The following is a 57,671-nucleotide window of genomic DNA, read 5'->3' as shown; positions in this document are numbered from 1 at the left end:
CGACATTACCGCAGGTACAGATCCAGACACCTATTTATAATATGCAGGGCCAGCGTGTCGGTGCCGACTACAGAGGCATTGTGATCAGCAGAGGGAAAAAGATAATCAAGTGGAAATAGGCAGAATTTCACGACATCAAGAAAAGACAGAGCAACAGATTTAACATATCTTGTGGAGTATATGTTTTATCTGTTACTCTGTCTTTTTATTTTAACGTGTCTCGGAACATGATGAATCAAGTCCCTACTCGTGTTCTTTCTTGTATTGTGACGGCATATAGCCGTAGAGTTCCTTGAAGCACTTCGAGAAATAGCGCTGGGAGGAGAAGCCGACACGATAGGCGATCTCGCTGATGGTCAGCTGACTCTTCATGAGCAACTGCTCGGCGTGGCGCAGACGGATGAGACGGATGAACTCCGACGGCGTCTTGCCTGTCACGGCGACCATACGACGGTAGAGTTTCACACGACTCATCCCGAGGTCATGGCTCATGGTCTCTACGGAGAGTTCCGTATCGTCGAGATGTTGCTCCACGTATGCCGTAGCCTCATTGGCAAACTGCTCATCGACGGTGGTAATCTTCGGCTGACTGATCTTCACGTCGAGCTTCCCCTCGTCATTGATCTGTTCGTGTCGTAGCAGTCGGTCAATATGCAGTTGCAGCAGTTCCATGTTGAACGGTTTCTTGATATAGTCGTCGGCGCCACACTCACGGCTCTCGATCTCGTTCTCCTCCGATAGACGGGCGGTGAGCATGACGACGGGGATGTTGCGCGTGCGCTCGTCAGCCTTCAGTCGCTGACAGAGCTCGTTACCATCCATCTCGGGCATCATAACATCGGTGAGCACGAGGTCGGGATGCTCCTCACGAATCATCTCCAGCGCTTCCTTACCGTTATGGGCGAAGGAGAGGGCATATTTCTCACTCAGTTCGGCAGCCATGAACTCCAGGAAGTCCTCATTGTCGTCGACGAGGAGGATGGCGCTGTGGGGTGCCTCGGAGACATCTTCCTTTTGGTGTTTTAATGCATGTGCTGTCTTCTTGGTCACAGTCTGGTGGGCACTGTTGCCACCTGCGGTGACAAAGGCTTCTCCTTCCACATGACTGTGGGTCATTGGCAGGGAGATGGTGAAGACGGCGCCGCCGCCCGCACGGTCACTGACGGTGATGGTCCCGCCGTGCATCTTGACATAGGTAGCCACGAGGTTCAGTCCGACGCCGCTGCCGCCGTCATGGTCGTTGTCCTTACTTTGGAAGAACTGCTCGAAGATATGCTGTTTGTCGACATCGCTGACGCCGCGCCCCGTATCACTGACGACGAGGGTGAGCTGCCGTTCCGGTGTGTCAGCCTTCACGCTCACCTCGATGCGGCCGGGGACGGGCGTGAACTTATAGGCATTGGAGAGGAGATTGGTGACGATCTTTTCGACCTTGTCACTGTCGTAGTCCATCATGATATGTGTCGCCGAAGCGTGGAAGGCGAGGGTGATGGCCTTGTCGGATAGCTCGGAGAAGTTGCGGCAGACGGTGCCGACGGTCTCTACGATATCCCCTTCGTGAGGCCGGAACACCTCCTTGTTGTTCATCAGCCGGCGGACATCGAGCATTTCATTGATGAGATTAAGCAGTCGCACGCCATTGCGGTGCATGAGGCGCAGTTTCTCGATGACCTCGGGCTTCGTCTCCTCTTTCAGCAGGGAGGAGATGGGTGCGAGGATGAGTGTCAGCGGGGTCCGTAGCTCATGGCCGAGGTTGGTGAAGAAGACCAGTTTAGCTTCCTCGAGTTCCTTTTCCTTCGTCAGGTTGATGCGCTCGAGCTGTTCGCGGCGTCGCCGGTTCATCTCTCTCCAGCCATACCAGCAGACGGCCGTAATGAGGAGCAGATAGACGAGCCAGGCCCATAGGGAGAGATAGAAGGGCGGACGGATCGTGATGTGTAAGGTCTCTGTCTGCTGCTGCGGGTTCCCGTTATGATCGAGGGCCCGTACCTCCAAGGTGTAATGGCCGTAGTCGAGATCGGTGAAGGAGATGGCGGGCATGCTCTCAGCGGTCATTGACCATTTGTCGCCGAGTTCCTTGATGCGGTAGAGAAAACGGGGGTGTACGGGTTGGCCGATGCACGAGGCGGCGAGTTGGATGGTGAACGTGTTCTCGTCGTGGTTCAGCGTCACCTCCCGGCTGTCGTTGATGGCTTCCGTGAGGACGACATGCTTGTTGACTTTCTCGCCGACACAGATGACATGATCGAAGAAGGCGAGGTCACTGAAGATGACGCGGACGGGCTCCGGCGACATGCGGACCCGTTGCGGCTCGATGACATTGATGCCGTCGATGCCACCAGCGAGGATCTTTCCGTCATGGGTGCGGAGGATGGACCGCTTATTGAACATGCGTGTCTGCAGGCCGTCGGTCTCGTCATAGCTGTTGACGAAGAAGGACCAGTCGCCGTCTTCCTCTTTCAGGCGGATGCTCTTCAGTCCTTCGGAGGTGGTGATCCACATCGTGCCATGATTGTCCTCCCCGACTGCACAGACATCGATATGGCTGTGGACCCCTTGAAGGTTGACGGTATAAATTTTTCCGCTCCGTCGGTCACAGACGTTCAAGCCTGCCGCTGTGGCGAGCCATAGCAGCGCGCGGCTGTCACAGTATACCTGGTTGACGCTTGGCGAGGCGAGATGGACCTCGGCGCCCGAGAGACTCTTCTCCAAGGTCCGCTGACTATAGTTATGGATCTTATGGTCGCGGAGGGTGAGGACGGAGAAGGCCTGAGAGTGGCCGATGACGAGACCGCCGAAGCGGTCGAGGGCCAGCGAGGCGATATAGTCACTGCTGAGCTTGCTGTTATGGGTGTCGAGTGTGGTGAAGGAGCCGTCGGTATGAAGGATCTGCAGACCAGCGCCGAGGGTGCCGATGGCAATAGCGCCGTCGGGGAGCTCTTTCAGCGCCCATACATTATCTGACCGCAGGCCGCTGCTGCCCTGCCGCCATACTTTCCACCGTCCGTCCTTCAGCCGTGCCATGCCGCCCTGGAAGGTGCCGGCCCAGAAACTGCCGTCACGGGCGATGAGGGTGGAAACGACGATGTCGGAGCCGAGGCCGCTCTCTTCCTTGCCGATGGTATGTTGTTCTTTCGTAGCGGGGTTGTAGACCACGATACCCTTGTCGTTCGTGCCGAGCCAGAGGCGTCCGCCGTGATCCTCGCTGATGGAACAGATATCGCCTACGGGGAGGGTGTCGAAGAGATACTGTCCGCTGTAATAATAAGCCAGGCCCATACGGTACGTGCCGGTCCATACGATGCCCTCGTCGTCGACATAGAGACAGGAGATCGTGTTGTCGGGAAGAGAGAAGGGATCAAGGGGGTTGTTGAGCAGCTGTGCTACCTGTTGGTGCTGCCGGTTCAGACGGATCAGGCCGTCATGGTCTGTAGCCATGAGGATATTTCCCGACCGGTCCTCATTGAAGGCGAGGACCATGTTATAAGGCAGTACTTGCCACTGATGGGTGGTGGTATGATATAAATAAGGTGTATCTCCGGCCGTGACCCAGAGGTTGTGGGAGGAATCGATGAAAGTACTGTAGCCTTGGGATGTGACATCTCCCCGTGTCCTTGTGATGAAATCGGAGGACCATAGCAGACGGCGGCGCTGACGGTCGACGGCGATGATGAAGCCGTCGTCGTAGTTGATAACCGCCTCCGTGCCCATACTCGTGATGGCACTGATCTGTCGGCCTTGTGCCGGGCAGTGGCGGAGAATGAGGGTGGGGCGACTAGAAGCAAAGTCATAATACCACAGGGAGCCGTCGGTGAGTGCCAGCCAGAGGTTATGTCTGTCGTCGGCATGCGCCTTGAGGACCTGTCCGCGCATGCCGTGTCTCTGCAGCCACAGGCTCGTGCTGCGTGCTGTCGTTTCGTGGGAGGGATCGAAGATGCAGATGCCGGCGAGGGTCTCAAGCCACAACTTCCCGTCGCCGTCCTCCTGGATAGAGGTGATGGTGTTGTCGGGGAGCGACGTGGTGTCGCTCGCCTGAGCGAAATAGCTGCGGATGCGGAAGCCGTCGTAGCGGTTCAGTCCCAGCGGTGTGCCGATCCACAGGAAGCCCTCACGGCTCTTGTAGATGCAGTTGACCTTATTGTCCGAGAGCCCGTCACTGTAAGTCAGGCGGCGGAATTTCGGATTGAGGATCTGACTGCTGACGGTTATCGTCGACAGGATGAACAGGATGAATAGTAGAATAGTCTTATCTCTTTCTCTCATTATATTTGTTCTTAGGTATTGGTTCTCGGTGTGCAAAAGTACGAAAAAAATAATTGTCCACCAAATGATCGTCAAAAATCCACCCCCTTTTATTTGTTTCATTGTAATTTTGTTCCCGGAAACAAACGAAAACAAGAAAATGAGAAAACCTAAAATTCTTTCTGTAATCCTGTGTGCGGCATTGATGGCTGCGGGGCCCCTGGAGGCCCAAGAGCGCACGTTGACGGTTGATGCCGCCAAGGTTGGCGCTCCCATTCAACCGACGATGTATGGCATTTTTTTCGAGGATATCAACTTCGGGGCCGACGGCGGCCTCTATGCCGAGATGGTGGAGAACCGCAGTTTTGAGTTCCCGCAGCATCTCATGGGCTGGCAGACCTTTGGGAAGGTCAGCGTCAACGACTATGAGCCGGCCTTCAGCCGTAATCCCCATTATGTCACCGTCTATCCCAGTGGTCACCGGGAGAAGACGAGCGGCCTGGAGAACCGCGGCTTCTTCGGCATGGGCTTCAAGAAAAATATGAAGTATGACTTCTCCGTCTATGCCCGTCTGAACAACCTCAACGGCAAGGAGGCGAAGATCCGTGTGGAACTCGTGGATGAGCATGACTCCGTCCTCACCCAACAGGTCGTGACGGTCACAAATAACAAATGGCAGCGCTATACTGCCACACTGACAGCGCCAAAGACGGTGGAAAAAGGTCTCCTCCGCATCTTCCAAGCCGGCACGGAAGCCCTCGACATGGACCATATCAGCCTCTTCCCCGCTGACAACTGGCATGGGCTGCGCGCTGACCTCGTGAAGGATCTCGAGGATCTCCATCCCGGCATCTTCCGTTTCCCCGGTGGCTGTATCGTGGAGGGTACCGACCTTGCCACGCGCTACCAGTGGAAGAATACCATCGGTGCTCCGGAGAACAGACCCCTCAATGAGAATCGCTGGAACTATACTTTCCCACACCGAGAGTATCCCAACTACTATCAGAGCTATGGCCTCGGATTCTATGAGTATTTCCTCCTGGCCGAGAAGATCGGCGCTGAACCGCTGCCCGTCCTCTCCTGCGGTCTGGCCTGCCAGTTCCAGAATGACGACAAAGATGCCAATGCCCATGTTGCCCTGAAAGATCTCCAGCCGTATGTCGACGATGCCCTCGACCTCATCGAGTTCTGCAATGGCTCCGTGAATACGAAATGGGGACGTATCCGTGCTAATCTCGGTCATCCGAAACCCTTTAATCTCCATCAGATTGGTATCGGCAATGAGCAGTGGGGACCGCTCTATCCCGAGCGTCTACAGGAGTTTGTCAAGCAGATCCGTGCGAAATATCCAGATATCAAGATCTGTGGCACCTCCGGTCCTTCCGCCGATGGTGACAAGTTCGACTATGGTTGGCAGCAGATGCGCAAGCTCGGTGTCGACCTCGTCGATGAGCATTATTATATGAAACCGCAGTGGTTCCTTGACAATGCCGGTCGCTATGACAACTACAGCCGCAAGGGGCCGAAAGTATTTGCTGGAGAGTATGCCGCCCATGGTGACGGCGAGCGCAACAACTGGGAGGCGGCCCTCTCCGAGGCTTGTTTTATGACAGGGCTGGAGCGTAACGCCGATGTTGTCTATCAAGCCACCTATGCGCCCCTCTTCGCCCATGTCGACGGCTGGCAGTGGAAGCCCGACCTTATCTGGTTTGATAACCTTCGCAGCGTACGTTCCGCCAACTGGTATGTGCAGATGCTCTATGGTACGAACAAGGGAACGAATGTGCTGCGCCTCACGGAAAATGGCAAGGCCGTGGAGGGACAGAATGGGCTCTATGCCTCCGCTTGCTGGGATAAACCGTTGAAAGCCGTCATTGTGAAGATCGGCAACAGCAGTGACCAGCCGCAAGAGATTGCCCTGCAGCTGAAAGGCCGTAAGATTGCTAAAGGTACCATGACTGTCCTCACTGCTGATCCGAAGGCCGAAAATTCCCTCGACCATCCTGATACGGTAGTTCCGAAGCGTCAGACGGTAGAGCCGCAGAATGGCGTCCTCAAGGTAACAATCCCCAAGAAGGCGTTCGTGGTCGTCCGCATGTGATCAAGAATCTAATACATCATTTGCGCACAGCGGCAGGTCGTGGATCTTCTCCAGCACTTCCCGGCCTGCCGGCGTGATGGAGAAGCGCTGACAACGGGAGTCATTCTTACACGTATGGCGGCGGATATATTTCTTCTTTTCCATATTCGCGATGACCTTCGACGTGTTCGAGCGTGTCAAGTCCAGCTCATCGGCGATATCGCCGGCCAGCAGGGACTCTTTCTCCGTAAGCAGACAAAGGAGCATGGCCTCATTGATGTTGAGGCCATACTCCTTTTCTAAATCAGTTTCAAACTTCATGATCTGCCGGTATACCGAGCGGATCTTACAGATACAGCGTGTCTCCATGTTTTACTTCAGCAAGACCTTGTTGACAGCCTCGGTGAGCATCTGCTTATCCATAGCGCCGACCTGCATCTGCGGCTTACCATCCTTCGGGATGAAGAGGAGGCTCGGGATACTGCGGATGCCGAAGACGGCAGCCAACTCCTCCTGTTGGTCTACGTCGACCTTATAGAAGTCAACCTTTCCGGCCAATTCGTCGGCGAGCTCGGCCACGACGGGAGCAGTCGCCTTGCACGGGCCGCACCAAGTGGCGTAGAAGTCAATGACGGCAGGACGATCGCCCTTGTAGACCCATTCTTTCGGGTTGGCGGTGTAGTCCATAATCTTCTCCTTGAACATCTCTGTTGTCATTTCTGTTACCATAGCTTTTTCTCCTTTTGGTTTGTTGTTTTTTACTTGTTCTTTCGTTTGCTCCTTCGGGGAGGCGCTGTGCGCTCCCTGTCCCGTCTGTGAGCAGGCCGCAAGGCTCATGGCGATGACGGCCAGGGTGAGGAAACATTTTCTCATTGCAATGTCAGTTTGGAGGGTCATGATCAATCAAGTCCCTACAGCGTGTTACGTTTAGTTTCCATTGGAAAACGTTGCAAAGGTAATGCCAATTCTCGAGACTGACAAATTTTCCGATGGAAAATATTTCTCTTTAACATTTCTTGGCATCGCTCCTTACGGAGGAACAAACGGCCTCAAGGGTCGCGCCCTGCAAATTCAGGTTGCGCGGATCATGATAAATTATGTCCCCACTGACTGAATATTGACAGGGAATTTCTTACGGGAAAAAATTCGGTTCTGGAAAAGCCAGGTGGCTAAATGACAAGCAGACATGACAATATGACGGGCGGACGCTTCTCTCTTACTAAGATAATTTCGTAAACATCGAGCAGAGAAAATTATCTACGAGAGATATTTTCGTAAATGACGTGTTTCTGACCCGTAAATACCATTGTTTCTTGCATAAATATTAGAAAAAACAGACTAAAACGAATAAATACGCGGGTATTTATGCAGAATATTTTCTTCTTTTATTCTTGTAATTTTATATCTTGCTGTTATTCAGCTTGTTACTGAATTGACCTATATTTGGCTTATTTGCGGACGATAGTTGGACTGGTGAATTATTTGCGAATCTCAAACAGTTTCGGGGTATCAAAAAAGAGGTAATCGCCTATTCTGCTGATACTTTTTTGCGCATGAATACTCCTCATGAGCGGTTCTTTGAGATGCATTGTGCAAATGTAATTTGAAAATTTGCCTTTAGTCTTATAGCTATTCTATTCTTTTTTTGTAACTTTGCGACAAAATATCAAGAAGAAAAATGAAAGTGAAATATACGGATTTGACGGCGGATGAGAGATACCTGCTGTCGGCGATGACAATGGTCAATGACTATGCGCAGGACCATATTTACACCAAGATCTGTAAAGAGGTTCTCACGGCCTCGCAGGTGTCGCAATGCGTGAACAGTCTTAAAAATAAAGGCTGTTACGACAACCAATATTTCCAGGTCGGTATTGAGAATGTCAATCTACATGATGTGGCCCTGGCTAGTTACGACCTCTATGTCGTCCATCCCGAATGGGCGCAGGGCGTGAAGAGATGCCTTCGCCGCTACGGAATCTCCGCCTCCCAGATCACGAAGCTCTATGAGATATTCTTCCAGGGTGACGCGATGGAGATGGACGCCGCCATCGAAAAGACGTATGCCGCTTCTTTCTTCTTCAAGACCCTCGTGGATGTCCTTGAACATCCGAAGTTTCAATATTTCATTTCGAAGATGAGCAGCGGTTTCCACGCCCGCCTCTTTGATGCCGTCCTTGACGAGGTCGTGTCCGGCAGGGCGGCGGTTTCCTGGGAGAAGTTGAAACAGATGTCAGAGGTCCAGGATAAAGTGGAGCATCCGATGGGTATTGGTGGCACGGCGCGTAAGCTGGAGCTTTATAAGTATACGCTGCAGGAGCGTTTCGCCTATTATTATTTCTTTGCCTGCGGTGAGCTGTCCATCGATCTCAAGGAGGCCCATCTCAATCCTTACACCCTCGTGCTCGCCGCTGTCCAACAGCTCCTCGGTGGCAATTATGCCGCGGCCTATAAGTTCTTCACGAAGGCCATGACGGTGCAGAACAAATGCGCGGCGTCGTCATATCGGTTCTCAAAGGGACTCTTCAATGATGACCTTGCCAACTACTGTTTCGCGCTCTGTAACATCCTCGTGGGGACTCCGGCGGCACTGCATAAGAACGAGACGCTGCAGACCCGCCTCGAGCGTGAGCACCACCGTCAGATGGCGACGATTCTGAGGATCTTGAACAGTCTGTTTGTCACTCATAAGGATATCATCTACCCCGCTAAGGCTTACAATGACGAGGAAATGGGAGACATCCGTTACCCGGAGCCCGTAGACTGGCTACTCGCCCTGGTCCTCAACAAGATCGGGAAACTCACGGGGAAGCACAAGCCTGAATGGTGGGGATCGGTGGTGCCCGATCATGCCTTTCTCTGTCATGAGCTTATGGGCGATGAGACCTATCATGCCGCCGGTCTCCCTATCACGACTGCGCTCCCCGGCGACTCTCTCTTCCTCAGTCTTGATATCAAAGAGCCGTGGCGTACGAACCTCGAGCAGCTCATCGCCAGTCTTGACGCCAATACCGCCGATGATTCCCTTGAACAGCGTCAGAAACTACTGTATCTCATCAGTTGGGACTCCCTGCGCCCCATCGTCCGCAAACGGATGAAGAACGGTCGCTGGTCCTCGGGAAGGGAATTGCAGGTCAGCGACTTTGTGAACCTTGAGGGCGTGCCCGATGTCGACGGGTATGACACGAAACTACGCAATGCCATCGATCCCTTTAATTATCGTATCTCACTGGAGAAGGCGCTGCCGCTGCTTATCGGCTGCAAGCGTGTGTTCTTTGTGGATGAGAACTATAACGAGTTGCCCGTGAATATCCATGAGGAACGTGCCTATCTGAATATCGACAAGGAGAAACGGGGAGGCTTCAAGATCACGGCCAACTGGAAAGGAGCGGGGACGACCGTTGTCCAGAATACCGATACTGACTATGCCATCATCACCCCGACGGTCCAGGAGCGTAAGATCTTTGACGCCCTCAGTAAGATACATTCCTATCCCGCCAAAGCTGAGCCCCTCATCACCCAACTCATCGAACAGGCCGGTGCGCAGATCGGCCTGCGCACGAACATGAAGGTGGAGATGGAGAATCTCGACAAGGTCGTCGGCAGGGCCCTGCTGTCGCTGCAGGTGATTCCTACGGAGGATGACGCGTTCCTCATGACCGTCGTCTGCCATCCTCTGCCGTCGATGACGGTCACTCCGGGCCAGGGCAATCTATCCTCCGTGGAGGATTTCGACGGGAAGAAGGTCGTCCTCGAGCGGGATATCAAGGCGGAGAAGAAGAACCTCCGGACTTTCGCTGACGAGCTCGTGGAACTGGAGGTGTGGGAAGCGGATGATGATCCCGAGGATAAGGACACACTGTCGAACATCCGCTTCTCCGTCAGGAACTTCCTCGACTTCCTTGAATGGTCGAAGGACAATGGCGCCGTCTGTGAGATAGAATGGAAGAAAGGCGCGAAGATCACCGTCCACCCGCCTGTAAAGGGTGGCAGCGTGTCCATCAATATCAAGAGCAAGAACGGCTGGTTCGAGATGGAGGGTGACGTGCAGATCGACGAGCAGCAGGTGATCAGCCTGCAGAAGCTCCTCCTCCTCATGCGGGAGAGCAAGGGAAAGTATATCAAACTCAATGACCATGAATATCTCCAACTCACGGGTAAGTTGAAGAAACTCCTTCGTAAGGTGGATAATGTGGCCGTGGAGAACCGCAGCCATCTGCAGATGGCGCCCGCCGCCGTGGCTCTTCTCGGTGATGTCCTCGACTCCGACGAGCTGCAGGTGAATACCTGTCAGGCCCTCGTGGACCTCGAGAAGCGTATCAAGACCAGTGAGCGCCGCCGTCCCCGTGTGCCGAAGATGCTCAATGCCGAGCTCCGCGGCTATCAGCAGGAGGGCTTTGAATGGATGTCGAAGTTCACCGACTGGGGCGCAGGCGTCTGTCTCGCCGATGATATGGGTTTGGGAAAGACGGTGCAGACCATCACGCTGCTCCTTGAGCAGCAGGCTGAGGGGCCTTCGCTCATCGTTGCCCCGGCTTCTGTGGTGCCGAACTGGCGCAATGAGTTGGCGAAGTTCGCGCCGACGCTCCTCGTCTCTATCCTCAACGACAGCCTCGACCGCAAGGCGACAATAGAGCGGGCGAAGGCCGGCGATGTCGTGCTGAGTACTTATGCCATGCTGAATATCGAACAGGAGTCGCTGACGGCGAAGGAGTGGAATGTGGTCTGTCTCGATGAGGCCCATACCATCAAGAACGCGAACACGAAGATGTCGAAGGCCGCCATGCGCCTCCAGGCCAAGCGGAAGGTGATGCTCACGGGAACGCCGCTGCAGAACCATCTCTCTGAACTCTGGAACCTCTTCCAGTTCATTGACCCCGGACTGCTCGGCTCACTGGAGAACTTTAAGAAGAAATATATCATCCCCATCGAGGAAGACCATGACAAGGAGCAGCAGGCACAGCTCCGCAAGCTCATCGCGCCCTTCCTCCTTCGCCGTACGAAGGCAGAGGTCGTGGAGGAGCTCCCCGAGAAGCACGATATCTACATGCCCGTATCGCTGTCGCCGGAGGAGATGGCGCTCTATGAGGCACGGCGGCAGAAGACGGAGAAGGCGCTGAACAACGTCACGAAGGTTGATGTCTCCGTCCTCGCCGAACTGACGAAGCTCCGTGAGATGGCCTGCAGCTGTTCCCTCGTCGACAAGCGGTGGAAGAAAGAGAGTTCGAAGGTACAGACGTTTATTGAGCTTGCTGAGGAGTTGCTAGATGGCGGCAACCGTGCCCTCGTCTTCAGTCAGTTCACCTCCTTCTTCGATGAGGTCCGCAAGGCCATGGACAAGGCAAAGATTCCCTATCTCTACCTTGACGGCTCCACGCCGATGAAGAAACGTGAGAAGCTCGTCAGTGACTTCCAGTCGGGGGCATGTCCCTTCTTCCTCATCTCCCTGAAGGCCGGCGGCTTGGGACTGAACCTCACGGGAGCAAACTACGTGATCCATCTCGATCCCTGGTGGAACCCTGCCATTGAGGAACAGGCCACAGACCGTGCTTACCGTATCGGCCAGAACCAGAACGTGACGGTCTATCATCTCATCAGTGAGCATACCATTGAGGAGAAGATCCTGCGTCTCCATAAGAGTAAGCGGGATCTCGCCGACTCTCTCCTCGAGGGCATGGATGTCAGCCACAGCATGACGAAGGAAGAGCTCCTGAAGCTGTTGATGAAATAATGAGGATGATGTGCGGAACATGATCAATCATGTCCCTACGGCGAAAAACGGGTGTGTTATTCGTTTATTCGCCAAAAAATTGCTAAATTTGCAACCAAAAGCGTTATAGCGAAATGAATATTCCTGAACTCCTCAAAGATAACCGTAATGAGTTGAAATTCTCCTTCGAGGTGCTCCCACCGCTGAAAGGCAATGGCACGGAGTCCCTCTTCAGAACCATCGACTCACTGAAGGACTATCAGCCGACATTTATCAATATCACCACTCATCATAGTGAGTGCGTCTATCTCCAGTTGGATAACGGCCTGCTGGAGCGTCGCCGTGTACGCCGCCGTCCCGGTACAGTAGCCATCGCCGCCGCTATTCAGAACCGTTATCAAATACCCGTTATTCCACATCTCATCTGTGCCGGCGCTACGAAGGAGGATATCGAATATGAACTCCTCGACCTGCAGTTCCTCGGCATCAGCAATCTCTTGCTGTTGCGTGGGGACAAGGCCGCTGAGGACCGCCGGTTCGTGCCTACGCCCGGCGGTTATGCCCATACCACGGACCTCATCAAACAGGTGAACCGGTTCAACGAGGGCTTCTTCGTCGATGGTACGCCAATCAAGCATCCCGGCCGGCATTTCGACTATGGCGTGGCCTGCTATCCCGAGAAGCATGAGGAGGCGCCGAATATCGAACAGGACATTCTCCATCTCAAGGAGAAGCAGGACCTCGGCGCGGAGTATGCCGTCACGCAGCTCTTCTACGACAATGAGAAGTTTTACCAGTTTGTCGATGAGGCGCGGAAGATGGGCGTGACCATTCCTATCGTCCCCGCCTTGAAGCCTTTTGCCAAACTCAGTCAACTGACGGTAGTCCCGAAGACCTTCCACTGTGATTTCCCGAAGGAACTCACGGACCGTGCGTTGACGCTGAAGACCGATGAGGATGCCCGTCAGCTCGGTATCGAATGGTCACTGCGACAGGTGGAAGACCTCAAGGCCCATGGCTTCTGTCATGTGCATTTCTTCACCGTCTCTGCCGTGAAGAGTGTGCAGGCTATTCTGAAAGAGATTTACGGAAAATAGGGGAGGGATGGCCATTCATGCATTTTGATGAGATCATAGGTCAGCAGGAGGCACAGGACAGGCTTGGACAACTCCTCGACGAGCACCGTATTCCTCATGCCCTTCTGATCACGGGACCGGAAGGCTGCGGGAAGATGGCGCTGGCCATGGCCTTCGCACGCTTTCTTCTATCCGACGGCAACAGTGACATCGCCGCCGATGAGGCTCGTCTGCGCAATGCCCATGCCATGCTTGCCAAATGGGAACATCCCGATCTCCATTTCACCTATCCTACCATCAAGAAGAGCAGTTGGCCCAGTGATCATAAGCCCGTGAGTGATGACTTCACGAAGGAGTGGCACCAGATGATTGCCAAAGACCTCTATTTCACTATGGAGGAATGGATGACGGCAATGGGTGCCGAGAACCAGCAGGCTATCATCACCGCCGAGGAGAGTGATGCTATCGCCCATAAGCTCAGTCTGAAAGCTAGTATGGGTGGCGTGAAGATTGCGCTTATCTGGCTCCCTGAGCGTATGAACCTCCAGGCTGCCAACAAGATCCTCAAACTCCTCGAGGAGCCGCCCGAGCAGACCTTTTTCCTCATGGTCAGTGAACATCCCGAACAGCTTCTGGAGACCATCCGCAGCCGTACGCAGCTCTTCCGTATGAAACGTATTGATACGGAGGATATCGAGAAAGCCCTCGTGGAGAAACGCGGCATTGCTGCCTCCGCCGCCCATCGCATCGCCCGTGTGGCCAACGGCAACTGGCTGAAAGCCCTCGAGGAGCTGAATGCCGGCAACGAGAATGTCCTCTTCCTCGATATGTTCAAGATGCTCATGCGCCTCTCCTATCTGCGCAATATCCACGACTTGAAGAAATGGGTCGATATCATTGCCACCTACGGAAGGGAGAAGCAGAAACGCTTGCTCGAATATTTCCTGAGAATGGTGAGGGAGAACTTCATGTATAACTTCGGCAATCCCGATCTCGTCTATATGACGGAAGAGGAGGAGAAATTCTCCGTCAATTTCGCACGCTTCATCAATGAGGCTAATGTCATCGAAATCTCCATGCTCCTGCAGAAGGCACTGCGGGATATCGGACAGAATGCCAACGCGAAAGTAGTATTCTTCGATCTCGCCTTGAACATGATCGTGCTGCTGATTAGAAAATAGTAGATTAAACAAAATATGGATTTTAACAATATGAATTTTGAATCGTGTCATGACTGTGACCGTGGCCTCTGTGCCGCCGGCGTCGGACGTCAGGACCGCCAGCTGAATACCTACGACTGGCTCGCCGATATCCCCGGTAATGCGGAGTCGACGGACCTTGTGGAGGTGCAGTTCAAGAACACGCGGAAAGGATATTATCATAATGTCAACAACCTTGATCTGCATAAGGGTGATGTCGTCGCCGTGGAGGCTAACCCGGGCCATGACATCGGTGTCGTTACCCTCACGGGACGGCTCGTAAAGCTGCAGATTAAAAAGGCCAATCTCCGTTCGGCCGATGAGATTCGCCGTATCTACCGCATCGCCAAACCTGTAGATATGGAGAAGTTTCAGGAGGCCAAGAGCCGTGAACATGCCACGATGATCCAGAGCCGCCAGATCGCCAAGAACCTCGGCTTGCAGATGAAGATCGGTGACGTGGAATACCAGGGTGACGGCAACAAGGCTATCTTCTATTATATTGCCGATGAGCGTGTCGACTTCCGTCAGCTTATTAAGGTCCTCGCTGACACTTTCCACGTACGTATCGAGATGAAGCAGATCGGTGCCCGTCAGGAGGCCGGTCGTATCGGCGGTACGGGTCCTTGCGGCCGTGAGCTCTGTTGTGCCACCTGGATGAAGAATTTCTCCAGTGTCTCCACCAATGCTGCCCGTGTGCAGGATATCTCGTTGAATCCCCAAAAGCTCGCGGGTATGTGCGCCAAACTGAAATGTTGTCTGAACTACGAGGTTGACGACTATATCGAGGCCAGTAAGAAACTGCCGCCGAAGGATGTACAGTTGCAGACGAAGGACAGTGACTATTTCTATTTCAAGAGTGATATCCTCACGGGGATGATCACCTATTCTACCGACAAGAACCTCGCTGCCAATATCGAGACGATCTCTGCCGAACGTGCCCGGGAAATCATTGAGATGAACAAACGTGGTGAGAAGCCCCTGTCACTGCAGAATGACGGGAAGGTGAAGGAAACACCGAAACCTATCGACCTTCTCGCCGATGCTGATGTATCCCGTTTCGACACTGAGGAAGAACCAAGAAAACGGAAGAAGCGTAACCGTAACAATAAAGGTAAGAATAGAAATGCTGCCGCCAAGGGCACTCAACAGCATGGAGGAAAGCCGAAGAATGGGCCCAGGAATAATAATCGGAAAAGAAATGAGAAAGTTAATAAAGACCAGTCTGCTGTTACTTCTGCTCCTGCCACTGCTCCTGACAAGCTGTCTGAAAAATAAGGTCTATGACCATTACGAGCCTGTCGCCGTTTCGGGGTGGGAGAAAAATGACACGCTGAACTTCGCCGTTCCCCGTCAAGAGGAGCCCGGACATTACAGTTCTCATCTCGGTCTGCGTGTCAATCAGGAATATCCTTTCACCGATCTCACCCTTGTCGTGGAGCAGAAGGTCATCCATAATAAAAAGGTGGAGGTGAAGCAGCATAACTTTATCCATCCTCTTGCAGCGCGCTTTGTAGCCTGCGGTAGTGATTCTTATTGTGACACCCTGAGGCTGCGTCTCGTCGATGACAATGGTCGGGTGCGTGGAAAGGGTATCAGTGAGTATCAGTACCGTTTCTATATCGGTAATCTACAGCTGCAGCCATACGATAGCGTCTATGTCTCCGTACGGCATGTCATGAAGCGGGAGATCCTTCCCGGGATTGTCAATGTAGGCTATAGCATGAAGCGCGAATAAGATGGAATTGATCCATTTGCAGGGGCCGCCACAAGGGACGGCCCCTGCAAAGGAAACGTGTTATTCGTAATTGACGCATAGGCGTCAATTACGAATAAGGTTTCTTCCCGCATCAATTCTCAGGAAGATAAAGAGGAGGATGGTGAAGCCCCAGAGGCTACTACCACCATAACTGAAAAACGGCAGCGGAATTCCGATGACCGGTGTCAGACCTAATACCATTCCCACATTGATGAATACATGAAATAGGAATACGCTCAGGACGCAATAGCCATAGACACGTCCAAAGCGGAATGGTTGTCGCTCCGCCAGTTTGATGAGCCGCAGGATCAAGGCGAGGAAGAGACAGAGCACGCCGGCGGAACCGAGGAACCCTTCCTCCTCACCGACGGTACAGAAGATGAAGTCGGTGTCCTGCTCCGGCACGAACTTCAGCTTCGTCTGTGTACCGTTGAGGAACCCCTTGCCGGCCAGTCCCCCCGATCCGATGGCTATCTCACTTTGGTGGACATTATAGCCGGCACCGGCAGGATCCTCGTCTAGGCCGAGGAGGACGTTGATACGTACGCGCTGGTGCGGTTCCATGACATCGTTGAGTACGAAGTCGGCACTGTAGAAGAACGCGATGGAGCCTACGGCGAAGCAAGCGATATAGAGATAGTTCTTCCATTGGGCGGAGATGGCTACGAAGATGAGATAACCGATCATTACGGCACAGATGGCGAGTTGTACGTAGACAACATCGAAATGGATCACGAAGAAGGAGAAGAGAATGGCGGCGATGGTCACGGCGACCATGATGCCCATCACCTGAAGAGCCTGCAACTTCTGTTTGCAATACACCCATATCATCCCTGACGTGAAGGCCTGGACGAGCAATAGAACAACGAATTTCCCTACTGACGTGTGACCGTCCCAGAGAAATACTTGTTCATACTTGATACCCACGACGAAATAGACCACCATCGCCACAGCTGTGAAGAGGATACTTCCCGGCATTCCTTCCCGGTAGAACATCAGGAAGAAACTCAGGTAGACGAGGGCGGAGCCCGTCTCGCGCTGGGCGATGATCTCCAGCATGGGGAGGATGACGATGCCGGCGGCGACAGCGAAATGCTTCCATTTATGGATGTCGAAGCCATAGGTCGACATGAACTTCGCCACGGCCAGTGCCGTGGCAAACTTCGCAAACTCTGCCGGCTGCATACGCAGAGGTCCCAGAACGAGCCACGACCGTGAGCCCTTGATGGTATGCGGGTTGAAGATCGTAGCGAAGAGAAGGAGGAGAAACGCTCCGTATATAATATAGGAGAACGTGTCGTAGAAACGGTCATCGAGCATGAGGATGACAAAGCCCAGGACGATGGACGTGGCGATCCATATAATCTGCATGCCTGAGCGCGTTGCCAGACTGAAGATGTCGTTCTCACCATAGGTATAGCTGGCACCGCAGACACTGAACCAGCCGAAGATGAGGAGGGCGAGGTAGATGGCTACCGTCCACCAGTCTAAGGAACCGAGAACACTCGGCTGACGAACATTATCGATTGGCCTTTCCATAAGCTATTCTACGTTTCTGAAGTTCGGCAGCCTCATTCTCGGCAGCCTTACTGAGTTTACCTGTGATATATTGTTCCATTAGAACTTTACCGATAGGTACGGCGAAGTCAGCACCGAAGCCACCATTCTCGACATAGACCGCCATGGCGATCCTGGGCTTGTTCATCGGTGCGAAGCCCATGAAGACGGAGTGGTCCTGGCCACGGTTCTGCGCCGTACCCGTCTTTCCGCAAGCCGGGAAGGGCAGACCGTTGAGCGCCTTACACGTACCGCCGAGGGCGGAGGCGCGCATACCGGCGACGACAACGTCATAGGCGGCGCGGTTAGCCATTGTCCAGTGCTTCTTAAAGTATTTCGCAGGGAGATGGCGACCTTTGATCTTCGCTACCACATGGGGAATATAGTAATAACCACGGTTGGCGATGGTGGCACCGAGGTTGGCGATCTGCAGCGGTGTGAGGTTCACCTCTCCCTGACCGATAGCGATGGAGATGATCGTCAGACCGTTCCATGAGCCTTTATAGGCATGGTCATAATACTGTGCGTTCGGGATCAGACCGCGCTTCTCTCCCGGCAGGTCGATGCCGAGCTTATAGCCGAAGCCCATGGAGACCATATAGTCACGCCAACGGTTCATGGCAATTTGTACGGTGGGATATTTCGCACGGTCGGACATCATGTGGAAGAGACCCCAACAGAAGAAGCCGTTGCACGAGGTCTGGATGGCCGGAATCACCGACAGCGGAGACGCATGGCCGTGACAACCAACGTGCAGACCTTTGTAGTTGAAGCCGTGGTTGCAGGGATACTGTGTCTGCGGCGTGATAATCCCCTCCGTGAGGAACGTCAGCGCCTGGGAGGTCTTGAAGGTAGAGCCCGGCGGATACTGGCCCTGGATGCTACGGTTCAGCAATGGCTTCCAAACGTTATGCGACAAGTATTTATGCATCTTGCCACGCATCTTTCCTACGAGCTTACGGGGATCATAGGTAGGGGAGGAAGCCATACAGAGCACCTGACCCGTGGAGGGCTCGATACACACAACGGCACCAATCTTGCCTTCGAGCATACGCTCGGCGAGGGCTTGGAGGCGGATGTCGATTCCGAGCGTCAGGTCACGGCCGGCAACAGGACGACGGTCGTATTTGCCATTCTGATAATGGCCCTGGATACGGCCATGAGCATCACGCAGCAGGATCTGTACGCCTTTGATGCCACGCAGATCTTTCTCATAGCTCTTCTCTATACCCATCTTACCGATATAGTCACCGGCCTGATAGTAAGGATCCTCCTCAATATCAGCATCGTTAACTTCACCGACGTCACCGAGGACATGGGCAGCATAAGGATACTCATACTGACGGATGGTACGGCGCTGGATATAGAAACCAGGGAAGCGGAACATCTTCTCCTGGAAGACACTATAGTCCTTGTCGGAGAGCTGAGTCATAAACACCTGTTGGGTGAACTTCGAATAGCCCGGGTTCTTGCTGTAGTCCTTGATATCGGCCAGACGCTGACGAAACTGCTCTACGGTGATACCGAGCGACTGACAGAAGTCAAGGGTGTCGAGATGGCCTTTGGCCTCATTGGTGACAATCATCAGATCGTAGGAAGGCTGGTTGAACACCAGCAGCTTACCCGTGCGGTCATAGATGGCACCACGGGCAGGATATTCGATCTGTTTAAGAAAAGCGTTGGAGTCGGCATTTTTCTTATAGTCATCACTCATCACTTGCAGGGAGAACAGGCGGATGCAGTAGATCACCACTATAGCGATGGCAATGCCTGCGATGACATAGCGTCGGTTGTCCAACTCAAAATCTTTCATCATTTTCTGACTTCCTCCATAAAGTGATTATTTCTTCCTTAGATTTTCGATGACAATGATAAGCAGCGTCGTGAGGATGATGCTGCCCATGACACAGCCCAACCATCGGAGACTGCTGAAGAACTCAAACTGCTCCAAGGAGAAGAATATCGTACAGTAGACCACCACCAGGGTGAACATGTAATAGAAGAATGGGGAGAAGCCCATCGTGCGAATGGAAGGCGTAAAGTCGTCGGCACTGTCGCGTGGGATGAAGGGCCGCATGACATAGGGCTGGAGGAGTCCAATGAGCGTCATGGAACCGGCGGCAACACCGGGAGTGTTGCTGAAGGTGTCAACGGCCAGTCCGATGCCGAAGCACCACAGTAGCACGCCCCACCGCGGATAGTTGCGGCGGAAATGGAGTGCGAACATCACGTAGAGCAGTGGCGTCGCCATGCCGAAGAGATGGATATGGTTGAGCACCAAGGCCTGTGCGAGCACAAGGACGATGAATGTCAGTATCCGGTTGATCGTTTCTATATTCATATCAGTTGTTCTCCTCTCCTTCTTCTTTAGGTTTGATGGAATCTTCCGCGGCGCGCATGATCTGGATGCGCTCCTTCATCATCGCGTCATCAATGACACAGACATCACGCAGATCACCGAAGTCGGTAGCCAACTCAACCATCATGCGGTAACTTAATCCGTCGGGAGAGTTATAGACATGAAGAATCTTGCCGACCATTACACCGGGAGGAAATACGGAGGAATAGCCACTCGTGACAACCTTATCGTAAAGCCGGAACTTTGCGTGGCGGGGCACGTCATCGACCCAGGCATGGCGGCTGCTGCCACCACGCCAGTGGAGGTAACCAAAATAGCCGCGGCCCTGAATGGATACGCTGATATTGCTCTGACTGTTGAGGACAGGGATGACGACGGAGTAGTGGAGGCCAACGAGGTAGATGATGCCCACCACACCGGTGCCGCTGACGACACCCATGTCTTTATGGATTCCGTCGAGGGAACCCTTGTCGATGGTGATGAAGTTGTCAAGTTTGTTGATGGAGTTGTCGACGACCTTCGCGGGGATGAGTTTGTAACTGTTGAGCAGGGCAAACTGGTTATGTTTCATCGCCGTCGTATCCTTGGTGGCCTTCATCAGCCGCTCGTTGAGATCCTCCACCTCACGCTCAAGGAACACGTTGCGCTGGGTGAGCTGCTCGTTGACGGCTGAAAGGGAGAAGAACTGGTCGAGATCGGCATTCCACTCGTAGATCTTCCCCGCAAGGATATTGGCGGATGAAAACCATACACTGCCCTGATAACTGTTACCCTGAAAGAGCAGGACCATGCTGATCACCTCAAGGAGGATAAAGAGAAACCAGTGGTTGTATTTGGTCAGAAATTCTATTAAATTCCTCATATAATCTTTATGCGCAAGTAGGGGCATATCTCCATGATGCGAGCCTGCGGCAGGCATGGAGATACGTCCCTACATGGTTTTGAGGCATGCACGGCGGCAGCCCCCGGAAAGAAGGGCGTACACGGGGCAGGCCCCTACCACGGCCCGTTAGCGCATGAGGAAGGAGAACCGGTCGACATTCTTCAATGCCACGCCAGCACCCTTGGCAACACTGTGCAACGGATCGTCAGCAATATGGAACGGAATATTGATTTTATCTTCGAGACGCTTGTCAAGTCCGCGGAGCAGGGCACCACCACCAGTGAGCCAGATACCGTTCTTGACAATGTCGGCATAGAGCTCCGGCGGTGTGTTCTCAAGGGCCGAGAGAACGGCATTCTCAATCTTTGCCACCGTTTTGTCGAGGCAATGAGCAATCTCCTGATAGCATACGGGCACCTCCATAGGCAGAGCCGTGATACGGTTAGGTCCATGGACGATGAAATCCTCCGGAGCCTCGTCGCCGAGGTCGGTGAGAGCAGAGCCGACATGGATTTTGATACGCTCAGCCATACGCTCACTGATCTTCACGTTATGCTGACGACTCATATATTCCTGGATGTCTGCCGTGAGGTCATCACCGGCAGTACGGATGGAGTTGTTGCTCACGATACCGCCGAGGGAGATGACGGCGATTTCCGTGGAGCCACCGCCGATATCGACGATCATATTTCCTTCAGGTGCTTCGACATCAATACCGATACCGATGGCGGCAGCCATGGGCTCGAAGATGAGGTAGACATCACGGCCGTCGGCATGCTCGGCAGAGTCGCGGACGGCGCGGAGCTCTACCTCCGTGGAACCGGAGGGGACACCGATGACCATACGCAGAGAGGGGGAGAAGAAACGGCTGCCCGTATGCACCATCTTGATCAGACCGCGCATCATCTGCTCGCAAGCCGTGAAGTCGGCGATGACACCATCTTTCAACGGACGGATGGTACGGATGTTGTCATGCGTCTTCTCGTACATCATTTTGGCTTTCTCGCCTACGGCAATCATCTTGTCCGTACGGCGGTCAAGGGCCACGACAGAGGGCTCGTCGACAACGATCTTGTCATCACTGATGATGATCGTGTTGGCCGTTCCCAGGTCCATCGCAATTTCTTGTATGAAAGAGAAAAATCCCATTTTTCTTTTTGTTGTTTTTTATTTCTTTTGTTGGTCCCGGAGAAAAATTCTCCGGGCTGGCATTCCGTTTATTTGGCAAACCACGCGTGGATAGCCGTGTCGTAATGACTGCTCACGCCGAAGGCGCGCTCGGCAAACATCTTGCGGTCTTCAATATCCGTCTGGGCACCCTTCTTGTTGAGAATGTCGAGGAGGACAGGATACTCTGCCTTGCTCGGGACGATGACGACATCCTTGAAGTTCTTGGCTCCGGCACGGATGAGGGAGATACCGCCGATATCAATCTTCTCAATAATATCCTGCTCGCTGGCACCGCTGGCTACGGTCTGCTCAAATGGATAGAGATCAACGATAACAAGGTCTATAGCGGGAATATCATATTCTTTCATCTGAGCCTGGTCGCCGGCATTGTCACGACGCGCCAGGATGCCTCCGAAGATTTTCGGATGCAGGGTTTTCACACGGCCACCAAGAATGGAAGGATAGGTGGTGACATCTTCTACCTTCTGGCAGTCATAGCCCAAGGACTCAATAAATTTCTGTGTACCACCGGTGCTGAGGAATTTTACACCCTCCTCGTTTAGCTTCTTCAGCAGCTCTTCGAGACCATCTTTGTGAAAGACTGAGATCAACGCAGTCTTGATTTTCTTTGCTTCAGCCATATATTTTTTAAAATTTGATATATCAGTGTGCAAAGTTACAAAATTCCCGGGAATAGTTGTGGAAAAAACGCTTTTTTTTTTATTTTTAATAGTTATACTTGTTCTGCCTCAAGTGTAGGGACATGATTATCATATTCCTACATGGGCGGTAGCACGGACTATCATAAATGAATCCCTACATCTTCTTCACGCTACCATTGCTCTGCAGGATGAGCGTGGAGGCCTGGAGGCGCTTCTCACTATGGTTGAAGAGCATGGCGGGATTGATACGGCGCCCTTTGAAATGGATTTCGAAGTGGAGGTGCTCCGTTGTGGCGCGACCCGTTCGCCCCGTATAGCCGATGACTTGACCAGCCTTGACATGTTGGCCGATCTTGACAATATTCCGGCTTTGATGACTGTAGAGGGTTTCGAAGCCATAGGCGTGACGGATGACGATGCAGTTGCCATAACCATAATAGGGCCCGCTGCGCATGACGATACCGTCGAAGGCGGCAAGGATGGGATCATTGGGACGGGTCTTGATGTCCACACCGGCATGATTGCGGCGGCCGCCATAGGGACTGATGACATGACTGCCGGGGAGGGGATAGGCCCAGTGATTCTTCTCGAGTTTCTGAAGGTCAAGGCGGAAGGTGCTGTTGGTCAGAAAGGGATCATCGCCGGCATCGTCGGGATCGAGGCTGTTGACTATGAGGCCTTTGCTGTGACGCTCTGCTGCTGCTCTGGCGCTTTCCTCTGTGGTATTGCCGGAGACAGAGAGGCGGACATTTCTGCCTGTTCGTTTGCAGATGAGGGTCTCTTGACGAAGCTGATGACTGCGAAGCTCCAGCAGCATGGCGGGATTAATACGGGAGCCATTGATCATGATGGAGAAGAGGCAGTAGATGCGGTCGTTGCGTTCCCCAACGATGGCGATCGTCTGTCCGGCACGGACATGGTCGCCGACATCGACGAGGTTCTGTGCGTTGTTGGCGTAGACGGTCTCCAGTCCGTTGTCGTGGCGGATGACGATGACGTTGCCATACTGTGTGGTCTTACGACTCAGTCGGACGGTACCGTCGAACATGGCCTTGACGGCATCGCCCTTACTCGTCGTGATCTCCAGAAAGTCCTGTCGTTGCAGTGCCTTTCCCACAGGCAGTGGGAATGAATAGCCATTTTTGCTGAGTTGGCTAAGATCAATGGTGAAAGAAGGCCCTTTGCGGAAGAGCCCAGGGGTAGCAATGTTAATCTGTTGTTGTTCTGCGGTAGTGAAAGTCTTCCTAGCCGGCATGAAGGCGCTGACAAGGAGAAAGAAAGGCAGGAGGATCGAAATGTAGAATAGTTTTCGGTTTATTTGTTTCATAGGGGCTTTTACTTTTTTGCTTCTTTACTTTTTAACTTCTTTACTTCTTTAAAATGATACCTGTATAGATGCGGCCAGATTGTTGTCCGAGTTTTCGGGCGGAGAAGAAGCGGTCACTGCTGTTATAAGTACAGATGCCGGAGAGAATGATATTCTTTGCCAGCACACCGGTATGTTCCAGTTGCAGCCAGTTGCAGACAGGAAGGTCGATATGCCATTTCTTGTAATGACGTGCGATCTTTTTCATCTCGAAGCCCTCGGCGGCAAAAGCGTCGTAGACTTCCTGACCGACCTCAAAGGCATCAAGAGAGATACAGGGACCGATAACGGCATGAAGGTCATGGGGATCGGTATGATAAGTGGTCTGCATTGTCTGGACCGTATGCTCAACGATCCGCTGGACCGTGCCGCGCCAACCGGCATGAATGGCGGCGGAGGCATGGTGGACGGGGTCGTAGAGGAGAACGGGGACACAGTCAGCCGTAGAAATGCCGATGCAGATTCCCGGGATATCAGTTGTCAGGCTGTCAATCCCTTCGAGGGCAGCTGTCTGTTTGTCTGCAGAGAGGGCGAGGAAAGTTAGATCGATGATGTGGTTGACGGCGTGATGGACCTGATGGGGCATGATGATATGGTCATCGGAGATATGCAGTGTTTCTGCCAGTAGCTTCCTATTTTGTTGGATGGCAAAAACCGTATCTCCGCAGTAAGCATTGATATTGAATGATCCATAGTTGCCCTCGCTGACACCACCCTGTCGGGTCGTGGAGAAGGCGGTGACTGATGCTCCCAAACTGTAATAGAATAGTTCCGGTGCCATAACTTTCAATTCTCCTCGATCCAATTTTAGAGTGCGGTCCAACTTATTACTTCTTTACTTTTTTAATCTTTTACTTCTTCAACGTCGTCGGCATCCTCGATAGCGTCGTCATCGAGATATTCGATGTCCTCATCCTCACCTTCTGCCTGCAGCTCAGCATTGAACTGCTTCATGTCCTTGTCGCGGTGGACGAGGGTGTCCTCAGCCGTAATCTCCTGGAGCTTATTGCTCTCGGAGTTCAGTTCGCGCCACAGCACATCTTTCAACTCGTCGAGTCCCTTGCCCGTAACAGCAGAGATAAAGACCACAGGGAGGTCGGTGGGGAGTGTTTCTTTCAGCATGTCGATGAGCTCGTCGTCGAGAAGGTCACACTTCGTAACGGCAAGGACGCGGTGCTTGTCGAGCATATCGGGGTTGAATTTCTTCAACTCATTGAGAAGGACCTCGTAGTCTTTCTTGATGTCGTCGGTATCTCCGGGAACCATGAAGAGCAACAGAGAGTTGCGCTCGATATGGCGGAGGAAACGGAGTCCGAGGCCTTTGCCTTCACTGGCGCCCTCAATAATGCCGGGGATATCGGCCATGACGAAACTCTTATGGTCGTGATAGCTGACGATACCCAAGGAAGGCTCCAACGTTGTGAAGGGATAGTTGGCGATCTTCGGACGGGCACTGGAGAGGGCGGAGAGGAGCGTCGACTTACCGGCATTGGGAAAGCCGACGAGACCGACATCTGCCAGAAGTTTCAGCTCGAGGATGATCGTCATCTCCTGCATGGGCTCTCCCGGCTGTGCATAGCGCGGTGCCTGGTTAGTGGAGGTGCGGAACTGAAAGTTGCCAAGGCCACCGCGGCCGCCCTTGAGAAGAACCACCTCCTGACCGTCGTAGGTGATGTCACAGATATACTTGCCCGTTTCCGCATTGTAGACGACGGTGCCACAGGGAACATCGATGTAGACATCCTTACCGTCGGTGCCGTGGCATTTGTCACGACCACCATTGCCACCATGTTCGGCGAAGACATGCCGTTGGTATTTCAGATGGAGGAGGGTCCAGTAGTTATGGTTGCCGCGCAGGATCACGCTGCCGCCATGCCCACCGTCACCACCGTCGGGACCACCATTGGGGTTGTACTTCACGTGGCGCAGATGCATGGATCCTCTGCCTCCCTTTCCTGAGCGGCAATAAATCTTCACATAGTCTACGAAATTGGATTCTGGCATAAATATAATTTGTTTGGGATGTTTTTTAAATGTAAGGACATGATTGCCATGTTCCGCAATAATGGGACATGACAATCATGTTCAATGAATTTACAGGTTGTCGATAACCTTGCAGATACGAGCGAAGATCTCGTCGACCGTGCCGAGGCCCTCCACGTGATGGTGGATGCCCTCTTTCTCATACCAGTCGATGAGGGGAGCCGTCTGTGTGTGGTAGACATTGAGGCGCTTCTTAATGGTCTCCTCGTTGTCATCACTACGGCCACTGATCTTACCGCGCTCGATGAGGCGCTTCATCAGTTCGTCCTCAGGAACGGCGAGCTCAATCATGGCTGCCACTTTATGGCCGCGCTCAGCGAGCATCTTCTTCAGAGCCTCTGCCTGCGGGATGGTGCGGGGGAAACCGTCGAAGATGACACCCTTATGATCCTTGCCGAAGGTGTCGTAGACACTGGCCAGGATATTGACCATGAGATCATCGGGGATCAGCTGTCCTTTGTCAATATAAGCCTTGGCGGTCTTGCCGAGTTCTGTACCATTCTTGATCTCATTGCGGAGCACGTCACCGGTGGAGATATGTCCGAAGCCGTACTTCTCAATCATCTTGTCGCTCTGTGTGCCTTTACCTGCACCGGGAGCGCCGAAAATTACAATATTCTTCATTTTATTTTATAAGAGTTGATAGCTCACAATAGAATTCTATTTTATTCCTCGTCCAGCACGTAGATATCCCGTAGGTTGCGGCCTTGCTGGTCGTAGTCGAGGCCATAGCCGACGATGAAGTCATTGGGGATTTCCATGGCGGCATATTCGATGTTCAAGGGGACCTGCAGCTTTCCGGGCTTGACGAGGAGAGAACAGATATGGATGGATTCGGGGTTATGGGTGCCGAGTTGGTTAAGCATCATCTTCATCGTATTGCCCGTGTCGACGATATCCTCGACGATGATGACGGGACGGCCCGCGATATCATTGTTCAGACCGATCATGGTTTTGATCTTTCCGGTAGAACTGGTACCCTCATAGGAGGCGAGCTTGACGAAGGAAATCTCACAGGGGATGGTGAGATAGCGCATCAGGTCGGCAGCGAAGATAAAGGAGCCGTTGAGAACGGCCAACAACAGGGGATTTCTCCCGGCAAAATCCGTATTGATCTTGTTGGCTACTACTTCTACACGTTTCAGAATCTCTGATTCCGGGATGAATGTTTTGAAGGTTTTGTCCTTAATTTTTACCTTGTCCATAGCTTGAAAAAAGCGTTGAAATGATGCTTGAAAAATATTTTGTTGCAAAATTACTAAAAATCTCCCGAATAAAGGTCATGGAATGAAGTAAATTTATTAATTTTGCATCGTATGAAGATTTTTACGAACGCTCAGATCCATGAGCATGACAAATATACCATAGAGCATGAGCCTATCTCCTCCATTGATCTGATGGAGCGTGCGGCCAAGGCTATCAAGCGCGCTATCGAGGACGAATGGAGCGCCAATACTCCTGTTGTTGTCTTTGCCGGTCCGGGGAATAATGGTGGCGATGCCCTCGCCGTCAGCCGCCTCCTTGCCGATGACGGCTACCACGTTAGTGTGTACCTCTTTAATATCCACGATCACCTCTCCGAGGATTGTGCCGGCAACCGCCAGCGGCTCCTCGATCAGAAGAAGGTGAAGTTTACGGAGGTTAAGCTCGATTTTGATCCGCCAGAACTGAATGCTGGTACGCTCGTCATCGACGGTCTCTTCGGCAGTGGACTCAACAAGCCGTTGGCCGGTGGCTTCGCGGCAATGGTGAAATATATCAACCAGAGTGACGCACAGGTTGTCAGTATCGATATGCCGTCGGGACTAATGGGGGAGGATAATACGTATAATATCCGTCAGAACATCCTTCGGGCAGACCTTACGTTGACGTTGCAGCAGAAAAAACTCTCGATGTTCTTCTCTGAGAACCAGCAGTATCTCGGGCGCGTGAAAGTTCTTGATATCATGCTCTCGCCGGAATTCGTGGAGAAGACGGACTCTGTCTATCAGGTCCTCGAGGATAGTCAGTTGCGCCGTAAGCTCATGCCGCGTAGTGATTTTGCCCACAAGGGAAATATGGGACATGCTCTCCTCGTAGCCGGCAGTTACGGCATGTCGGGGGCTGCCATCCTCGCCTCCCGTGCCTGTCTGCGTGCGGGAGTGGGAAAGGTGACGGCTCATACGCCACGGCGTAACTACGAGATTATGCAGATCGCTGTCCCGGAGGCTGTCCTGCAGATGGATAAGGAAGAGACGGCATTCTCTGAACCGGTAGAGACATCACCCTATAGTGCCATGGCCATAGGGCCGGGATTGGGAATGCAGGAGAATACGGCTATTGCCATGATTGCGCAGGTACGCCGTGCCACCTGTCCCGTTGTCATCGATGCCGATGCTATCAATATCCTGGCGAATCACCGGGCATGGATTGAGCAACTGCCGCAGGGCATGATCCTCACACCGCATCCGAAAGAGTTTGACCGACTCGTCAGTATCGCTTGTAACGGTTCTTATGACCGGCTGCATAAAGCGCAGCAGATAGCGGAGCAGCGTCAGGCCTATATTATTTTGAAAGGCCATTACAGCGCGTTGTGCCTGCCCAATGGTCATGTGGAATTTAACCCAACGGGTAATAGCGGTATGGCGACAGCGGGTAGTGGTGATGTGCTGACAGGAATCATTGCCGGCCTTCTCGCCCGTGGCTATAGTCAGGCCGATGCCTGCCGACTGGGCATGTATCTCCATGGCCTTGCCGGAGACCTCGCCGTGAAAGATCTCGGTAAGGAGAGCCTCACGGCAGGGGATATCATTAACTATCTCCCCAAGGCTTTCTTGAGATTGCAGGAATGATCCGTTTGTAGGTGGCCGCCACCTACAAAAAAAAGCGGATGCCCATTTGGACATCCGCTTATATTTTGACTGGTAATCTCGAGATTAGTCGAGGTTAGCGAGCTTGTTGTCAGAACCGAGAACGTCGGTGATCTTGTGCTCGTACATCTCTGTCATGTAAGCACGTGCCACCTTGCCATACTGACGAGGATCGAAATACTCAGGATGGTTAGCCAGCGTCTCACGGACACCTGCGGTGTAAGCCAGACGGGAGTCAGAGTCGATGTTGATCTTGCAGACAGCGCTCTTGGCAGCCTCACGGAGCTGCTCCTCGGGGATACCGACAGCGTCAGGCAGCTTGCCACCATACTGGTTGATGATATCGACATACTTCTGGGGAACAGAAGAAGAGCCGTGGAGAACGATGGGGAAGCCAGGGAGCTTCTTCTCGATCTCATGCAGCACGTCGAAAGCCAAAGGAGGAGGAATCAGACGACCAGTCTTCGGGTCACGTGTGCACTGCTCGGGCTTGAATTTGTAAGCACCGTGAGAAGTACCGATGGAGATAGCGAGGCTATCGCAGCCAGAACGCTTGCTGAAGTCGATGACTTCCTCAGGCTTTGTATAGTGAGACTCCTCGGAAGAAACCTCATCCTCAACACCAGCGAGGACACCCAGCTCTGCCTCAACAGTAACATCATACTGATGAGCGTACTCAACGCACTTGCGGGTCAGCTCGATGTTCTCCTCGTAAGGCTTGCTGGAACCGTCGATCATGACAGAAGAGAAGCCCATATCGACACAGCTCTTGACGAGCTCGAAGGTATCACCGTGATCCAGGTGGAGAACGATCTCAGGATGGTTGCATCCCAGAGACTTAGCGTACTCTACAGCACCCTCTGCCATGTAGCGGAGGAGGATCGGGTTAGCATAGTTACGGGCACCCTTGGAGACCTGCAGGATAACAGGAGACTTCAGCGTAGCAGAGGCTGTGATGATAGCCTGCAGCTGCTCGAGGTTGTTGAAGTTGAATGCGGGAATAGCGTAACCGCCACTGACTGCTCTCTTGAACATCTCGCGTGTATTGACGAGACCGAGATCTTTGTAATTTACCATAATGCTATGATCTTTAAAAAATGAATAGTATCCTACTACTGAAACAGATTCCCTTTTCGGAAACCGATTGCAAATTTAATATTTTCTTTGGAAAAACCAAAGAATCGCGGCCAATTTTATTGTTACAGAAACATAATTTTCTTAATATCCTTAAATTCCGTTGGTCTGTTTTTCCTTTTGCCAACTGTGTCTTACAAAATACGCATAGCTGAAGACGACCAGCAGGGCCGTGAAGGGAATGAGGAAGGGTAGGACGAGGTGTGTGCGGTCGGCGAGGAGGCCCATGAGGAGGAAGCCACAGCCGCCGATCGGTGTCATCATCAGCAGTGAACTGGCACTCTTCGTCAAGTTGCCGAGTCCGCGGAGGGAGAGGGAGAAGATCGTGGGGAACATGATGGCCTCAAAGAAATAGTTGCCGAGCAGGCCGATAAGTGACAGCTCGCCGATATTGCACAGGACCATGCCGATGCAGCATACGCTGCCCGTGGCACAGGCGAAGAGTACAGCCTCCGGACGATGGCGGCTCATGACCCACGAGCCGAGGAAACGGCCGATCATGAAGAAGGCGAGGGCACAACTCAGCACGAGTGACGCCGTGCGGTCGGTCATCCAGTGCATGCCCGTGACGAAGTTGATAAAATAGGTATTGATGGAGATCTCTGCCACCTCGTAGGCCAGCAGGGCCAGGAGGCCGAAGACGAAGGCGTGATGATGCTTGAAGAGTTTCATGATCTTCGTGCCCGACATACGGTCTTCTGCTGTGGTCTTATATTGGATCTCCGGCAGTTCCACGCGTGAGAAGATGAGTGCGATGACGAGTACGATAATGCCTAGGATGGCATAGGGAATGGCGATATTGCCACCCTTGTCGTTGTTGCTGAAGAGAAACTGTCCGATGGCGAGGGTGGCAAAGATACCACCAAGGCCGTTGAAACTCTGACTGAAGTTCAAGCGGCTCGTGGCCGTCTCTGTAGGTCCGAGTTGCGTGACATAAGGATTGGCGGACGTCTCCAGGAAGACGAGACCTACACCAATGATAAACAGACAACCGAGAAATGCCGTGAAGGACCCCGTCATCGTGCCGGGGATGATAAGTAGGGCGCCCGTGGCGAAAAGCAGGAGGCCACAGACAACGCCACGGCGGTAGCCGAATCGGTTGATGAAGAATCCGGCGGGGATGGCCATGAGGAAATAGCCGAAATAGGTGGTAATCTGTATCCATGCCGAACGGGTGATGCTGATGGCCAGTGCATTCTGGAAATGCTTGTTCAGCACGTCGAGGATGGCGCGCGCGAAGCCCCAGAGGAAGAAAAGACTGGTGATGAGCACGAAGGGTACCCGGTATTTATGGTCGGTGAGTTGCGCTTTCTTTGCTGTTGACATAAGTTTCGTTTTTTCTGTCGAATAGGATGGTGGGCTATATTATTTCCCGATAAACTGAAAATCGCTGAAGGAGGCTTGCCCTTTTCCGGTGGCATATATTCCGACGAGAGCTCCCGTGAAGCCTCCGGCAACTTCCGTGCTCAGGAGACTGCAGTCGAGGCTGCCGAGCTCTTGATAGCTCTTGCCATCCTTACTATAATAAAAGGTGTAGTTGTTGCCGTCACTGTCGATCTTCAGATGGACGCGGGAGGCGGCGACGAGAGCCGTGGCGACGGTATAGTCGATACTTTTCAGTTTACATTTTAGACTGACCTGCATATAACGGCCGGCACATTTCGTGACACCGAAGTCGAAATGGCCGTCGTTGATCTGATAGAGACAGAGGCCGCCCTCGGCTCCTTCGGAAGAGACGATGGCAGTAGTCGTCATCTTCGCCGCCGTCTGCCGGCATCCGAGGAAGGTAGGCTGATTGTTCTCCGTGATTGTGCCATGGGCCGTGAGCGTCAGCTGGCCGTTGTGCCAGCGGTAGTTCTCGGCAATGGGATTCTGAATATAAACGAAAGAAGGACCGACAGCGCCTTGCTTGAAGTCAATCGTCGTTGTGCCTTGCTGAGGATCGTATATGTCAGCTTCTGTCTCTTGCTGAATCGTCTCTTTGCTAACTTGTTGAGGTAATAGCTTGGCCGTCATAAGCGTATCAATGGGCTGCCCGTTATTGACCACGGGCCAGCCGTCCTCGCTCCATGTCACGGGAGCCAGGTATGTCTCACGACCGAGGTGATGATAGCTGCCGCCGAAATTGCGGTAAGCCAGGAAAACGACCCACCAGCTGCCGTCGGCGGCTTCGACGAGATCGCCATGTCCCGTGCCTTGGATCTGCTTGCTTTCTCCCAACCGACTGCAGTTGGTCAGTATCGGATTGTGAGGGTTACTCTCGTAGGGGCCGTAGATGTTCTTGCTGCGGGCGATGGTGAGGTGATGAGCCAGTTCCGTGCCGCCCTCGGAGATGAGTAGATAGTAATAGCCGTCCTTCTTATAGATATGCGGTCCTTCGGGATAACGGCCACCGTCGCCGCGCCAGAGCATCTTGCTCTCAGTGAGTTGCTGACCGGTTTTGGGGTCAATCTCACAGAGCCAGATGGCATCACCGGGATTACTGCACATATAGCATTTCCCGTCCTCGAAATAGAGTGACGGGTCAATGCCCTGCTGTTTCAGCCATATCGGGTCGCTCCAGGGACCTTCGGGCTTCGTGGCCGTGACCATGAAGTTGCCGCCGTTGCCGACATTGGTGGTGATCATGTACCAGGTGCCGTCATTGTAACGTATAGTAGGGGCATAAATACCTGTCCATGACGTGGCGCCCTTAAGATTCAACTGACTGTCCCGTGTCAGGATGTTGCCCGTCTGTCGCCAGTGAATGAGATCCTTACTCTCGGAGAGCGGGACACTGGGGAAGGAACAGAAACTGCTGTTGGCGAGATAGAAGGTATCGCCGACACGACAGATGCTCGGGTCAGGATGATATCCCGGGATGATCGGATTGCGGAAGGTCTGTTGAGCTTGGCAGCAAAGACCTGTCAGCAGGAGACAGATGAGTAGAATGTATTTCTTCATAAATTGCCGTAAAGACTGTTAATGCCGCAAAAATATAAAAAACTTTTTGTTTGAGCAAATTTTTTCCGCTTATTCATCACGGTATTTCGTAAATGCATAAAAAAAGGCCTACCGCTGTAGGCCCAAAATTGTTAACCTTAAATCTAATACCATGAAAAACACACATTGCAAATATAGGCATAAAAAAGACCCATTGCAACTTTTTGGACAATAAATTCCTGTGTTTTATATTTTTTTAATTGTAAACTTTTTCATTTAATATTTCATTTAGAATTTTATTCCTCCAATATTTTATTTAAGAGGTATGTGGCATTCTGGTTGCGGGCGACGCCGGGCGTGATACGGTAGGTATAGGTGACGTCGGTACCGAGTTTGATCTCGAAACAGTAGTTGTGGAACTGCTCAGGATAGGCCTGCTCCATCTTCGAGAGTTCGAGGTCGTGGGTGGCAATGATGCCACTTACGGGGCGGTGGCGCATGGCTTCGAGGAAGAGTCGTGAGCCGTTGAGCTTATCGAGGGAGTTCGTACCCTTGAGGATCTCGTCGAGGATGATCAGTGTCGGTGTTGTCTCCGCGTCACAGTAGTGGATGAGCTGTTGCAGACGGAGCAGTTCGGCATTGAAGTAAGAGATGCCATGGGTGAGGTCGTCGCTCGTGCGCATACTCGTGAAGAGCCGGAATACCGTCACACGCAAATGATCGGCGAAGACGGGCATGCCGCAGAGGGCCAGCACATAGTTGATGCCGATGGTACGGAGAAACGTACTCTTGCCGGCCATGTTGGCTCCCGTGATGATGTAGTAGTTGCGGTCGTTGATCATGAAGTCATTGCGTACGGCTTTCAGCCCTAAGAAGGGATGATAGATACCACGGGCCTCATAGATGATTTCCTCTCCGTCGATGATCTCAGCTGTCGTCGCTTCGGGGTGGTTGCAGGCCAGCGTAGCCATACTCACGAGGGCATCCATGCGGTTGACCTGCTCGACCCATTGGTCAAGATTCCCGGAAGTCTTCTGCTGCCAACGGTAGAAACGGCGTACAAGGAAGAAATCCTGAAAGAAAAGAACGTCCATGACGAAGAGCCCAAGGAGGTTGCTTCGGCTGTCGAGACCCTGCATGAAACGGTCCAGGAGGCGGAATGAGTCACCGGCACCGGTGAGGGCGTCTTGTAATTCTCGTCCGTAAGAACTCTCAAAGGTCTCTTCCCCGATGAGGCCTACGAGCTGTCGGTATCCTTTCAGATGGATGAGGAGGGAAGAGGTGGAGCCGGTGATAGGCGCCAGCGTCCTGCCGCAGACGGCAAAGGCCACGAAAAACAGGATGACGGCCCACCAGATGACGGTTGTCGCCGTTGACATGCCGAGAATGCAGAGAAGAAGCACGGTCCAGAAGCCGATCGGTGGTAGCCAGCCCAAGAGAAGTCCGAGAAAGCCGCGGTAGGGGAGAGGTACGTTGACCGTTTTCAACTGCCGGATAGCACGCATGACGGCATCGCTGTCGACAACGCCGCCTTTGCGGTAGCGCATGGCCTTAAAAGAGAGAAGAAAGTCAGACTTGCCGGCCAGTTCACGGATGAGCACGGGGCGCTTCGCATTCCAATGGAGATGTTCCAACTCATGGGCAAGCAATTCCCGCCCACCGGTGGTGACGCAGCGGCAGAGCCGTTGGAAGAGGGAGTCCTTGCCGAAGAGGTCAAGGTCGAAACTGTATTCGTGTTGGGGATGGATAAAATCTTCACCAGCATCAAAGGGACTGAAATCGCCCTTCAAGTAACCGATCTCAGCATCACTGGCTTTCTTCAAGGCCGTCAGCTCGTCGATCTTCCGCGTGTTGTTCTGGTCGATGCGGGAGATGATCACCCAGAGCAGAATGGGCGCAAATACGCCGAAGGCCCACGCATGGACGGCGGGAACCATAGCCCAGCGGATGGCACAGAAGAGGAAGCAGAGGGCACAGCTGATCTCCGAAAGGATGAAGAGGTGGTTGCGACGTGACAACCGACGGATCTCTTCTCCCCATGCCGCACTTTGGTCTTGATAATATTTTTTGAGGTTGTTCATGAGACTAAAATCCTGTGTTTTGCCGGAGACGGTCGAAATCCTCGTCCCATAATGCTTTCAGGTCTTCCGACTCCCCGTCATCAGAGAAATCGGTGACGCAGAGCGTGAGATCCTCCGTCAACTCATTGCGCTCAATGCGCATTTCCACGAATGTGTCGGTATCCTCACCGTCCCAGTGAAAGCGGAAAAACTTGTTTTTCTTCTGGTCGATGACCGTGGCCGTCTGCGTGTGATGCTCACCCAGTGGATTGCCCCAGGTGAACTGCAGCTGACCTTCATGGCCGATCACGCAGTCGGCCATCCATAATGTCATCCCTTCAGCCGTACTGATCAGTTGCCATAAGGCATGCACGGACTGTTCCTCCAATCCTCGTTCAATATAGACTTTCTCCATATACGTAGAGATCTGTACTCGCAGACACTGTCGCCAGAGCCCGGAGGTGGTTATATGAAAACTCTTTTCGGCTACAAAAATAATGTTTTTTTCTCAAATACAAATATTTTTCCTGTAAAAATTTTGTGAATTCAAATAATTGTTATACCTTTGCACCCGCAAACGAAACAACAGTTTGCCGCGATGCTTGCTTTCGCTAGCAAGAACGTGATGATGGCGGGATAGCTCAGCTGGTTAGAGCGTCGGATTCATAATCCGGAGGTCGTGGGATCGTGGCCCACCCCCGCTACTTGATAATCAAGCACTTACGGACTTCCGCAAGTGCTTTTTTCATACATGCGAAAACTATGCGAAAACCATAGCCCTTCAGTTCGCCCATGATATTTAGTGGCGTATCAGCCAAAAAATAGTCCGATGGCTTGTGTCATTGAATATCACCCCGTCTCAAAATATTGACAAAACGCACGTCGTATCCTCTCAGGACAAGTTGTGGGCATTACTGTCTTTTCGTTGTCCTTCCCTCCCTTTCACATTTTCCGGTCGCTGAAAGTAGACATCAGGCTATCACCCATTTCCAATAGGGCAACACCTCGATCTTTCCATTATTATCCTCGATGGTCGCATCCTCGTCGTAAGTGATGATGAGACGGCGCTTGCACTCCAATGCCGAAGGAAGTTTCTTCAGGGCAGACACCTCTCTCTCATAAGTGCCATCGCTATGACTAAGATTATAGCAAACCTGAATGGCAAGGCCCTCGTCAGGGACAAAGAAATCGACCTCCACACCCGAGTTGTAGTAGACATCCTGACGTATCCTTATTCAAAATTTTATTAAGCGATACTTTATAAAACACTGCAAATTTATAAAATACCATTTAATAAAACAAGGAACAAGTGTACTTTAACGTTTACCATCTCCCGTTAACATGGCAAAAAAGAATACGCCGTTCAAGATCGCTTATGGGGGCTGCTCGTCCAATGGCCCCTCGGTGTTTTCAGGTATAGATTATTTAGCTTAAACCTGTCAACCGATTGCACTTCTATTTCGGCCTTTTATTTCGGAGCAAAGTGGAACAGCAACGCGGAGGAAGGCCGGAAGTCTACTTTATTTCGGAGCAAAACGGGTCGTTTTGATTTTCTATCTAACTGTCAGAGACCTTGTTTCGGAGCAAAATGGAACACTTCCCTCCCCAACTCGCAGTGCTTGTCACGGAGCAAAGTCCCCCATTTGGCAAAATAGCGATACATTTGCAACTCGGATTACCATAAAAATTCGAGTATCATGGCAGCAAAAAGTATTGAGATGTCAAAATTGAAAGAACTAATCAGGCTCCACAAGGAGCAAGTATCAAACCGCAAGATCGGACGTATGCTTGGCATGGACAAGAAGACTGTCGGCAAGTATGTCAAGCTCGTGGACAAGGATTCCATCGGACCGGACGGCTTGTTGAAGTTGGAGGATCCTGTGCTTGAGCACCGCTATACGGGCGGTAATGCAGCGTACAGCGAGAAATGCTTCCAGGATCTTGCCGGGCGTTTGGAGTATATCACAAAGGAACTGGGCAAGACCGGCGTGACGATGTGTCTGCTTTGGGAAGAGTATCGTAAGGACTTCCTCGAGACACGCAAGACCATGGATATAACCTTGGGCGAGGGAATGGAAATGAAGCTCCAATCGAAGCGTGACAAAAGACGGGTGAGCCGTCTTGCAAGGCTTCTCAAGAACGCCCGGTTCCGCTATGAGGCAAGCATTGAGAGAATTATCTTCGACAAAACCAAAGGACGGGACAAGGACCGTATCATGCAACTCTCAACATGCGACTACCTCAAAACCGGTACATCTGTGCTTATATCAGGCCCGACGGGAGTTGGCAAGAGCTATCTCGCCACTGCGCTCGGACGGCAGGCATGCATGTACGGCTACAAGGTCAACTACTACAATATGCAGAAGCTGAGTGAGGCCATAAACATGGCACGGATAGAGTCGAGCATATCCAAGTTCTTCGACAAGCTGTCCGGCATCGATCTGCTTATCGTGGATGACTTCGGACTTGTCAAGCTCAGCGGGCAGCAACTCATAGACTTTATGGAGATCATTGAGGACAGGCATGCAAGGAAGTCAACCATCATCGCAAGCCAGTTACCGATATCAGACTGGTATGATGTCCTTGCGAAAAACAAGACCATAGCAGACTCGATCATCGACCGAATAGTTAAAACTTCATATCGTTTTGATTAAAAGGAGACAGTTTAAGAAAATAGTTATTAATTTTGTCGTACCATCTGTATCGGCATGTTCAAAGTGGGGGAATATGACCGAAACAGGTGGGGGGGCTTGTGCCGAAATAAGCAACTATTGCATGGAGCATGGGGTAGAGTATGACAAATAATAAGGCAATGCAACAACATAGAACAGAAATTCGGGAAAAACAGTATTGATATTGAGGCGCTGCGCGAGCTCTTTGCAAGCAAAGCGGCATAGCCGAGCATTGCGAGCGCGAGGGTAAGGAGGGGACTTACCGTAAGGGCGTCCGTTCTACAGTATAACAGAATAAAACAAAGAGCAATATGGTACAGATAGACGATTTCTTTTTGTACGAGAACCGCGTGGAGGGCATCACCGATGCCGACTACCAGAGGGCACAGCCTTACGTGGAGGCGGCGCAGGCTTTCGCGCAGACCACCTACCAGAGCATCTACATCATCGACTACTACCGCAAGAACTTCCTCTACGTCTCGGACAATCCGCTCTTCCTCTGCGGACACACTGCCGACGAGGTACGCCAGATGGGCTACGGTTTCTACCTGAGCCACGTGCCTGAGGACGAGGTGCCGATGCTCACCGAACTAAACCGCTCCGGGTTCCGTGCCTTCTACGACGAACCTTTGGAGAACCGCCGCCAGTGCATGATGTCCTACGACTTTCACATCACCAACGGCAATCGTCTGTTGCTCGTCAACCACAAGATTACGCCCCTTGCCATGACCACGGAAGGCCGCGTTTGGCTGGCCCTCTGTACCGTCTCGCTCTCGCCCCACAAGGAGGCCGGGCACATCGAATTCTTCCAGTTCCATACGGGCGAGAAGCGCGAGTATTCTTTGGAGGCCCACCGATGGAAGAGCTGCGAGACCATTACCCTGAAGCCTGAGGAGAAGCAGATTCTGACGCTCTCGGCACAGGGCTACACCATGAAAGAGATAGCCGAGAAGATGCTCCGCTCGTTCGACACCGTGAAGTTCTATCGCCGCCAGATTTTCGAGAAGCTCGACGTGCAGAACATTACCGAAGCCCTCGCCCTTGCTACCAATTACGGCCTCGTCTGAAAGGCTACGGGTAGGCGACGGCACGTCGGGAATGACATCATCCCCACGATTTTAACATATTTTGCTACCCAAATGGGTAATTTTTCATCTCCGCGATGCAGAATTACCCATTTGGGTAGTAGATGTTTTTGGTCGTTTCATTTATTTTGCGGGCAAAAACTCGTGCGGGCAAAAACTCGTAAAAGGTATGAAAAGACTGATTTTATTTTCAATGATGTGCCTCGTGGCGATAGTCTCGGCAGCACAGGACATCAGCGGCAGGGTGATTGACGAGCAGGCCAAGCCGATGCCGTTTGCCAATGTTGTGCTCGTCAGCCGTGCCGATTCCGCTTTCATCGCAGGAACCATGACCAAGGACGACGGAACATTCAGCATCAGCACCGACATACAAGATGGTCTGCTGAAAGTGACAAGTGTTGGATATACGACAAAGTATCTCGATGCACGGACGGGCAATGTGGGCGATATCCAGATGCAGCCAGACACGAAAGAGTTGGGTGAAGTGGTGGTGAAGGGCGAACGTCCACAATATAAGATGACCGCGGGAGGCATGACCGTCGATATTCAGAACTCGCTGCTGAAGGATGTCGGCACGGCTGACGATGTACTGTCGATGCTGCCACAGGTACAGGGTGGCGACGGCAACTTCACCGTCTTTGCCAAAGGTACACCTGAAATCTACATCAACAACAAGAAAGTACAGAACGCCCGCGAACTGAAGCGGCTGAAGTCCACCGACATCAAGAGCGTGGATGTCATTACCTCGCCTGGTGCCAAGTACAATGCAGAAGTCGGGGCGGTCATCCGCATAAAGACGAAGAAGCGTCAGGGCGACGGCATCAGCATGGAGGCATCCAGCCAAGTAAAATATAACGAGAAATGGACAACCTACGACGATGCCACGGTAAAATATCGCACGGGCGGTTTGGAGGTGTTCGGAAACATGATGATCAATAACGACAACCATTCCGAGGACAATACAATAACGACTGACATCCGGGCAAACGGTAATCACGTAAACATCATACAAGTATGTCCCAACAATTTTTGGTACACCATGCTTGGCGGACAGATAGGATCCAGTTATGACTTCAATGATGAAAACTCCATCGGTTTCTCCTATACTTTAAGCGGGGCACTCTATGGAAGAGGAACGGCTCAGACACAGCAGACCATCACACGAAACAACGCCCCCGAAGGAATGGTTGACCAATTTATTGAAATGAATATAAGTGACCGCCCGCAGCATGAGGCAAACATCTACTATGTGGGCAAGGCCGGGAAACTCGGCATTGACTTCAACGGCTCGTGGATATGGGAGAAAAACATGCGCGACCAGGCATCCTTTGAACATAGTCTGCAACTGGCCGACCGTACCGTGACTACCCACAACGAGAACCGCAACCACATGTTGGCAGGAAAACTGGTGCTGACCTATCCGATATGGAAAGGCGAACTGAGTGCTGGCACGGAAATGTCACGTTCCAACAGCCACGGAATCTATAGTAATGTGGAGCAAGTGATGGCTCCGTCCAATGATGAAATCAAGGAAAGCAATGTAGCGGGATTTACCGAATACAAGTTGAAGTTGGGTGATTGGAGTCTCAACGGCGGACTACGTTACGAGACCGTCACGTCCGACTACTATTCCTTCGGTCAGTACCAAACAGAGCCGAGCCGCAAATACCACGATCTGTTTCCGAATCTCTCCGTCGGCTGGCAAAAGAACAAATGGGGCATCCAACTAGGCTATAACAAGCGCATCAGTCGCCCCAACTATCAGGCTCTGAACTCAAACGTGCAATACGATAATCGCTATGAGTACGAAGGCGGGAATCCTTTGTTGCGCCCTACCATCAAGCAGAACATCGACCTTAACGTCACCTACTCATGGCTGAACTTCACAGCAGGCTACGGCTACAACAAGGATTTGCGACTGAACTTTGGCTATCTGTATCAGGAAGGAACAGAGATCACCATCTGGACCAACCGCAACTTCGACAAGTTCGAGAGTTTCAACGCTTCGCTGACTGCCTCGCCCAAATTCGGTTTCTACAGTCCCACGCTGACATTGAGCTATTGGCAGCAGAACTTCGACACCCAGGCATACGGCCTCGCCACAAAACGCAACAAACCTGAATGGCAGATAAACTTCCGCAACTGGTTCACCATTAACAAAGCCACGAAGGCGATGCTCTATCTGCATTATTCCACCAGCCACGATTATGGCTTTAACCACTATGCTCATGAATTTAACATCAACGCGCGAGTACAGAAGACCTTCCTCGACGGCAACCTCACCGTAGCCCTCTTTGCCAACGACATCTTCCGCAATCTCCGTGAACGATGGACGGGCTATTATCCCGTTTCCACAACGGCAAAGGATGCTTATGTCTATACACAAAGCGTCGGTGTATCGCTTACATATAACTTCAACGCCACAAACTCAAAGTACAAAGGTACGGGTGCTGGTAATGAGGAAAAGAAAAGGCTCTAAAACATCCCAACTATGCAGAACAACTTCAAATACATAAATCTCTCATGGGCCGTGGTGGGCATTTGCGAAAATGATCGCCAGCCCCTTTTGGTTCATATCCCAGGCATCGACAAGGATAAGGCCGCAGCCGTGGAGCATTACGTCATCGGCTACATGGCCTTCTGGCACATCGCCTTTGTGGATGAAGACCGCCTCGTACCATGCCGCGACGACACCCTGCGCAACGAGGCCCGACAGAAGATAGACCGCTACATCGCCGACCATCCGCCCGTCGAGACCTTCCCCCGCTTCTACCTTGTTCTTCTTCGCCAACCCATCGCCCCGATGGAACCCGACGGCATGAGCCGCGTGTATCAGATGTAAAATAGGCAAATGTCAGACAAATGTCAGGAAAGACATTCATTTGTCAGGCATAAATGACTTAACAGACCACATAGAAATTCTAAAATATCCTAATAGATAAGAAGTTATCTGTGCGCTATAGCGTCAAATCAAACGTAAATGCTTATTTTTGTAGACAATATCATTGAAGCCGACCCTGCAAAGAGCCGACTTTTTTAGTATGAAACAATTGATTGGACATGGATAAAAAGGAAAGAGAAGCCATCAGACAAAGGAGAGATGAAGCCATTGCGTTTGTGTCTGCCGAGATGACAGGGAAAAAGAAAAGGTATGCCGCCTTCGTAAAGGAGATCGAGGGTACTTCTTTGGAAGGGGGCGCACCGGGAATGGAGAAGTTGGGTGCTTTGATGTCGAGATGCCTTCCACAAGATTGCAAAACGATGCTTGAAACTGCCTTCCGCGTCTTCTTCGGTGATGGCATCGGAAATGAACTTGAAGACGCATTCAATGCCAAGAACTATGACAACCTTGCCCGGGAATGTGTCGTCAACCGTAGAACCATTGCGGTCAGTTATGACGGGAACATATCAGTTACCGACAAGAAAGAGGAACCGTTCGATGGGCTGTATCTGGATATGGAGGAATATGAGAAGCTGAAAAACAGCATTCCGCCGATGATGCGGCAATCATTTATCGACACTTTGTCCTTTATGTTTGAGACAGAGGCGGAACTAAAGGAATACATGACGGCCATGAACAATTGCATCATGTTCCTTTACGTAGTCTTGGGCGTAAACGTCCCGACCATGTTCGAGAATCTGAGGACGATCGTCCGTGAAGAAAAAGACGAGACTGCCATCTTCGCCTACTACTATATATTCAAAGACAGGGGACTGCAGAAAGTGGCAAAGCTGCTGCCGTCCATTTTGCAGACAGGTGAGGCAGGATACCCGGGACTCGGGATATTCAGTGGGATCGTCAGCAATTTTGTCTCTGCCTCTACTGCCATGGGCATTCATGACAAAAGCTCATGGAGGGAAGTGATGGATGAAACAGACAGTGATGATTTGTGGAAAGAGGTAGCTAACGCTCTGCGCTATGCCGAGGATAACCACGGGCAGAAGAAAGAGTTGGTGTCATTGGAAGACATGCTGAAAGACGACACACACGGAGAAATCATGCTGGCGATAGGACAGTTCACAAAAGAATATGACGAGTCTATTGCCATGGCCTATCTGCTCATAGCACTTGAAAGGACCAGCTGCATGAAGAGACATTACCCCTTCTCCACCTTTGTTGAAGCTGTCAACAAGCGGTTTGGAAAAGAATACACCTATCAGAAAGCACAGAGACGCTACAGTGAAATCAGCAGTATGCCCGGCATGCTGAAGGAGAATAAGAGCAGCATGAGGAAAGCTAAGAAGATCATTGAGGAATGGAAGGAGGTATTCCTCAACTGCAACGCCGGTGATTCTTGACGGCCAGCAACATGCTATTATAAATATTTTACCAAGAGGGAAAAGCAATGGACTCACAGAGACTCCATTGCTTTTTTGTTGCTGTATAAACTGTACAGAGGCTCAATGACATTCTATTTTTTGGTACAAAAAATTAAAGTGCTTTTCATTGTACCAAAAAGCCCGGAAAAGCCTGTTACCTTTGCAGCGAAATTAAATCTTAACACTAATCTTATGGAACACGTATTTACTTTCGAGACTTTATTGCAGACACCTGTCTGCATGATGACCGGAGAGCAGCTCGCTTTCCTTGTAAGTAACCTGCCACTGCTCAACAAGCAAGGCGATAAGGCGTCGTCAGACACAGAGTTACCGAAGCCGCGTCGCCTTGTCTATGGCATCAAGGGCATTGCCGACACCTTCGGCTGCAGCATCCCCACTGCCAACCGCATCAAGCGGAGTGGCGTCATCGATGATGCCATCACACAGGTGGGGCGCAAGATCGTCGTGGATGCTGACCTGGCACTGAAGCTCGCAGCATCCGCTAAAGCTAACGGCACTGCAATCACCAATTCCTGAAGACTATGGCACAACCTAACGAAATGAACGAAGTTGCTATCCGCCCCGACGCACTCATGGACAAGCCCGTCCATGAGTTGCCGGCGGACTACCTGATGGCAGAGGTGTCGGAGATTGCCGACATCATTGCGCAGGTGATGGACTGTTCTGAGGATATCGTCATCTCCACGATGTTTGCGGTGGTGTCCGGTGCAGTGGGAACGAAGGTAAGCGTGTTTGACGGCAAGTACACCAATATGCTCAACATCAACGTCTGCCATGTGGCTCCACCCGGAAGCAACAAAACACAGCCGGTGAGTCTGCTGGTAAAGCCCTTGGAAAACATCAGCTTGCAGAAGCATCTTGCCTACAAGGAGGAGAAGCAGCGTTGCCTGGAGTTGAAGGACACGACAAACATGCCCAATCCGCAGATACTCTATGTCTCCAATCCGACACCCGAAGCCATCAACAAGATGCTGGCATGGAACCCACACGGACTGTTTGCCCGCCGTGATGAGCTCGTGGGCTTCATCGAGGACCTGGGCGGACGCTACAGCAATGGCAGCGGCGGCATCCCCGACTTCCTGTCCATCTTCACCAACGAGCACATCTCTATCATCCGTGCCGGCGACGAGCCGCTGATCATCCCCAAACCGTATCTGACGGTTGTCGGAGGCATACAACCGGGTATTCTCCCCACAATACTGGGTAAGGAGCAGATGATAAACAGTGGTTTCAACTACCGCTGGCTCTTCGTCGCGCCGGAGATAAAGGTAACTCTTGAGCGGTCGCTGACAGGTATCGATTCGATGGTGCTTGACTACTGGGAACAGCTGATCGTGAAGTTCCATAACATCGCGCCGATGACATTCACCTTCGATGACGAGGCACAGCTGCTTCTCAACGACTACTTCCGTGAGATAAGAATGAAGAAGTGCGAGGGGAATGATGTCTACATGGACGAGGTGCGCGACAAGCTGTTCATCTATCTTGAGAAGTGGGCGGCGATAGCCACGCTGCTCCATGGTGATGAGATTGAGTTCTTCGCCAACATACCCAAGGAGGAGATGGGCGACCACTTCGTCAACGACACGCCGTGCAAGCCTGTCATCACTGGCGAGGCAGTAGCGTTTGCTATCAGATGTATGCATATCTTCGAGGGATGGGCGCAGAAAGTTCACGGGATGCTGCAAGCCAGCGATGCCCCGCGGCAGATTACCCTTGGCGATGCTGTCCGTACCCTCAACCGGTTCCATCCCATCACGAACAAAAGCAAATTTGCTGAAAGCTGTGGAATGACACGTGAGCAGCTGTACAAGTATCTGCCGAAAGCCAGCACACAGTCCGGTCTGTCCGATGACACAATCAACAACTCCGGGGTTACACCTCAAGACGCTATAAATACCAATGAACAAAGCAATTAGTGGCAGTGTAACTGTAACCCTGTAACCTTTCGATCCTCTACAGCATGGAGGAATAAATCTAACGACGGTCGTGGTTACACGGTTACGGTTACACACCGCTGAAAGCCAATGTTTATGGGCGCTTACGGGGAATACGGGTGTAACCCTCACAGAAAACAATATAGTATACATGATGAACAAATCCATATTCGACAAGACCATCACGGTCTATAACAACGCCTACGACAACGTGGGCAGGAAGCAACTGCTGTCAGAATTTCTTTTCGGTGACGACCACCGTGAGGAGATAATACGGATACGAGCCACTGAGGACAAAACCATCCGTTCAGCACTCAAGCGGCAATTGCCATGCGCCACCGTCAGTGGAGTCTTTGAGCCGACACGCTGCAGCAAGAATCTAAAGGAGCACTCCGGCTTCATCTGCCTTGACATAGATAGGCAGGATAATCCGAACATCCACGACTGGGAGAGTTTGAAATGGCAACTGGCTGCGATACCGCAGATCGCCTACGCCAGTCTGAGCGTCAGCGGCAGGGGCGTGTTCCTGCTTGTACCCATCAAGTATCCGTCATGCCACAAGGGACAGTTTCTGCAACTCGCCGATGACTTCTCCCGGATGGGCATCACCCTTGACCGTAACTGTTCTGACATCTGCCGGCTCAGAACCAAGAGTGCTGACGACCGTCCCTTCGTCAATGAGCATGCGCTTGTATATAATAAGGTAAAGGTCAAAGAACACCCGAAACCTATTCGCACCGCAGACTTCTCTCCTGACAAGGACGGTAATATTATCGGACAAGTAGCTCGATGCTGCAAGGTGGTAGCGGAGAGGAATATTGACATCACCTCCACCTACGACAACTGGATAAAAGTCGGCTTTGCCCTTGCCAGCCTTGGAGAGAGTGGTAGAGAATTTTTTCACTTATGCAGCAGCCAGAACGAGAAGTATGACCGGCGTGAGACCGACCGAAAATTTGACAGCTTACAGAGAGGCAACGGCGGCATTACCATCGCCACCTTCTTCAAAATCTGCAAGGATTATGGTGTCTCACTTTATCACTAAATTGATGAGCAATCTTTTGAAAGTTGATGGGGGCAAGTTATGCCGTTTGTCATGACAACGGCAACTTGCCCACCCTTCAAGGGATGGGATCCAGTTCGCTCGAAACTCGCTCTCTTTATCACTTTGTATATAAAACAAACCTGATGATAACATGAAGAAAAACACACAAAACAAAACGGAGTTCATACAGTTCCGTGTGGACTCCACAGTGAAGAATTTGGCGAAGAAGATCGCCAACGAACATTTCGACGGGAACATGAGTGACATGTTCCGCTACTCACTTTATCACTGCGACTTCTGTGGTGCCGGTGGCAACGCCGAACTCGACCGATTAGGAAATAGTTTTACACGTATGAGTGAAGATGCGTCTAAAATGCTGGCAGCTGTACATGATGATTACATCAACCAGAACCGGGAGTTGAACCGCATCGGCAACAACATCAACCAGATAGCCTATCATGTCAACGCGCAGGCAATGTCCAGTCCGACACCGGTGACACGCCAGGCAGCGGACAACTTGGATGTTATCCGGAAGGCGATGAACTCTGCCCGAACTGTCAACGCCAACATCTGGAAGAGAGTGAAAGACTATTTTACCACAGTACAACAACCATAACATGACCACGGCATGGTCATCACATGACCGGGCTTTGGTCATCTCCCGACCATGGTTTGGTCATTGTCTGACCACAGTATGGTCACCACATAACCACCGAATAGTCAAAACCAATAACACAGAGATTATGATTATCAAGAAACTACAGTCCGTCCACGGTGGCGTGTTCCCCGGGGCGGCTTACAACGAGAAGAAGGTCCTGGAAGGAGTAGCTGAGCTCGCGGGCTATGCCAATATCGACGGCAACTTTCTGCATACCTTGCGCACGCTTCATGGCGTGGGCATTGACGGCAGCAAAGAGGTGGAGCGGTATCTGCAAGGTCGATCCGAGACCTATGGCAACACCCGCTCAACGCAATGGCAGCTGCATCTTGCCCTATCCTGCAAGGGACAGGAGAAGAACAAGGAGCAGCTGGTCAGCATAGCCCACGCCATGATGCGTGAATACGGCATGGGCTGTCAGCCGTACTTCATCTACTTCCACCATGACACGGAGAACAACCACGTGCACATCCTCACAACGAGGATAACCGAAAAAGGACGGCTGATGTCTGACCATCACGACTATCGCAGGCTCAATGCCGCACTCAACCGGGTCGTCTGCGAGGACCAGCAGAATGACATCAGACGGATGTTCGGGTACAGTTTTACGACCGAGGGACAACTGATGAACATCGCACGCGAATTCAACTATAAGGTTGGGGAGTCGAAAGAAGGCAACGGCATACTGTCGTTCTATCATGGCGGTGCCGAGACCATCAGAGTCAGACGCAGTGACATTGAGGCACGGATTGCCGAGGTGAAGACAGACAAGCGCGACATAGCACGACGGGAGGAGACAGCCAAACGCTTAAAGGCCATCATCATCAAGTACAGAGAGTTGAGTCTGAAGCAGGCCCCTTATAGTGATGATGACCAAAAAATGAAATCGGAAGGCAAAGAGGAAGAGCATGCCAAGACCAAGAAAGAGTTGATGAAACGAAAGAAGGTCAAGATTCTTCCTGAAGTCAAGAAGCTGACCGATGCCAAAGGCAAACCGCTCTCCAAGCTGGAACAGTATCAGATGCAATGGTTCATCGACGAGCTCCGCAATAAGTTCGGCATAGCTGTCCATTTTCAGAAAGACAAGAACGGCGTGGTCCGAGGCTATGGGATCGTTGACCATAATAATAAGGTGGCACTCAACGGCAGTGAGGTGATGAAACTCGCAGACATCATAGGCATCACGGAGTGGAAGGCTGCACAGGAATCGAAAGCAATTCGAAAGACAACTAAGCGTGTGGATAAAACGTCATCGGTTTCTAAGGCTAAGCCTTCAGATAATGTCAAGTTGCCAGCATGGTCAAATAAGGGAGTTGAGCAAAGTGACATTCCGAAATGGGCTGATCTGTGGAATAACAGAGACCTACACTCTGGAGCCAATGACTCAGATTCGGACAGGGTCAAAAAGACGAGTGCATCTGATACGGGGACAAGTCAAAACCGCACTGCGACACGACCGTCATTCGACAACCGCAGCCAGGCACCTGCAAGCAAAGAAAACGAGACTCCTAAGGAGACAGTCAAGGCTACCATCTACAGCTCCGACAGTACGCTTGACATTTACCGCCCTATGTTCAGGGCAAGAGCTTGCTCCGTGAATGGCAAAAACATTGTCCGCATGGAGTTGGACGGCAAGACGTACGACCATACCATCACCGATAACCAGACGGAATGGTATTGCAAGGCGCCGGCTGAAGCCCATGACGACATTGCTATCCGGCTTGCCGTGTTCTACTTCTACAAGGAGATTTACGAGTCCTACCGCCGGCAGTTGGCAGAGGCGTATGTCAAGGTGGGTGGAAACGCATTGGAGTTGCCTGAGGGGGACGTAAGGTGCTACAAACTGATGAATGGATTGTGGCGCGTGGCTTTCGACAGTAACGGCAGCACCATTCATTACGACCTCACGGACCAGGAGAGCCGGATGATGAACAGACTCGACGGCAACAAGGCTGCGTTCAACGAGACAAAAGTGCGTCTCTTCAAGGAGCATGTTGCCCGTGACGAGGCAAATGCCATCGTGCGGAACCTTAGATATGACGACATTGGCGTGTATCCGAGTTACGCAAGTAAGGATGATGCACCGGACAAGATAGCCTCGTTTATAAGTCAGCATCAGCAACTGATGCAGAGACTGATGAGTGTCCTCACACATTATACCGGCAACGGCTTTAACCGTGAGTTTGAGGTAGGCGGCAAACGCGGCCGTTGGGACGACATCGATGACGAGCGCCGCTTCAAGGGCGGTATGTCAATGTAGAGAACAAAAAAGTATTCACCAATAAACTTATACTACTATGGAAACACGTAATTCAACAGACAAGAATCTTCATTTTGGCGATATTCATGAGCTGGTCAGACGGGTCAATGAGGCTCCAACTCCATCCTGGCAGAAGTCAACGGAAATGCCTAAGCCGAAGAAAGTGAGCAACAGAAAACGCATGAGTCAAGACAGCAAGCCTGTCCCTGAATTTCATTCGAGCACGGAGGATAAAGCGGATGCAGAAGTGCCTAAACTCTCCACTGGCGGGACTAAGGATGACAACGGCAAGCGTACACAAGACTCAACGAAGAAGGCCTGTTCAAAGGCGAAGACAGTGCCGAAGGAGAACGGAAGCAAGGCGTCTTCGAAGCCGAAAGGTGCAGTCAAGACACTGGAGCCCTCCAATGGGCCAATTCCTTCAGAAGGATTATCCGCATTGTGGCATCTCGCTTCAGCTTCCAAGGCCGGGAAGATTGCCGAGTCGCAAGTGTGGATAGACAAGGGACTGTACCGTCAGATTGAGGCTTTCAACCTTAGATGTGGCAAGCCCGTACCGACCAAGCATGTCGTCAATGCCATCCTGCGGATGTTCGTGGATGAGCACAAGGCGGAGATTCAGAAAGCAAAGTAGGTATCTCATTCTCACAGATTCACATATATTATAATGTGATTCTGTGAGAATGCTATTATGTCTTTACACCGAGGGTGAGGCAAACACATACCAGGCGCCACCTTCACCACGCCGCTCTATATAGCCTTTGTCCGTCATCTGGCGAAGTTGCTTTTTGACAGCTGAGGTGGCTATGCCAGCCTTTTGGCTTAACGACTCGATGGTGATATCCGGATCGTCTTTAAGGGCCTTCAGAATGACAGGCGTTGACTTGCTGCGGAACGTAATCTTCTGTCCGTCATACCACCAGACATTGGGAGACTGCTCCTTGACAAAGTCGATGTCATATTCAAGTTCCGTTGTTACAAGTTTCTGAAAATAACGGGCAAACGCTCCTATCTGCTGAAAAGAGGCATGGGCTCCATCGGAGGGCGTCGGACCGATGGCTACATCTGACTGGTGCAAAGCGTCTATGTACTGACTCTTATTGCGGTTTCTTACAACCACCATCGGCCAATCGTGCCGGGCGAGGATGTAGTTTACCATCAGTCGCGCTATTCTGCCATTGCCATCTTCGAAGGGATGTATGCGGATGTATCTGTAATGGAACAAGGCGGCCAACTGGACGGGTGTCAGCGCCCCTTGGGTTTCTTCTTCATTATACCAGTCTACGAGGTCGGTCATGAGTGCTGGTGTCTCTTCCGGCGATGCATAATCAAACCGGTCACCGTAGCGGGTTATCACACTGTTAGGGCGGGTCTTGTATCTTCCTGCATGTATGGTGTAACTTGTCTGCTCGCCACCGGGCAGCGTTCTGTAAACCTTGTAGTCCTCACGCAGCAATGTGTGATGGAGCGTACGGATAAAGTTCTGTGTCAGTGGCATTGAGCTCAGATGCGCCTGCTCCTCCATCATCTTCAGACTTACCTGACTGGCCTTCATGTCATTGAAGTCCTTCAAGTCGCCATCACCACTGACTTTGCCGAAAAGCAACAGCAGCTCTGTCTGCCCATAGGTAAGGGTATTGCCTTCCATGTGATTGCTGTTGAAGTTATAGTCAACGGTAAACCGCTGGCTCAGCAGATATTGCTTGCGGCTTTCTAACGGCTGCAAGCTCTTCCAGATGGCATATAGTTGGTCTAACTTCTTCATATTTTCGAAATGTTACCGGTTAAAGGTGGCCACTGGCCACCTTTGGAAGTATTATTATAACGATTTCATCTTCGTTCTATTGCGTCACGGCGGAATAAAAATCTTGTTCATCTTCACTTCAATTTGCTTGTTACTCAATCTGCTTTAATGTTTAATCTACTCTTGATGACATCCAAAGTGAGCGCATGGCCTTTAACCGTTTCTCTGATTAAGTTCTCATACTGATCCATCAGTTCTCCCCAGTGTCGGCGTTCCTCATAATGTGCATCACCTTCCTTAGCATCGCGAATTTGTTCATATTCTGCTTGACTGTATTCTCTGCCGACATGATGGTAAATCGACTTACGGTCTATGGTAAACCGCACTGACAATGGATAATTCTCGGGATTCTTCCTGTTCGTCCGCTTGTCAAGTGTGAGCGAAAAAGTGCAGTTGCGGTCACGAAATGACAGTGCTGCCTTCAGGCGTGCCTGACGCTCGCGCATGATCTCTTCAAGCTCTTCCAGCGGTAGTGTCGAAAGGCAGTTCAGAATCTTCTGCTTTCGTTGTTCGGTATTACTCTTGATGTCCAACAACAGAGAATTGTATTCCATCTGCTTCGCCAATGGGTAATGCTCAATGTAGAGTTCCGTCACCGAATGATCGGGCATAGAGTGTCCCATACTCTCAGAGATGTAGTTCATCTCAACACCTGCATTACGAAGGTTCGTAGCGAAAGAATGGCGGCACCACGTTCCACTGGGGCGAATATCCCAGTGAAGGCACTCGTCGCAGATCCTTATCACACGATCCTTCACATTAGAGTTCTCCTGTGAGGTCAGCCGCCGAACTGTTTTCTCGTCAGTGGCCCCATTCAGAATCCAAGGAAAGACAGCCTTGTCCATCTCCGGTGTTGCGGCAATGTCATGCAGAATATAACGCAGTGGCTCGATGATGGGAATGATAACCTCCGCACCGTTCTCACTTCTCCCAGCGGTCTTTTTACGGTTAAACAAAAAAGCCTTTCCTTGTGACTGAAAGTAGAAGTTGTTATACGTGAGTTGGGCTGCATCGGCAAGGTTGAAGCCATTGCAGAGATATTGTACGAGGAAAAGGCCAAGTGACTGATGCGCCTTCTCCGTATAGACCTTTCCCCATGCGTCCGGATACTTATGGTCTCGGAAGATATAGTAGAGCTCGGTCATCTGCTCCACATTAAGAAATCGATCTTTGCGTGTTGCCCCTTTCGGGATGTTGACCAGACCAAGGGCTTTTCTGTTGGAGAAAGGGTATTCAGCATTTGACAAATAGCCAAGCCTGACACACTCGTTCCATACCACACGGGCAGTACGGAGATAGATACCACGGGTCGCATCGGCTATCTTGCCGATTGTCTTCCCTTTTTTGTCTTCCACGCCGTTCCTCATCCCATCACTCCATTTCTGCAAGGTTTCAGAGTTGATCTTGAATCCGATTACGGGGGTGTTCCATAGTATCTTACTGAAAGAACGCAGAGCACAAGTATACGACTCTGCTGTGGTGAACCGACCTTCCTTGTTCAGACGTTCGATAATCTGCTCCCATATACCGACAAAGGAGATCTCATCGTTGTCACTCTTGCCAGAAATGGAGGTCTTGATTTGTTCAAGCGTAAGGTCATGTCCACGATTCAGACCAGACAGAATTGTCTTATATTTTTCAATGATTACAGCCCATTGTTGTTGGTCTGTATATTTGGCCGAACGGCTCTTTTTAGCATTTGTTACATCTGAAAAATATTGCGGAGTATAACTGCCGCCTATTGGCAGATAGATTGACTTCTTGTCAATCGTAAAACGGACAGAAAGTGGAAATTCATTCGTCCGCGTGCGGTTTGACCGCTTATCGAGAACGATTGAATAGGTACAGTTGCGCTCTCTGCCAGTCATAAAAGAGGTAGCGAGTGTTGCCATATATCTTTACGTTTTAAATTATTTTTATACTTTCTGCGAAAACACGCAGAGATTCGGACTATTTTGCCCCATTTTCATAGACGCGAAAACTATGCGAAAACCAAATAGGTTGAGTTTTGGGGTATTTTGGAGTCTCATCAACTATCGCAAAGTTACTAAATTATTGAATATCAACCAAATAACTAATCGTTAAATATCAATAAAACTTAATTTTTCAGATTCATAATCCGGAGGTCGTGGGATCGTGGCCCACCCCCGCTACACTGAAAATCAAGGAGCTACGTTCAAAACGTAGCTCCTTAATTTTTTATATGGGAAAACAATGGGAAAACAGTCCCCATTTGAAAACGCCATGATACGCAGTGAAGTATCACCGCTTTTTCATCTTCCTCCACGCTATCATAGGAAATCATTGTCCATCAACTTTGGGAAAGTTTGGGTAGTGGGAAAACATTGGGAAAACAAATATCGCAGTTCGTGAGGCTTAAGGATGACGACAAAGGAATGTCCTCACTAGTAAGGTGCAACCCTTGTTGTCGTTCGCCGACCACCAACCAGTCCGAATGTATGGGACGATGTATGGGACTGAATCCTGATCTGTCAAACAGGGAATTTTATGGTTCTTATGAAAGTTATTTCCGGCGTGGTCGTCCTCATAGCTCATAGCAAGCATAATGGCTTCACCGACGAGCGCAAATTTGGCAAGAAGATAATGGCCCTTTCCATTCCAAGTAATCGACGTTCCAAATATCTCTGAGGTCTTCTAACGTTTTTGTAAGAACGAGGAAAACTAAGATGTCAGCAATCACCAGCCAGCTTTTAGTGATTCTGTTCATCTTTAACTTCTACTTTTTTTGTTACCTGAATACTAATCTCGAAAAGAGCATAGAGGGGGATGGAAACCACTATACAAGAGAATAGATCAGGAGGCGTGATTATTGCCGATAGCAGTACAATCAAGACAATAGCATGGCGTCGGTATTTAGTGAGGAAAGATGATTTGATAAGTCCAAACTTTGCCATGAAATACGATAATACAGGCATCTGAAAAATCAACCCCATGATTAATGACAGCGAAAGAAACATCGAGATGTAGCTATCAAGTGTAATATTTATCTTGATGCTTGGGGCGACTTGATATGTTCCTAAAAATCGGAACGACAATGGCAGAATAATGAAATAATTGACAGCTAAGCCTATAAAGAATAGAATATAGACGGCTATCAACGTAATCTTCGATCCTTTACGTTCATTGTCATAAAGAGCAGGCGATATAAAAGAATATATTTCAAAGACTATGTAGGGAGAAGCCAATACAAGAGCTATATAAAGAGATGTTGATACATGTGTCATGAATTGTGAAGAGAGATCAGTACTTATCATGTCTACATGGAAGTTATTTACAGTCATGTTTATTCCCGCTTCGTCAATCCAATGCTGTAATACCTGATAAAGGATAAAATCAGAATTAGTGGGCCACAATAAGATATTCCAAGTCTCCGCCTTAAAATAGAAAATAACGACCATTAATATTGTCGTTATTCCGATAATGCGAAACAACATTTGACGCAGCACCTCAAGATGCCCGCCAAATGTCATGAGTTTATCATTCTTGTTTTCTTTCTTCATCCTTTATATGGTTGGAGTCTTCTTTATAGTCTGCTCCTTTTGAACCAGTCGCAGATTCCTCCTCTTTGTTCTTTGATACTGGTTGTCTAGCTTGTTCTGACGAATTTCCATTAACTGCGTCCTTGAAACTCCGAACGCCTTCTCCTAACCCCTTCATCATTTCTGGAAGTTTTTTACCTCCAAAAAGCAATAGTGCTATACCGGCTACAAGAAGCAATTCTGATGTGCCGATCATTAACAGTTGGTTTAAAAACATCATTACTCCTCCGTTACGAGATAAATATTATTTGTGTTGAAGTCTATTTCCCAATGGCCATTCTGAGACGATTCCCAGTTATATTTACTACTTGTATCGTCCCACCATTGTTGAAACTTGCTACTGGTTTCACCCATGTCCTTCACGAGTTTATTATATAACTCATCATTGTCGGCCGTAACTATTTTCGCTAGTTCAGCTAAGCCATTACGCCGCTCGAAAAGTTGCTGAATCTGCAGTTTCTCAGATTCAGAAACCTGTCCAACTTTCTTTCTCATATTTTAATTTGTTAAATTTTACATGTCAAAATAGTGAGCTCCTGCATGTGCATTAAATTGCATTATACCATCATCAGTTTCAACGGTGAAGTTACCTCTTGATACATGGTAAGAGTAGTGCCGCCCGTTATTAACATACCGGAGTTCATAATTATCACCATACTCCGTATGGCAAACATATACAGTACCTTCACCTGTACATTTTAACTGATATCCTTTACTATGGAATAACGGATCTACTTCTGTATAAGTCTAAAGTTCAACATTGCCGTACTTTTCCCATTGAGGTGTAGATGGCTGAGGTGTTGTTTGCGTATTGGCAGAATAGCGATTAGATAGTGACGAAGCTTCTCGACGTGTCTCAGCAACCATACCTACACCGTCAAAATTAGGCTTCACCTGCTCGGCTTCTTTATTTGCCTTTTCCAATTTTGCCTTTTGCACCTCAAGCTGGGCCTTGTCTTTCTCTAATTGAGCTATCTTTTCACGTGCCTGTTTATCTTCACATGATCCACAGATCATCGTGAGAGCTACACAGACCACTGCGGTTATAATACCGAAATAGTTGACTTTCATACACTTTATTAATTATTTTGCCAATTTCTTTTATTATCAAACGGATCGAGGTAATCTATTTCACATATCTCTCCGAACTCTGGCAAGAAGGTACCATGCTGACGTATACTGCTAAGCAATTTTCTTGATGCATTTCTTTCTATATGCGCTACCACACATTGCTCATGGGATGGCGTGTTAACTTCCAGCGTCGTTTTCCTATTGAGCCAAACGCACCGTTTACACTGCCATGCATCACAATGACGACATATAGGAGCATATTCCAACTTATAGAGCTGTTTATTCTTTATATCAAGGCCTTCTATTAAATCTCCGACTTTGTCTTCTTTATCCTCATAGTAGAAAGCCGGGCAGATGTAGAACTTGCCGTTGGGCGCAAGTGTTATAGTAGTGTCTCCGGCACCACAGTTATTCATCTTACGGAGCATCATTCGATCGGTAAGAATATTCAGTTGTGGTGAGAGCCCTTCTACATACATTTGCTCAACAGCATCAGCAAAATCATTCAAAATACTTTCATACCGTTTGAAATCCTCTTCTTTGAAAGTATCGACATCCGTTATCACGACATCAATCCTCATAGAATGTTTCAATGCTTCTTTCAACTTGTCGGCATGTTGAAAGAGAGAAACTTTGCCTGTCCGTATAATCAAAGGTATATGAAAAGTCACCTTCTCATTAAATTCCCATCCATCCACAACAATTGCATCAGCATCATTTTTCGCAATTGATGCTGGCATGATATTGAAATGATCTACCTCATCAATTGCCCCCAAATATTCTTCAGGCAGTTTATACGATGGATAGACAAACTGTACGGAAAGGTTCTCTTTCATAGCGAATAAAATACCTTTTCGCAGGGTTTCTATTGGCATAAGTTTCTGTCCTGTCTTATCCACAGAATAATGACAGAAAGAAGTACTTGTATCATCAAGAAGAATAACTATATATTGCAACATGGTTTAACAGTTTTGAGCGAAGTTGCTTTGCGGAGCACGATAGGTGCTTTCTGAAGAAACTTTCTTGTTCTCTTTCTCAAGTTTTCTATCCAACTTGTTCCAATAATAATTGTTAGCACGAACACGGGCTTTGTGCATCTTACAGATAGCTGTAGATCGTTGGTAGATAGTAGAAGTGTCTGCTGCATCATAGTTTTCACCTTGACACCATGCACACCCACTGGCCACTTCACAAATTCTACATTTCTCCGGTGATTGAGTCATACGGTCAAGTGTAAGAAATGGACGAAGTTTGTTCAGATCAATTCCATCCCATACATTTCCAATAATAATAGGTTTCTTTGAGCGCAAAGAGTATGCAGCAAAGCGAGTACAAGGGTAAAAATTACCTTCTGCATCGACACTTAGCATCATTCCGGCGCCGCACCAATTGTTGTTCTCCGTAACAGGATTAAGTGGATGCCCGATATTTTGTTGAAAAAACGAGCAAGCGTAATTCTCATAGTAACCACCGTCGATAATCGCATCTGCAAGTTGCATCAACTGGTCTTCAAACAGTATTTCGTCGCCTTCATGCCATACGTACTCAAACACGCAGTTGATATTTACTTCATGAATGCCAAGCCTATATAGATGCAATACACTCTCTTTTATATAAGGAATATCCGCACTACTAATTGTGACCTTTGTGCCCACTCCGGGGAATTCTTTTAACCACAAGGGGATATTATTAACAACATCAGCATATGACCCACGTTCCTCTTCATTTGGGCGTATCTTTTTGTAGATGCGATTTAAATCATGCTTTTTCTGAGTACCGTCAATGGTGATGCCAATACTGAGATGTGATATATTCTTTTTGATAAATCTCTGCAAGTTCAAGATAGAAGTGCAATCGGAGTTGAGGAATATATTGAAAAAATATATACCATAAAACACCGAGGGGACTGGGGGCGAGAAGCCCCCAAGATATCTTGTACTTGATATAGGTTAAGAAAACTGGCAATGACAGATAAAAAGAAAAAGGGGAGAACGCTTTCTCCCCAAAATCAAATATATTTGCATTGCTTATGTACAAACATTTGACTTCAGAGCAAAGGTACGCAATTTCTATGTTGCTTGCAAACAATTCCAAGAAAAAAGATATAGCAGCTGCTATAAAAGTCAGTCCGTCAACCATTACCAGAGAGCTGAAACGCAACAGTAGC

48 protein-coding genes and 1 tRNA gene (1 of these 49 running past the window's edge) are annotated in these 57,671 nt (G+C 50.6%); 21 read left to right on the top strand and 28 right to left on the bottom strand.

Annotation, left to right across the window (positions count from 1 at the left end):
* Window positions 1-119, top strand: partial view of an endonuclease I family protein gene (locus G604_RS13460; protein WP_155941850.1) — the 3' end only. Its footprint begins 907 nt before the window's first position; the window shows 119 of its 1,026 coding nt (coding positions 908-1,026); the start codon falls outside the window, past its left edge; the stop codon is at window positions 117-119.
* A gap of 124 nt (window positions 120-243) precedes the next feature.
* Here G604_RS13460 and G604_RS0104090 read toward each other — a convergent pair whose 3' ends face one another.
* Window positions 244-4,263 carry a two-component regulator propeller domain-containing protein gene (locus G604_RS0104090; RefSeq protein ID WP_036904571.1) on the bottom strand — a complete coding sequence of 1,340 codons (4,020 nt, stop codon included), beginning with the start codon at window positions 4,261-4,263 and terminating at the stop codon, window positions 244-246.
* Window positions 4,264-4,402: 139 nt separating this feature from the next.
* Here G604_RS0104090 and G604_RS0104085 point away from each other — a divergent pair, with 139 nt between their 5' ends.
* Window positions 4,403-6,343 carry an alpha-L-arabinofuranosidase C-terminal domain-containing protein gene (locus tag G604_RS0104085; RefSeq protein WP_028909447.1) on the top strand — a complete coding sequence of 647 codons (1,941 nt, stop codon included), beginning with the start codon at window positions 4,403-4,405 and terminating at the stop codon, window positions 6,341-6,343.
* Here the strand turns inward: G604_RS0104085 and G604_RS0104080 are convergent, their stop codons facing one another.
* Both G604_RS0104080 and trxA read right to left on the bottom strand, forming a co-directional pair.
* Window positions 6,344-6,691 carry a MarR family winged helix-turn-helix transcriptional regulator gene (locus tag G604_RS0104080; RefSeq protein WP_028909446.1) on the bottom strand — a complete coding sequence of 116 codons (348 nt, stop codon included), beginning with the start codon at window positions 6,689-6,691 and terminating at the stop codon, window positions 6,344-6,346.
* A gap of 3 nt (window positions 6,692-6,694) precedes the next feature.
* The gene (gene trxA, locus G604_RS0104075; protein WP_028909445.1) at window positions 6,695-7,195 is read right to left on the bottom strand and encodes a thioredoxin; all 501 of its coding nucleotides are present in this window, start codon (window positions 7,193-7,195) and stop codon (window positions 6,695-6,697) included.
* Window positions 7,196-8,000: 805 nt separating this feature from the next.
* Between trxA and G604_RS13455 the strand changes: the two genes are divergently transcribed.
* From G604_RS13455 to G604_RS0104040, 5 genes are all read left to right on the top strand, one after another.
* Window positions 8,001-12,053, top strand: a complete 4,053-nt coding sequence (locus tag G604_RS13455; protein ID WP_051220203.1) for a DEAD/DEAH box helicase — start codon at window positions 8,001-8,003, stop codon at window positions 12,051-12,053.
* A 113-nt stretch (window positions 12,054-12,166) separates the two neighbouring features.
* On the top strand, window positions 12,167-13,129 hold the full coding sequence (locus G604_RS0104055) for a methylenetetrahydrofolate reductase (protein ID WP_028909444.1): 963 nt from the start codon (window positions 12,167-12,169) through the stop codon (window positions 13,127-13,129).
* A gap of 17 nt (window positions 13,130-13,146) precedes the next feature.
* The gene (locus G604_RS0104050; RefSeq protein WP_028909443.1) at window positions 13,147-14,289 is read left to right on the top strand and encodes an ATP-binding protein; all 1,143 of its coding nucleotides are present in this window, start codon (window positions 13,147-13,149) and stop codon (window positions 14,287-14,289) included.
* Between the two features lie 15 nt (window positions 14,290-14,304).
* Window positions 14,305-15,585: a regulatory iron-sulfur-containing complex subunit RicT gene (locus G604_RS13450; protein ID WP_051220200.1), complete on the top strand. Its 1,281-nt coding sequence runs from the start codon at window positions 14,305-14,307 to the stop codon at window positions 15,583-15,585.
* Complete coding sequence (locus G604_RS0104040) at window positions 15,509-16,045, top strand: gliding motility lipoprotein GldH (RefSeq protein WP_036904568.1); 537 nt, start codon at window positions 15,509-15,511, stop codon at window positions 16,043-16,045. Before G604_RS13450 ends, G604_RS0104040 begins: the two co-directional genes overlap by 77 nt.
* 84 nt (window positions 16,046-16,129) lie before the next feature.
* On the opposite strand, the gene rodA is transcribed toward G604_RS0104040, so the two are convergent.
* The 11 genes from rodA to hpt form a co-directional block, all read right to left on the bottom strand.
* Window positions 16,130-17,605, bottom strand: coding sequence for a rod shape-determining protein RodA (gene rodA / locus G604_RS0104035; RefSeq protein ID WP_028909441.1), 1,476 nt, complete (start codon window positions 17,603-17,605; stop codon window positions 16,130-16,132).
* Entirely contained in the window at window positions 17,586-19,436 is a 1,851-nt protein-coding gene (mrdA, locus tag G604_RS0104030; protein ID WP_028909440.1) for a penicillin-binding protein 2, read from the bottom strand. The genes rodA and mrdA overlap by 20 nt, the downstream gene beginning before the upstream one ends.
* A gap of 27 nt (window positions 19,437-19,463) precedes the next feature.
* The gene (gene mreD / locus G604_RS0104025) at window positions 19,464-19,964 is read right to left on the bottom strand and encodes a rod shape-determining protein MreD (RefSeq protein WP_028909439.1); all 501 of its coding nucleotides are present in this window, start codon (window positions 19,962-19,964) and stop codon (window positions 19,464-19,466) included.
* Between the two features lies 1 nt (window position 19,965).
* Window positions 19,966-20,844 carry a rod shape-determining protein MreC gene (gene mreC, locus G604_RS0104020; RefSeq protein ID WP_028909438.1) on the bottom strand — a complete coding sequence of 293 codons (879 nt, stop codon included), beginning with the start codon at window positions 20,842-20,844 and terminating at the stop codon, window positions 19,966-19,968.
* Between the two features lie 147 nt (window positions 20,845-20,991).
* Window positions 20,992-22,014 carry a rod shape-determining protein gene (locus G604_RS0104015; protein ID WP_028909437.1) on the bottom strand — a complete coding sequence of 341 codons (1,023 nt, stop codon included), beginning with the start codon at window positions 22,012-22,014 and terminating at the stop codon, window positions 20,992-20,994.
* Window positions 22,015-22,082: 68 nt separating this feature from the next.
* On the bottom strand, window positions 22,083-22,676 hold the full coding sequence (locus tag G604_RS0104010; protein ID WP_028909436.1) for an IMP cyclohydrolase: 594 nt from the start codon (window positions 22,674-22,676) through the stop codon (window positions 22,083-22,085).
* Between the two features lie 175 nt (window positions 22,677-22,851).
* Window positions 22,852-24,024, bottom strand: a complete 1,173-nt coding sequence (locus G604_RS0104005; protein ID WP_028909435.1) for a peptidoglycan DD-metalloendopeptidase family protein — start codon at window positions 24,022-24,024, stop codon at window positions 22,852-22,854.
* A gap of 40 nt (window positions 24,025-24,064) precedes the next feature.
* Window positions 24,065-24,844 carry a peptidoglycan editing factor PgeF gene (gene pgeF, locus G604_RS0104000; RefSeq protein ID WP_028909434.1) on the bottom strand — a complete coding sequence of 260 codons (780 nt, stop codon included), beginning with the start codon at window positions 24,842-24,844 and terminating at the stop codon, window positions 24,065-24,067.
* A 62-nt stretch (window positions 24,845-24,906) separates the two neighbouring features.
* Window positions 24,907-26,067 carry a GTPase ObgE gene (gene obgE / locus G604_RS0103995; RefSeq protein WP_028909433.1) on the bottom strand — a complete coding sequence of 387 codons (1,161 nt, stop codon included), beginning with the start codon at window positions 26,065-26,067 and terminating at the stop codon, window positions 24,907-24,909.
* Between the two features lie 90 nt (window positions 26,068-26,157).
* On the bottom strand, window positions 26,158-26,730 hold the full coding sequence (locus G604_RS0103990; protein ID WP_028909432.1) for an adenylate kinase: 573 nt from the start codon (window positions 26,728-26,730) through the stop codon (window positions 26,158-26,160).
* 41 nt (window positions 26,731-26,771) lie between these two features.
* Window positions 26,772-27,311 carry a hypoxanthine phosphoribosyltransferase gene (hpt, locus tag G604_RS0103985; RefSeq protein WP_028909431.1) on the bottom strand — a complete coding sequence of 180 codons (540 nt, stop codon included), beginning with the start codon at window positions 27,309-27,311 and terminating at the stop codon, window positions 26,772-26,774.
* Between the two features lie 111 nt (window positions 27,312-27,422).
* On the opposite strand from hpt, the gene G604_RS0103980 reads away from it, so the two are divergent.
* Entirely contained in the window at window positions 27,423-28,937 is a 1,515-nt protein-coding gene (locus tag G604_RS0103980) for a bifunctional ADP-dependent NAD(P)H-hydrate dehydratase/NAD(P)H-hydrate epimerase (RefSeq protein WP_028909430.1), read from the top strand.
* Window positions 28,938-29,021: 84 nt separating this feature from the next.
* On the opposite strand, the gene G604_RS0103975 is transcribed toward G604_RS0103980, so the two are convergent.
* The 5 genes from G604_RS0103975 to G604_RS0103955 form a co-directional block, all read right to left on the bottom strand.
* On the bottom strand, window positions 29,022-30,035 hold the full coding sequence (locus tag G604_RS0103975) for a class II fructose-bisphosphate aldolase (RefSeq protein WP_028909429.1): 1,014 nt from the start codon (window positions 30,033-30,035) through the stop codon (window positions 29,022-29,024).
* Window positions 30,036-30,182: 147 nt separating this feature from the next.
* Window positions 30,183-31,415: an MFS transporter gene (locus tag G604_RS13445; RefSeq protein ID WP_036904565.1), complete on the bottom strand. Its 1,233-nt coding sequence runs from the start codon at window positions 31,413-31,415 to the stop codon at window positions 30,183-30,185.
* Between the two features lie 39 nt (window positions 31,416-31,454).
* Complete coding sequence (locus G604_RS0103965; protein ID WP_028909428.1) at window positions 31,455-33,032, bottom strand: glycoside hydrolase family 43 protein; 1,578 nt, start codon at window positions 33,030-33,032, stop codon at window positions 31,455-31,457.
* Window positions 33,033-33,307: 275 nt separating this feature from the next.
* Window positions 33,308-35,092 carry a MutS-related protein gene (locus G604_RS0103960; RefSeq protein ID WP_028909427.1) on the bottom strand — a complete coding sequence of 595 codons (1,785 nt, stop codon included), beginning with the start codon at window positions 35,090-35,092 and terminating at the stop codon, window positions 33,308-33,310.
* Between the two features lie 4 nt (window positions 35,093-35,096).
* On the bottom strand, window positions 35,097-35,486 hold the full coding sequence (locus G604_RS0103955; protein WP_036904563.1) for an START-like domain-containing protein: 390 nt from the start codon (window positions 35,484-35,486) through the stop codon (window positions 35,097-35,099).
* A 215-nt stretch (window positions 35,487-35,701) separates the two neighbouring features.
* On the opposite strand from G604_RS0103955, the gene G604_RS0103950 reads away from it, so the two are divergent.
* Window positions 35,702-35,775: transfer RNA gene (locus tag G604_RS0103950), tRNA-Met, on the top strand.
* A gap of 267 nt (window positions 35,776-36,042) precedes the next feature.
* Here the strand turns inward: G604_RS0103950 and G604_RS13440 are convergent.
* Window positions 36,043-36,270 (bottom strand): ATP-binding protein, encoded by a 228-nt coding sequence (locus tag G604_RS13440; RefSeq protein WP_036904561.1) that lies wholly within the window; start codon window positions 36,268-36,270, stop codon window positions 36,043-36,045.
* 498 nt (window positions 36,271-36,768) lie between these two features.
* Between G604_RS13440 and G604_RS13435 the strand changes: the two genes are divergently transcribed.
* The 11 genes from G604_RS13435 to G604_RS0103890 all read left to right on the top strand — a co-directional run bounded on the left by G604_RS13435 (window position 36,769) and on the right by G604_RS0103890 (window position 49,703).
* Complete coding sequence (locus G604_RS13435) at window positions 36,769-37,725, top strand: ATP-binding protein (RefSeq protein WP_231376037.1); 957 nt, start codon at window positions 36,769-36,771, stop codon at window positions 37,723-37,725.
* 329 nt (window positions 37,726-38,054) lie between these two features.
* Complete coding sequence (locus G604_RS0103935) at window positions 38,055-38,810, top strand: helix-turn-helix transcriptional regulator (protein ID WP_028909425.1); 756 nt, start codon at window positions 38,055-38,057, stop codon at window positions 38,808-38,810.
* A 187-nt stretch (window positions 38,811-38,997) separates the two neighbouring features.
* Window positions 38,998-41,307: a TonB-dependent receptor domain-containing protein gene (locus tag G604_RS0103930; protein WP_028909424.1), complete on the top strand. Its 2,310-nt coding sequence runs from the start codon at window positions 38,998-39,000 to the stop codon at window positions 41,305-41,307.
* 87 nt (window positions 41,308-41,394) lie between these two features.
* Window positions 41,395-41,670 carry a hypothetical protein gene (locus G604_RS0103925; RefSeq protein WP_155941847.1) on the top strand — a complete coding sequence of 92 codons (276 nt, stop codon included), beginning with the start codon at window positions 41,395-41,397 and terminating at the stop codon, window positions 41,668-41,670.
* Window positions 41,671-41,888: 218 nt separating this feature from the next.
* Window positions 41,889-43,127 (top strand): DUF6043 family protein, encoded by a 1,239-nt coding sequence (locus G604_RS0103920; RefSeq protein ID WP_028909422.1) that lies wholly within the window; start codon window positions 41,889-41,891, stop codon window positions 43,125-43,127.
* Between the two features lie 213 nt (window positions 43,128-43,340).
* Window positions 43,341-43,685, top strand: coding sequence for a DUF3853 family protein (locus tag G604_RS0103915; RefSeq protein ID WP_028909421.1), 345 nt, complete (start codon window positions 43,341-43,343; stop codon window positions 43,683-43,685).
* A 23-nt stretch (window positions 43,686-43,708) separates the two neighbouring features.
* Entirely contained in the window at window positions 43,709-45,088 is a 1,380-nt protein-coding gene (locus G604_RS0103910) for a DUF3987 domain-containing protein (protein ID WP_028909420.1), read from the top strand.
* A 172-nt stretch (window positions 45,089-45,260) separates the two neighbouring features.
* Complete coding sequence (locus tag G604_RS0103905) at window positions 45,261-46,151, top strand: PriCT-2 domain-containing protein (RefSeq protein WP_028909419.1); 891 nt, start codon at window positions 45,261-45,263, stop codon at window positions 46,149-46,151.
* A gap of 151 nt (window positions 46,152-46,302) precedes the next feature.
* Window positions 46,303-46,767 carry a plasmid mobilization relaxosome protein MobC gene (gene mobC / locus G604_RS0103900; RefSeq protein WP_028909418.1) on the top strand — a complete coding sequence of 155 codons (465 nt, stop codon included), beginning with the start codon at window positions 46,303-46,305 and terminating at the stop codon, window positions 46,765-46,767.
* 127 nt (window positions 46,768-46,894) lie between these two features.
* Complete coding sequence (locus tag G604_RS0103895) at window positions 46,895-49,069, top strand: relaxase/mobilization nuclease domain-containing protein (protein WP_028909417.1); 2,175 nt, start codon at window positions 46,895-46,897, stop codon at window positions 49,067-49,069.
* Window positions 49,070-49,106: 37 nt separating this feature from the next.
* Window positions 49,107-49,703 (top strand): hypothetical protein, encoded by a 597-nt coding sequence (locus tag G604_RS0103890; protein ID WP_028909416.1) that lies wholly within the window; start codon window positions 49,107-49,109, stop codon window positions 49,701-49,703.
* Window positions 49,704-49,766: 63 nt separating this feature from the next.
* Here the strand turns inward: G604_RS0103890 and G604_RS0103885 are convergent, their stop codons facing one another.
* The 8 genes from G604_RS0103885 to G604_RS13420 form a co-directional block, all read right to left on the bottom strand.
* A complete protein-coding gene (locus tag G604_RS0103885; protein WP_028909415.1) occupies window positions 49,767-50,834 on the bottom strand; it encodes a Fic family protein in 1,068 nt (355 codons plus the stop codon).
* Between the two features lie 134 nt (window positions 50,835-50,968).
* Window positions 50,969-52,765, bottom strand: coding sequence for a tyrosine-type recombinase/integrase (locus G604_RS13430; RefSeq protein ID WP_081657643.1), 1,797 nt, complete (start codon window positions 52,763-52,765; stop codon window positions 50,969-50,971).
* 819 nt (window positions 52,766-53,584) lie between these two features.
* A complete protein-coding gene (tatC, locus tag G604_RS0103875; protein WP_028909414.1) occupies window positions 53,585-54,394 on the bottom strand; it encodes a twin-arginine translocase subunit TatC in 810 nt (269 codons plus the stop codon).
* Complete coding sequence (locus tag G604_RS13425) at window positions 54,372-54,653, bottom strand: twin-arginine translocase TatA/TatE family subunit (RefSeq protein WP_410524365.1); 282 nt, start codon at window positions 54,651-54,653, stop codon at window positions 54,372-54,374. The genes tatC and G604_RS13425 overlap by 23 nt, the downstream gene beginning before the upstream one ends.
* Window positions 54,653-54,928 carry a CXXX repeat peptide modification system protein gene (locus G604_RS0103865; protein ID WP_028909413.1) on the bottom strand — a complete coding sequence of 92 codons (276 nt, stop codon included), beginning with the start codon at window positions 54,926-54,928 and terminating at the stop codon, window positions 54,653-54,655. The genes G604_RS13425 and G604_RS0103865 overlap by 1 nt, the downstream gene beginning before the upstream one ends.
* 252 nt (window positions 54,929-55,180) lie before the next feature.
* The gene (locus G604_RS0103860; protein WP_028909412.1) at window positions 55,181-55,504 is read right to left on the bottom strand and encodes a hypothetical protein; all 324 of its coding nucleotides are present in this window, start codon (window positions 55,502-55,504) and stop codon (window positions 55,181-55,183) included.
* Window positions 55,505-55,512: 8 nt separating this feature from the next.
* The gene (locus G604_RS0103855) at window positions 55,513-56,463 is read right to left on the bottom strand and encodes a CXXX repeat peptide maturase (protein ID WP_028909411.1); all 951 of its coding nucleotides are present in this window, start codon (window positions 56,461-56,463) and stop codon (window positions 55,513-55,515) included.
* Window positions 56,464-56,466: 3 nt separating this feature from the next.
* The gene (locus tag G604_RS13420) at window positions 56,467-57,402 is read right to left on the bottom strand and encodes a radical SAM peptide maturase, CXXX-repeat target family (protein WP_255347074.1); all 936 of its coding nucleotides are present in this window, start codon (window positions 57,400-57,402) and stop codon (window positions 56,467-56,469) included.
* 131 nt (window positions 57,403-57,533) lie between these two features.
* On the opposite strand from G604_RS13420, the gene G604_RS13415 reads away from it, so the two are divergent.
* The coding region (locus tag G604_RS13415) for a helix-turn-helix domain-containing protein (RefSeq protein WP_155941846.1) at window positions 57,534-57,671 on the top strand (138 nt) is incomplete at its 3' end.

Origin of the sequence: Prevotella sp. AGR2160 (assembly GCF_000424185.1) — a bacterium.
In the GTDB taxonomy this organism is placed as follows: domain Bacteria; phylum Bacteroidota; class Bacteroidia; order Bacteroidales; family Bacteroidaceae; genus Prevotella.
This window is presented reverse-complemented; position numbering and strand designations above follow the sequence as displayed.

What these genes read in the sequence shown, in the direction of transcription:
- trxA (WP_028909445.1), bottom strand. Translation starts at nt 7,195, where the DNA reads ATGAGAAAATGTTTCCTCACCCTGGCCGTCATCGCCATGAGCCTTGCG.
- mobC (WP_028909418.1), top strand. Translation starts at nt 46,303, where the DNA reads ATGAAGAAAAACACACAAAACAAAACGGAGTTCATACAGTTCCGTGTG.
- G604_RS0103860 (WP_028909412.1), bottom strand. Translation starts at nt 55,504, where the DNA reads ATGAAAGTCAACTATTTCGGTATTATAACCGCAGTGGTCTGTGTAGCT.
- G604_RS0103990 (WP_028909432.1), bottom strand. Translation starts at nt 26,730, where the DNA reads ATGAAGAATATTGTAATTTTCGGCGCTCCCGGTGCAGGTAAAGGCACA.
- G604_RS0104055 (WP_028909444.1), top strand. Translation starts at nt 12,167, where the DNA reads ATGAATATTCCTGAACTCCTCAAAGATAACCGTAATGAGTTGAAATTC.
- G604_RS0103930 (WP_028909424.1), top strand. Translation starts at nt 38,998, where the DNA reads ATGAAAAGACTGATTTTATTTTCAATGATGTGCCTCGTGGCGATAGTC.
- G604_RS0103920 (WP_028909422.1), top strand. Translation starts at nt 41,889, where the DNA reads ATGGATAAAAAGGAAAGAGAAGCCATCAGACAAAGGAGAGATGAAGCC.
- G604_RS0104015 (WP_028909437.1), bottom strand. Translation starts at nt 22,014, where the DNA reads ATGGGATTTTTCTCTTTCATACAAGAAATTGCGATGGACCTGGGAACG.
- G604_RS0104040 (WP_036904568.1), top strand. Translation starts at nt 15,509, where the DNA reads ATGAGAAAGTTAATAAAGACCAGTCTGCTGTTACTTCTGCTCCTGCCA.
- G604_RS0103865 (WP_028909413.1), bottom strand. Translation starts at nt 54,928, where the DNA reads ATGAGAAAGAAAGTTGGACAGGTTTCTGAATCTGAGAAACTGCAGATT.
- G604_RS13450 (WP_051220200.1), top strand. Translation starts at nt 14,305, where the DNA reads ATGGATTTTAACAATATGAATTTTGAATCGTGTCATGACTGTGACCGT.
- tatC (WP_028909414.1), bottom strand. Translation starts at nt 54,394, where the DNA reads ATGAAGAAAGAAAACAAGAATGATAAACTCATGACATTTGGCGGGCAT.
- G604_RS13455 (WP_051220203.1), top strand. Translation starts at nt 8,001, where the DNA reads ATGAAAGTGAAATATACGGATTTGACGGCGGATGAGAGATACCTGCTG.
- hpt (WP_028909431.1), bottom strand. Translation starts at nt 27,311, where the DNA reads ATGGACAAGGTAAAAATTAAGGACAAAACCTTCAAAACATTCATCCCG.
- G604_RS13435 (WP_231376037.1), top strand. Translation starts at nt 36,769, where the DNA reads ATGGCAGCAAAAAGTATTGAGATGTCAAAATTGAAAGAACTAATCAGG.
- mreC (WP_028909438.1), bottom strand. Translation starts at nt 20,844, where the DNA reads ATGAGGAATTTAATAGAATTTCTGACCAAATACAACCACTGGTTTCTC.
- G604_RS13430 (WP_081657643.1), bottom strand. Translation starts at nt 52,765, where the DNA reads ATGGCAACACTCGCTACCTCTTTTATGACTGGCAGAGAGCGCAACTGT.
- G604_RS0103915 (WP_028909421.1), top strand. Translation starts at nt 43,341, where the DNA reads ATGGAACACGTATTTACTTTCGAGACTTTATTGCAGACACCTGTCTGC.
- G604_RS0103955 (WP_036904563.1), bottom strand. Translation starts at nt 35,486, where the DNA reads ATGGAGAAAGTCTATATTGAACGAGGATTGGAGGAACAGTCCGTGCAT.
- G604_RS0103980 (WP_028909430.1), top strand. Translation starts at nt 27,423, where the DNA reads ATGAAGATTTTTACGAACGCTCAGATCCATGAGCATGACAAATATACC.
- obgE (WP_028909433.1), bottom strand. Translation starts at nt 26,067, where the DNA reads ATGCCAGAATCCAATTTCGTAGACTATGTGAAGATTTATTGCCGCTCA.
- pgeF (WP_028909434.1), bottom strand. Translation starts at nt 24,844, where the DNA reads ATGGCACCGGAACTATTCTATTACAGTTTGGGAGCATCAGTCACCGCC.
- G604_RS13445 (WP_036904565.1), bottom strand. Translation starts at nt 31,415, where the DNA reads ATGTCAACAGCAAAGAAAGCGCAACTCACCGACCATAAATACCGGGTA.
- G604_RS0104010 (WP_028909436.1), bottom strand. Translation starts at nt 22,676, where the DNA reads ATGGCTGAAGCAAAGAAAATCAAGACTGCGTTGATCTCAGTCTTTCAC.
- G604_RS0103895 (WP_028909417.1), top strand. Translation starts at nt 46,895, where the DNA reads ATGATTATCAAGAAACTACAGTCCGTCCACGGTGGCGTGTTCCCCGGG.
- G604_RS13425 (WP_410524365.1), bottom strand. Translation starts at nt 54,653, where the DNA reads ATGATGTTTTTAAACCAACTGTTAATGATCGGCACATCAGAATTGCTT.
- G604_RS0104080 (WP_028909446.1), bottom strand. Translation starts at nt 6,691, where the DNA reads ATGGAGACACGCTGTATCTGTAAGATCCGCTCGGTATACCGGCAGATC.
- mrdA (WP_028909440.1), bottom strand. Translation starts at nt 19,436, where the DNA reads ATGAAAGATTTTGAGTTGGACAACCGACGCTATGTCATCGCAGGCATT.
- G604_RS0104090 (WP_036904571.1), bottom strand. Translation starts at nt 4,263, where the DNA reads ATGAGAGAAAGAGATAAGACTATTCTACTATTCATCCTGTTCATCCTG.
- G604_RS0103855 (WP_028909411.1), bottom strand. Translation starts at nt 56,463, where the DNA reads ATGTTGCAATATATAGTTATTCTTCTTGATGATACAAGTACTTCTTTC.
- G604_RS0104050 (WP_028909443.1), top strand. Translation starts at nt 13,147, where the DNA reads ATGCATTTTGATGAGATCATAGGTCAGCAGGAGGCACAGGACAGGCTT.
- G604_RS0103905 (WP_028909419.1), top strand. Translation starts at nt 45,261, where the DNA reads ATGAACAAATCCATATTCGACAAGACCATCACGGTCTATAACAACGCC.
- G604_RS0103890 (WP_028909416.1), top strand. Translation starts at nt 49,107, where the DNA reads ATGGAAACACGTAATTCAACAGACAAGAATCTTCATTTTGGCGATATT.
- G604_RS0103965 (WP_028909428.1), bottom strand. Translation starts at nt 33,032, where the DNA reads ATGAAGAAATACATTCTACTCATCTGTCTCCTGCTGACAGGTCTTTGC.
- G604_RS0103935 (WP_028909425.1), top strand. Translation starts at nt 38,055, where the DNA reads ATGGTACAGATAGACGATTTCTTTTTGTACGAGAACCGCGTGGAGGGC.
- G604_RS0103910 (WP_028909420.1), top strand. Translation starts at nt 43,709, where the DNA reads ATGAACGAAGTTGCTATCCGCCCCGACGCACTCATGGACAAGCCCGTC.
- G604_RS0103885 (WP_028909415.1), bottom strand. Translation starts at nt 50,834, where the DNA reads ATGAAGAAGTTAGACCAACTATATGCCATCTGGAAGAGCTTGCAGCCG.
- G604_RS0103960 (WP_028909427.1), bottom strand. Translation starts at nt 35,092, where the DNA reads ATGAACAACCTCAAAAAATATTATCAAGACCAAAGTGCGGCATGGGGA.
- rodA (WP_028909441.1), bottom strand. Translation starts at nt 17,605, where the DNA reads ATGGAAAGGCCAATCGATAATGTTCGTCAGCCGAGTGTTCTCGGTTCC.
- mreD (WP_028909439.1), bottom strand. Translation starts at nt 19,964, where the DNA reads ATGAATATAGAAACGATCAACCGGATACTGACATTCATCGTCCTTGTG.
- G604_RS0104085 (WP_028909447.1), top strand. Translation starts at nt 4,403, where the DNA reads ATGAGAAAACCTAAAATTCTTTCTGTAATCCTGTGTGCGGCATTGATG.
- G604_RS0104005 (WP_028909435.1), bottom strand. Translation starts at nt 24,024, where the DNA reads ATGAAACAAATAAACCGAAAACTATTCTACATTTCGATCCTCCTGCCT.